General features: G+C 70.1%; 55 protein-coding genes (1 of these 55 running past the window's edge). 25 read left to right on the top strand and 30 right to left on the bottom strand.

What is annotated here, in order from left to right; all coding sequences use genetic code 11:
* Positions 1 to 74 carry the final stretch of a MarR family transcriptional regulator gene (locus ABZX61_RS01080; protein ID WP_355190472.1) on the top strand. It extends 430 nt beyond the left edge of the window, so only the last 74 of its 504 coding nucleotides appear in the window; the start codon falls outside the window, past its left edge; the stop codon is at positions 72 to 74.
* 7 nt (positions 75 to 81) lie between these two features.
* On the opposite strand, the gene ABZX61_RS01075 is transcribed toward ABZX61_RS01080, so the two are convergent.
* Positions 82 to 960, bottom strand: coding sequence for a haloalkane dehalogenase (locus tag ABZX61_RS01075; protein WP_355190471.1), 879 nt, complete (start codon positions 958 to 960; stop codon positions 82 to 84).
* Between the two features lie 81 nt (positions 961 to 1,041).
* On the opposite strand from ABZX61_RS01075, the gene ABZX61_RS01070 reads away from it, so the two are divergent.
* The 3 genes from ABZX61_RS01070 to ABZX61_RS01060 all read left to right on the top strand — a co-directional run bounded on the left by ABZX61_RS01070 (position 1,042) and on the right by ABZX61_RS01060 (position 3,049).
* Positions 1,042 to 1,515, top strand: coding sequence for a MarR family transcriptional regulator (locus tag ABZX61_RS01070; RefSeq protein WP_355190469.1), 474 nt, complete (start codon positions 1,042 to 1,044; stop codon positions 1,513 to 1,515).
* Between the two features lie 71 nt (positions 1,516 to 1,586).
* The gene (locus tag ABZX61_RS01065; protein ID WP_350731276.1) at positions 1,587 to 2,777 is read left to right on the top strand and encodes a helix-turn-helix domain-containing protein; all 1,191 of its coding nucleotides are present in this window, start codon (positions 1,587 to 1,589) and stop codon (positions 2,775 to 2,777) included.
* A gap of 77 nt (positions 2,778 to 2,854) precedes the next feature.
* On the top strand, positions 2,855 to 3,049 hold the full coding sequence (locus tag ABZX61_RS01060) for a hypothetical protein (protein WP_355190467.1): 195 nt from the start codon (positions 2,855 to 2,857) through the stop codon (positions 3,047 to 3,049).
* Between the two features lie 128 nt (positions 3,050 to 3,177).
* Here the strand turns inward: ABZX61_RS01060 and ABZX61_RS01055 are convergent, their stop codons facing one another.
* The 5 genes from ABZX61_RS01055 to ABZX61_RS01035 form a co-directional block, all read right to left on the bottom strand.
* Entirely contained in the window at positions 3,178 to 3,744 is a 567-nt protein-coding gene (locus tag ABZX61_RS01055; protein WP_355190465.1) for a hypothetical protein, read from the bottom strand.
* A gap of 166 nt (positions 3,745 to 3,910) precedes the next feature.
* Positions 3,911 to 4,480, bottom strand: a complete 570-nt coding sequence (locus ABZX61_RS01050) for a hypothetical protein (protein ID WP_350731270.1) — start codon at positions 4,478 to 4,480, stop codon at positions 3,911 to 3,913.
* Positions 4,481 to 4,581: 101 nt separating this feature from the next.
* Positions 4,582 to 5,400 (bottom strand): alpha/beta hydrolase, encoded by an 819-nt coding sequence (locus ABZX61_RS01045; RefSeq protein WP_355190463.1) that lies wholly within the window; start codon positions 5,398 to 5,400, stop codon positions 4,582 to 4,584.
* A gap of 122 nt (positions 5,401 to 5,522) precedes the next feature.
* On the bottom strand, positions 5,523 to 7,109 hold the full coding sequence (locus tag ABZX61_RS01040; RefSeq protein ID WP_355190461.1) for an MDR family MFS transporter: 1,587 nt from the start codon (positions 7,107 to 7,109) through the stop codon (positions 5,523 to 5,525).
* Between the two features lie 116 nt (positions 7,110 to 7,225).
* Positions 7,226 to 7,897, bottom strand: coding sequence for a sulfotransferase family protein (locus ABZX61_RS01035; RefSeq protein WP_355190459.1), 672 nt, complete (start codon positions 7,895 to 7,897; stop codon positions 7,226 to 7,228).
* A gap of 149 nt (positions 7,898 to 8,046) precedes the next feature.
* Here ABZX61_RS01035 and ABZX61_RS01030 point away from each other — a divergent pair, with 149 nt between their 5' ends.
* Positions 8,047 to 8,664, top strand: coding sequence for a helix-turn-helix domain-containing protein (locus ABZX61_RS01030; protein WP_350731263.1), 618 nt, complete (start codon positions 8,047 to 8,049; stop codon positions 8,662 to 8,664).
* Positions 8,665 to 8,915: 251 nt separating this feature from the next.
* On the opposite strand, the gene ABZX61_RS01025 is transcribed toward ABZX61_RS01030, so the two are convergent.
* On the bottom strand, positions 8,916 to 9,116 hold the full coding sequence (locus tag ABZX61_RS01025; protein WP_355190457.1) for a hypothetical protein: 201 nt from the start codon (positions 9,114 to 9,116) through the stop codon (positions 8,916 to 8,918).
* Positions 9,113 to 9,721, bottom strand: coding sequence for a hypothetical protein (locus ABZX61_RS01020; RefSeq protein WP_355190456.1), 609 nt, complete (start codon positions 9,719 to 9,721; stop codon positions 9,113 to 9,115). The genes ABZX61_RS01025 and ABZX61_RS01020 overlap by 4 nt, the downstream gene beginning before the upstream one ends.
* Before the next feature lie 162 nt (positions 9,722 to 9,883).
* On the opposite strand from ABZX61_RS01020, the gene ABZX61_RS01015 reads away from it, so the two are divergent.
* Complete coding sequence (locus ABZX61_RS01015; protein ID WP_355190454.1) at positions 9,884 to 11,428, top strand: alpha/beta hydrolase; 1,545 nt, start codon at positions 9,884 to 9,886, stop codon at positions 11,426 to 11,428.
* Between the two features lie 300 nt (positions 11,429 to 11,728).
* Here the strand turns inward: ABZX61_RS01015 and trpS are convergent, their stop codons facing one another.
* Together trpS and ABZX61_RS01005 are read right to left on the bottom strand one after the other, a co-directional pair.
* On the bottom strand, positions 11,729 to 12,733 hold the full coding sequence (gene trpS, locus ABZX61_RS01010; RefSeq protein ID WP_350731256.1) for a tryptophan--tRNA ligase: 1,005 nt from the start codon (positions 12,731 to 12,733) through the stop codon (positions 11,729 to 11,731).
* 14 nt (positions 12,734 to 12,747) lie between these two features.
* Entirely contained in the window at positions 12,748 to 14,061 is a 1,314-nt protein-coding gene (locus ABZX61_RS01005) for a hemolysin family protein (protein WP_355190452.1), read from the bottom strand.
* Between the two features lie 86 nt (positions 14,062 to 14,147).
* Here ABZX61_RS01005 and galE (ABZX61_RS01000) point away from each other — a divergent pair, with 86 nt between their 5' ends.
* On the top strand, positions 14,148 to 15,098 hold the full coding sequence (gene galE, locus ABZX61_RS01000; RefSeq protein ID WP_355190450.1) for a UDP-glucose 4-epimerase GalE: 951 nt from the start codon (positions 14,148 to 14,150) through the stop codon (positions 15,096 to 15,098).
* A 210-nt stretch (positions 15,099 to 15,308) separates the two neighbouring features.
* On the opposite strand, the gene ABZX61_RS00995 is transcribed toward galE (ABZX61_RS01000), so the two are convergent.
* Both ABZX61_RS00995 and ABZX61_RS00990 read right to left on the bottom strand, forming a co-directional pair.
* Positions 15,309 to 16,295 (bottom strand): malate dehydrogenase, encoded by a 987-nt coding sequence (locus ABZX61_RS00995; protein WP_350731250.1) that lies wholly within the window; start codon positions 16,293 to 16,295, stop codon positions 15,309 to 15,311.
* Positions 16,296 to 16,348: 53 nt separating this feature from the next.
* Positions 16,349 to 18,322, bottom strand: coding sequence for a serine/threonine-protein kinase (locus ABZX61_RS00990; RefSeq protein ID WP_355190448.1), 1,974 nt, complete (start codon positions 18,320 to 18,322; stop codon positions 16,349 to 16,351).
* A 144-nt stretch (positions 18,323 to 18,466) separates the two neighbouring features.
* Between ABZX61_RS00990 and ABZX61_RS00985 the strand changes: the two genes are divergently transcribed.
* Positions 18,467 to 19,594, top strand: a complete 1,128-nt coding sequence (locus ABZX61_RS00985) for a saccharopine dehydrogenase NADP-binding domain-containing protein (protein ID WP_355191443.1) — start codon at positions 18,467 to 18,469, stop codon at positions 19,592 to 19,594.
* Here ABZX61_RS00985 and ABZX61_RS00980 read toward each other — a convergent pair.
* Positions 19,581 to 20,111: a hypothetical protein gene (locus tag ABZX61_RS00980; protein WP_355190446.1), complete on the bottom strand. Its 531-nt coding sequence runs from the start codon at positions 20,109 to 20,111 to the stop codon at positions 19,581 to 19,583. The genes ABZX61_RS00985 and ABZX61_RS00980 overlap by 14 nt on opposite strands.
* A gap of 300 nt (positions 20,112 to 20,411) precedes the next feature.
* On the opposite strand from ABZX61_RS00980, the gene ABZX61_RS00975 reads away from it, so the two are divergent.
* Both ABZX61_RS00975 and ABZX61_RS00970 read left to right on the top strand, forming a co-directional pair.
* A complete protein-coding gene (locus ABZX61_RS00975) occupies positions 20,412 to 21,812 on the top strand; it encodes a hypothetical protein (RefSeq protein WP_355190444.1) in 1,401 nt (466 codons plus the stop codon).
* Positions 21,809 to 22,876, top strand: a complete 1,068-nt coding sequence (locus ABZX61_RS00970; RefSeq protein WP_355190442.1) for a hypothetical protein — start codon at positions 21,809 to 21,811, stop codon at positions 22,874 to 22,876. The genes ABZX61_RS00975 and ABZX61_RS00970 overlap by 4 nt, the downstream gene beginning before the upstream one ends.
* Here the strand turns inward: ABZX61_RS00970 and ABZX61_RS00965 are convergent.
* The 4 genes from ABZX61_RS00965 to ABZX61_RS00950 form a co-directional block, all read right to left on the bottom strand.
* Complete coding sequence (locus tag ABZX61_RS00965; protein ID WP_355190440.1) at positions 22,870 to 23,874, bottom strand: polysaccharide deacetylase family protein; 1,005 nt, start codon at positions 23,872 to 23,874, stop codon at positions 22,870 to 22,872. The genes ABZX61_RS00970 and ABZX61_RS00965 overlap by 7 nt on opposite strands.
* A gap of 170 nt (positions 23,875 to 24,044) precedes the next feature.
* Positions 24,045 to 25,262, bottom strand: a complete 1,218-nt coding sequence (locus tag ABZX61_RS00960) for an NADP-dependent isocitrate dehydrogenase (protein WP_355190438.1) — start codon at positions 25,260 to 25,262, stop codon at positions 24,045 to 24,047.
* A gap of 56 nt (positions 25,263 to 25,318) precedes the next feature.
* The gene (locus tag ABZX61_RS00955; protein ID WP_350731236.1) at positions 25,319 to 25,615 is read right to left on the bottom strand and encodes a DUF3017 domain-containing protein; all 297 of its coding nucleotides are present in this window, start codon (positions 25,613 to 25,615) and stop codon (positions 25,319 to 25,321) included.
* Between the two features lie 70 nt (positions 25,616 to 25,685).
* Positions 25,686 to 26,807: a citrate/2-methylcitrate synthase gene (locus ABZX61_RS00950; protein WP_355190436.1), complete on the bottom strand. Its 1,122-nt coding sequence runs from the start codon at positions 26,805 to 26,807 to the stop codon at positions 25,686 to 25,688.
* Between the two features lie 237 nt (positions 26,808 to 27,044).
* Between ABZX61_RS00950 and ABZX61_RS00945 the strand changes: the two genes are divergently transcribed.
* Positions 27,045 to 27,692, top strand: coding sequence for an FHA domain-containing protein (locus tag ABZX61_RS00945; RefSeq protein ID WP_192790024.1), 648 nt, complete (start codon positions 27,045 to 27,047; stop codon positions 27,690 to 27,692).
* Between the two features lie 152 nt (positions 27,693 to 27,844).
* Here the strand turns inward: ABZX61_RS00945 and ABZX61_RS00940 are convergent, their stop codons facing one another.
* Entirely contained in the window at positions 27,845 to 29,308 is a 1,464-nt protein-coding gene (locus ABZX61_RS00940; RefSeq protein ID WP_355190434.1) for a family 10 glycosylhydrolase, read from the bottom strand.
* A 151-nt stretch (positions 29,309 to 29,459) separates the two neighbouring features.
* On the opposite strand from ABZX61_RS00940, the gene ABZX61_RS00935 reads away from it, so the two are divergent.
* The gene (locus tag ABZX61_RS00935; protein ID WP_355190432.1) at positions 29,460 to 30,896 is read left to right on the top strand and encodes a glycoside hydrolase family 3 protein; all 1,437 of its coding nucleotides are present in this window, start codon (positions 29,460 to 29,462) and stop codon (positions 30,894 to 30,896) included.
* Positions 30,881 to 31,753 carry a MurR/RpiR family transcriptional regulator gene (locus tag ABZX61_RS00930; protein ID WP_350731228.1) on the top strand — a complete coding sequence of 291 codons (873 nt, stop codon included), beginning with the start codon at positions 30,881 to 30,883 and terminating at the stop codon, positions 31,751 to 31,753. Before ABZX61_RS00935 ends, ABZX61_RS00930 begins: the two co-directional genes overlap by 16 nt.
* A gap of 135 nt (positions 31,754 to 31,888) precedes the next feature.
* On the opposite strand, the gene ABZX61_RS00925 is transcribed toward ABZX61_RS00930, so the two are convergent.
* A complete protein-coding gene (locus ABZX61_RS00925; protein ID WP_355190428.1) occupies positions 31,889 to 32,659 on the bottom strand; it encodes an IclR family transcriptional regulator in 771 nt (256 codons plus the stop codon).
* A gap of 101 nt (positions 32,660 to 32,760) precedes the next feature.
* Here ABZX61_RS00925 and ABZX61_RS00920 point away from each other — a divergent pair, with 101 nt between their 5' ends.
* Genes ABZX61_RS00920 through ABZX61_RS00895 form a run of 6 tightly spaced genes read left to right on the top strand, consistent with a single transcriptional unit; the run spans position 32,761 to position 39,086 of the window.
* Positions 32,761 to 33,702, top strand: a complete 942-nt coding sequence (locus tag ABZX61_RS00920) for an ABC transporter substrate-binding protein (protein WP_355190426.1) — start codon at positions 32,761 to 32,763, stop codon at positions 33,700 to 33,702.
* Positions 33,699 to 34,478, top strand: coding sequence for an ABC transporter permease (locus ABZX61_RS00915; RefSeq protein ID WP_355190424.1), 780 nt, complete (start codon positions 33,699 to 33,701; stop codon positions 34,476 to 34,478). Before ABZX61_RS00920 ends, ABZX61_RS00915 begins: the two co-directional genes overlap by 4 nt.
* Positions 34,475 to 35,227, top strand: a complete 753-nt coding sequence (locus ABZX61_RS00910; protein ID WP_355190422.1) for an ABC transporter permease — start codon at positions 34,475 to 34,477, stop codon at positions 35,225 to 35,227. The genes ABZX61_RS00915 and ABZX61_RS00910 overlap by 4 nt, the downstream gene beginning before the upstream one ends.
* Positions 35,220 to 35,990, top strand: coding sequence for an ABC transporter ATP-binding protein (locus tag ABZX61_RS00905; RefSeq protein ID WP_355190421.1), 771 nt, complete (start codon positions 35,220 to 35,222; stop codon positions 35,988 to 35,990). Before ABZX61_RS00910 ends, ABZX61_RS00905 begins: the two co-directional genes overlap by 8 nt.
* Positions 35,987 to 37,615, top strand: a complete 1,629-nt coding sequence (locus ABZX61_RS00900) for a thiamine pyrophosphate-dependent enzyme (protein WP_355190419.1) — start codon at positions 35,987 to 35,989, stop codon at positions 37,613 to 37,615. Before ABZX61_RS00905 ends, ABZX61_RS00900 begins: the two co-directional genes overlap by 4 nt.
* Positions 37,616 to 37,625: 10 nt before the next feature.
* On the top strand, positions 37,626 to 39,086 hold the full coding sequence (locus ABZX61_RS00895; protein WP_355190417.1) for a benzaldehyde dehydrogenase: 1,461 nt from the start codon (positions 37,626 to 37,628) through the stop codon (positions 39,084 to 39,086).
* A 56-nt stretch (positions 39,087 to 39,142) separates the two neighbouring features.
* On the opposite strand, the gene ABZX61_RS00890 is transcribed toward ABZX61_RS00895, so the two are convergent.
* Complete coding sequence (locus ABZX61_RS00890) at positions 39,143 to 39,991, bottom strand: bifunctional methylenetetrahydrofolate dehydrogenase/methenyltetrahydrofolate cyclohydrolase (protein WP_350731213.1); 849 nt, start codon at positions 39,989 to 39,991, stop codon at positions 39,143 to 39,145.
* 289 nt (positions 39,992 to 40,280) lie between these two features.
* Between ABZX61_RS00890 and ABZX61_RS00885 the strand changes: the two genes are divergently transcribed.
* A complete protein-coding gene (locus ABZX61_RS00885; RefSeq protein WP_355190415.1) occupies positions 40,281 to 41,192 on the top strand; it encodes an ROK family protein in 912 nt (303 codons plus the stop codon).
* A 95-nt stretch (positions 41,193 to 41,287) separates the two neighbouring features.
* On the opposite strand, the gene ABZX61_RS00880 is transcribed toward ABZX61_RS00885, so the two are convergent.
* The 3 genes from ABZX61_RS00880 to purN form a co-directional block, all read right to left on the bottom strand.
* Complete coding sequence (locus ABZX61_RS00880; protein WP_350731209.1) at positions 41,288 to 41,464, bottom strand: hypothetical protein; 177 nt, start codon at positions 41,462 to 41,464, stop codon at positions 41,288 to 41,290.
* Positions 41,465 to 41,972: 508 nt separating this feature from the next.
* Positions 41,973 to 43,511 carry a bifunctional phosphoribosylaminoimidazolecarboxamide formyltransferase/IMP cyclohydrolase gene (gene purH, locus ABZX61_RS00875; protein WP_355190413.1) on the bottom strand — a complete coding sequence of 513 codons (1,539 nt, stop codon included), beginning with the start codon at positions 43,509 to 43,511 and terminating at the stop codon, positions 41,973 to 41,975.
* A complete protein-coding gene (gene purN, locus ABZX61_RS00870; RefSeq protein ID WP_350731205.1) occupies positions 43,508 to 44,137 on the bottom strand; it encodes a phosphoribosylglycinamide formyltransferase in 630 nt (209 codons plus the stop codon). The genes purH and purN overlap by 4 nt, the downstream gene beginning before the upstream one ends.
* 74 nt (positions 44,138 to 44,211) lie before the next feature.
* Between purN and ABZX61_RS00865 the strand changes: the two genes are divergently transcribed.
* Positions 44,212 to 44,631 carry a hypothetical protein gene (locus ABZX61_RS00865; RefSeq protein WP_350731203.1) on the top strand — a complete coding sequence of 140 codons (420 nt, stop codon included), beginning with the start codon at positions 44,212 to 44,214 and terminating at the stop codon, positions 44,629 to 44,631.
* A 12-nt stretch (positions 44,632 to 44,643) separates the two neighbouring features.
* On the opposite strand, the gene ABZX61_RS00860 is transcribed toward ABZX61_RS00865, so the two are convergent.
* The 3 genes from ABZX61_RS00860 to sucC all read right to left on the bottom strand — a co-directional run bounded on the left by ABZX61_RS00860 (position 44,644) and on the right by sucC (position 48,625).
* Positions 44,644 to 46,269 (bottom strand): DUF6350 family protein, encoded by a 1,626-nt coding sequence (locus ABZX61_RS00860; RefSeq protein WP_355190411.1) that lies wholly within the window; start codon positions 46,267 to 46,269, stop codon positions 44,644 to 44,646.
* 295 nt (positions 46,270 to 46,564) lie between these two features.
* Positions 46,565 to 47,440 (bottom strand): succinate--CoA ligase subunit alpha, encoded by an 876-nt coding sequence (gene sucD / locus ABZX61_RS00855; protein WP_350731199.1) that lies wholly within the window; start codon positions 47,438 to 47,440, stop codon positions 46,565 to 46,567.
* A gap of 3 nt (positions 47,441 to 47,443) precedes the next feature.
* Positions 47,444 to 48,625: an ADP-forming succinate--CoA ligase subunit beta gene (sucC, locus tag ABZX61_RS00850; protein ID WP_355190409.1), complete on the bottom strand. Its 1,182-nt coding sequence runs from the start codon at positions 48,623 to 48,625 to the stop codon at positions 47,444 to 47,446.
* Between the two features lie 317 nt (positions 48,626 to 48,942).
* Between sucC and ABZX61_RS00845 the strand changes: the two genes are divergently transcribed.
* Positions 48,943 to 49,755, top strand: coding sequence for a hypothetical protein (locus tag ABZX61_RS00845; RefSeq protein ID WP_350731196.1), 813 nt, complete (start codon positions 48,943 to 48,945; stop codon positions 49,753 to 49,755).
* A gap of 188 nt (positions 49,756 to 49,943) precedes the next feature.
* Here the strand turns inward: ABZX61_RS00845 and ABZX61_RS00840 are convergent, their stop codons facing one another.
* Genes ABZX61_RS00840 through galE (ABZX61_RS00825) form a run of 4 tightly spaced genes read right to left on the bottom strand, consistent with a single transcriptional unit; the run spans position 49,944 to position 52,022 of the window.
* The gene (locus ABZX61_RS00840; RefSeq protein ID WP_355190406.1) at positions 49,944 to 50,294 is read right to left on the bottom strand and encodes a hypothetical protein; all 351 of its coding nucleotides are present in this window, start codon (positions 50,292 to 50,294) and stop codon (positions 49,944 to 49,946) included.
* Positions 50,291 to 50,542 carry a zinc ribbon domain-containing protein gene (locus tag ABZX61_RS00835; protein ID WP_355190404.1) on the bottom strand — a complete coding sequence of 84 codons (252 nt, stop codon included), beginning with the start codon at positions 50,540 to 50,542 and terminating at the stop codon, positions 50,291 to 50,293. The genes ABZX61_RS00840 and ABZX61_RS00835 overlap by 4 nt, the downstream gene beginning before the upstream one ends.
* Entirely contained in the window at positions 50,539 to 50,985 is a 447-nt protein-coding gene (locus ABZX61_RS00830) for a MarR family transcriptional regulator (RefSeq protein WP_350731191.1), read from the bottom strand. Before ABZX61_RS00830 ends, ABZX61_RS00835 begins: the two co-directional genes overlap by 4 nt.
* Before the next feature lie 59 nt (positions 50,986 to 51,044).
* Positions 51,045 to 52,022, bottom strand: a complete 978-nt coding sequence (galE, locus tag ABZX61_RS00825) for a UDP-glucose 4-epimerase GalE (protein WP_350731189.1) — start codon at positions 52,020 to 52,022, stop codon at positions 51,045 to 51,047.
* A 723-nt stretch (positions 52,023 to 52,745) separates the two neighbouring features.
* Between galE (ABZX61_RS00825) and ABZX61_RS00820 the strand changes: the two genes are divergently transcribed.
* From ABZX61_RS00820 to ABZX61_RS00810, 3 genes are all read left to right on the top strand, one after another.
* Positions 52,746 to 54,155 carry a glutamate--cysteine ligase gene (locus tag ABZX61_RS00820; protein WP_355190402.1) on the top strand — a complete coding sequence of 470 codons (1,410 nt, stop codon included), beginning with the start codon at positions 52,746 to 52,748 and terminating at the stop codon, positions 54,153 to 54,155.
* A complete protein-coding gene (locus tag ABZX61_RS00815) occupies positions 54,152 to 54,796 on the top strand; it encodes a neutral zinc metallopeptidase (protein WP_355190400.1) in 645 nt (214 codons plus the stop codon). Before ABZX61_RS00820 ends, ABZX61_RS00815 begins: the two co-directional genes overlap by 4 nt.
* 101 nt (positions 54,797 to 54,897) lie before the next feature.
* Complete coding sequence (locus ABZX61_RS00810) at positions 54,898 to 55,155, top strand: WhiB family transcriptional regulator (RefSeq protein WP_355190398.1); 258 nt, start codon at positions 54,898 to 54,900, stop codon at positions 55,153 to 55,155.
* Positions 55,156 to 55,265 lie beyond the last annotated feature (110 nt).

The raw sequence follows: 55,265 nt of genomic DNA, 5'->3' as shown, positions 1-55,265 counted from the left end.
ACGAGGTCGTGCGCGAGGCGGCCGACGCGCTGCGCGAGGTCCTTTCCCGCCTCGGCCGCCGCCGCTTCCGCTGACCCCCGCTCAGGACGTGCCCGCGCGCCACCCGTGGCGGGCCGCCCAGCCGGCGATCGCGGCGGCGATGGCCTCCGGCTGGTCCTCGGAGGCGTGGTGGCCGGCCGGGCCGCAGTGCTCGACCTCCAAGGCGGCCATGTTCGCGGCGCACCAGGCGGCCGCCTCGGGCCCGATCAGCAGCGTCGGGGAGGAGTCGAAGGTCAGCAGCAGCTTGGGCACGTCAGAGCTGGCCCCGAGCCACTTCCCGTAACCCTCGACCCGCTCGGCCACGTCGGCGGGCTCGCCGTCCAGCGGCAGGGACCGCGCCCACTCCAGCAGCGGCCGCCTGCTCTCCCTGGTGGGGTACGGCGCCCGGTACGGCTCCTTCTCCTCCTCGCTCAGGCTCGTCAGCACGCCGCCCGAGAACGCCGTCTCCACGAGGAAGTTCTGGTCGAGCGCCAGCGCCTCCCCCTGGGCGCTCCGCAGCATCTCGGCGCGGGCACGCGGGGCCTCGCCCAGGTCGCTCCAGCTCATCGTGCGGACGATGCTCTCCATGAACGCCACCCCCCGGACCCGCTCCGGGTGACGGGCGGCCCAGTCGAACGCGAGCGCGCCACCCCAGTCATGCCCGACGAGCACCACTTCCTCCAGCCCGAGCGCGTCGAACCACGTGTCGAGGTAACGGGCGTGGTCGCCGAACCGGTAGGGAATGTCCGGCTTCCCCGAGCGCCCCATGCCGATGAGGTCGGGGGCGAGCAGGCGACCGTCCAGCCCCCGCAGCACCTTCCGCCACGCATGGGACGAGGCCGGATTCCCGTGCAGGAACACGAAGGGCAGGCCGGAGCCGCCGGAGTCCTCGAAGTACATGGTCGAGTCGAGCACGTCGATCGTCGGCATGACGGTTCTCATTTCGTAAGTGCGACTAACGTTTATGACACTAACGAACGTACATCGTTAGTGCCACTAACGCAAGGGACTATCATCGGGAGCATGACGGACGACCTCAGGGCCACCCCCGCAGCGCTGCGGCTCCTGCCGAGCCGGACGCTGTCGCTGGTCGCGATGCACGCCGACCGGCTGGTCAACGAGGGCCTGGCCGCTGTCGACGCCCGAAAGTGGCACTACGCGGCGCTCGTCGCGCTCCGCGAGGCGGGCCCGGTGAGCCAGGCCGAGCTGAGCAGGCGCACCGGCATCTACCGCAGCGACATGGTCGCCGTCATCAACGAGCTCGCGGAGCGCGGCTTCGTCGAGCGCGCCCCCGACCCCGCCGACCGCCGCCGCAACGTCATCACCATCACCCCCGAGGGGATCCAGCAGGTACGACGGCTGCACACGCTCATCGCGAGCCTTCAGGACGAGCTGTTCGCCCCTTTGAGCCAACCGGAACGCGAGCAGTTGTCAGGTCTGCTGGCCCGCCTCCTGGAGCATCACGCGCGCTCCGGCAGCTCCTCTGAGCAGGGCTGAATCCAGGACAGGCGATCTCCTGGAGCCCTAGCCTGTGGGATGTCGGGACCCACCCAGGAGGCCGCACGTCCATGTCCGAAATAGCCACCGGGCAGATGATCAGGCTCCAGCGCGAACGAAGGGGCATGAGCACCACCGCGCTGGCGACCCAGTCCGGCTGCACCCCCAGGCACATCGAGCTGATCGAGCACGGCAAACGAACCCCCTCGCTCCCCCTGCTGCGGGAGATCGCCAAAGTGCTGGGCGTACGCACCGCCGTGCTCTTGGGGGAGACCCCGCGTGACTCGCATGAGCCCAGCCGGCCGCAGATCAGCGACATCGAGCGGGCGTTGTTCACGTGGCGCTCGCTGGAGCCCGACATCGAGCCGCCCGACGCCGAACAGCTCTCCGAACGGGTGGCGGCGGCCCGCAGCGCCTGGTTCACCTCGGCGCACCGCTACTCGATCCTGATGGCGTCCCTGCCGTCCCTGATCTCCGACGCCGAGAACCTCGCGCTCGCGGACACGCCGCAGGCCCACCGCGTCGCGTCCGACGCGTACATGCTGGCCAGGGGGGTGCTCAAGCACCTGCGGCGGGTCGATCTCGCGCATCTGGCCGCGGACCGGGCCATGAGGTTCGCGGAGGAGTCGGGGGATCCGCTGATCCGGGCGTGGGCGTACTGGAGCCTGGGGCAGTCGATGTTGTCGGACGACATGCACCAGATCGCGTACGACATCGGCCGGCGCGGCATCGAGTTGCTGGAACCCCACGTCGCCGACGGCGACGACCGCCACGTCAAGGCGCTCGGCGCGCTGCACCTGCTGACCGCGATCGGCGCGGCGCGCGGGGGCGACGACGACGAGGCCAGGGAGATCGTCCGCGGGCCCGCGGCGCGGCTCGCGCAGCGCGTCGAGGACGGGGCCGACGTCTACGACCTGGCCTTCTTCGGGCCGACCAACGTCGCCATCCACATGGCCAGCATCGAGAACGACCTGGGGCGGCCGGAGGCGGTGCTGCAGATCGCCGACGACATCGACCTGCGGCACACGCCGTCCATCGAGCGGCGCGCCACCCATCTCAGCCAGGTCGCCCGCGCCTGCGAGGACGTGGGCGACGACGCCGCCAGCCTGCTCCACCTCCTGCGGATCGAGCGCGAATGCCCGGAGGAGCTGGACCACAAGCTGCTGCTGAGGGAGATGGTGCGGTCCCTGGCGCGGCGCGCGCGGCCGTCGTGGGCGCCGGAGGTCCGCTACCTGGCCGAGCGCCACGGCATCGCGAACTGAGAGTTCGGGCCGGATGAACGGGGAGTTCTGCGGCCGGAGTTCGTCACGGAGCGGGGTGTGGGTGACACGCTGTGTTCATGACCACAGCGCCGAGTGCCGAGTTCGTCATGGAACGACTGCTTCAGGAGGCAACACGGGAGTTCCCCGGGTGGTCGTTCCAGCGGGATCGTTCAGGCTGGACCGCCACCCACGGGGACACCCACCTCACCCGCCCCAGCCTGGCGGCCCTGCGCGCCCTGCTCCGGCTCCACCGCGGGACACGGAGAAACTGAACGACGACCGGTGGGCGCGCGCCTGACCGCTCCGGGACCTCATCCCTCAGCCTGCCGGCCGGAGCGTGTGACGAGGGCCTGCGCCGTGGCCGGCCGGCACCGCGATCGAGCCGGACCCGCGCGGGAGATCAGCCTGCGAACGTCACGGTGGAGTACCGGTACCAGGTCTTGCCGTTCTCGTCCCCGTAGTGAACACGACCGGTCATGACCTTGCCGTACCGCGCCTGCCAGCTGTGGCTGCTCTCCGTGTACTCACCGGTGATGTCCCCGTCACGCAACCGCACCTGCTGTCCCTGCCAGTACAGCGCGGCGCTGCGGTACCTCGTGTCGCCGTTCTCGTCGTCCTGGTGCCATCTGCCGACGACCACCTGGTTGTCGGGAGCACTGTAGTCGGACCTGCTCTCCCTCTGCGGGGAGGTCCAGTCTCCGGCGTGCACCTGGACCTGCTCGCCGTTGATCAGAATGCGGCTGCAGTGGTAGGTGGTCCGGGCGTTCTCGTCGCCGTAGTGCGAGCGTCCGGTGAGCACCTGGTTCGGCGGGCAGCTGAACTGGACGCCCGTCCATTCCCACACGGTTTCGCTGTAGATGCGTTCCATTTCGATCGTCACCGCCGCCGATGCGGGAGTGGCCATGGTGGCGGCCGACAGGGCGGCGGCCACGACGACGACGGACAGGGCCTTGCCGTACGTTCTCATTGTCTCGGGTTCCTTTCGAAGTGTGATCACGCGCAGGGCGGCCAAGATTCCCGGGTTGCCGAAGGACGAGAACCACTTCGGGACCGGCCGAGCCTGATCGGTTGCGCCGCCCGGCGCGACGGTCAGCGGATCGCCGCCGCTTCGAGGTCGGCGGCGGTCGGCGGGGTCAGCCCGCGACGGTCACGGTGGCGAACCGGTAGTAGGTCTTGCCGTTCTCGTCGCCGTTGTGCAGACGACCTGTCATGACCTTGTTCTCGTCCGCGTGCCAGGTGTGGGCGCTCTCCCTGTACTCACCGCTGATGTCCCCGTTGGCCAACAGCACCCGCTGGCCCCGCCAGTAGATGGTGGCGGCGCGGTACCTCGTGTAGCCGTTCTCGTCGCCTTCGTGCCACCTGCCGGCGACCGCCTGGTGGTCGGGGGCGCTGTAGTCGGACCTGCTCTCCTTCTGGCGGGCGGTCCAGTCGCCGAGGTACACCTGGGCCTGCTCGCCGTTGATGAGGATGAAGCTGCAGTAGTAGGTGGTGCGGGCGTTCTCGTCGCCGTTGTGCGAGCGGCCGGTGAGCACCTGGTTCGTGGGACAGGTGTACGGGTCGATCCACTCCCGTACCGTCTCGCCACCGGCGCGCTCGACCCTGATCGTCACGGCCGCGGCGGACGCGGGTACGGGAGCCGCCACGGTCACGGCCGCCAGCGCGGTCAGGGCGGCTGCCGCGATGGACGACGCCTTCTTCCTCATATCTGTGTCTCCTGCGACGCGGTTTCGGTTACCTCGCGGAGCCTCACAGAGCCCACTGGTGATCCACTTGTGTCTCAGTTGCGACGGCGACCGGGCGCACCTCAACAACCGGATCGGCCGAGCACCTCACCGGCGAAGGCGTCGATGACGGCGGCGACCTGATCGGGGGCCTTGGCGTGGGCGGCGTGCCCCTGCCCGCGCAGCACCACCCGCTCCACCCGCGGCATCACCCGCTCCAGCGCGTCGAGCCGCTCCCCGAGATGCGCCGGACTGCGATCACCGCCGAGCAGCACGGTGGGCACCTCGATCCCCGAGTAGGCGTCGAGCCGCACGCCGAGCGAGTCCATGCCCACGTTGTCCTCGATCTGCGACGGAACGAGCGCCCGCATCCTCGGCACCACCGTCACGAACACCCCGGCCAGTAACGCCACCCACGCGGGAACCCGCACGGAGCGCCGCAGGAAGACCCTCAACGCCTTCCCCGGCCGACCGGCCGCGATCGCCGCCCGAGCCCGCGCGTGCACCTCACCGTGCGGCCCGCCGAGTGGCGCCCCGATCACCGTGGGCGGCTCGTACAGGACCGTCCCCGCGAACGCCGACGGGTCGGCCACCAGGGCCTCCAGCGCGATCACGGCGCCCGAGGAATGCCCGACGAGCACCATCGGCCCGCCACCCAGCGCCGCCGCCACGGCCAGGACGTGCTCGACCTCCTGAGCGACCGTGCAGGAGGCGCCGTCGAGATCGAGCCGGTACCGCCGCCGGTGCAGCCGCACGACCCGATGGCGCGCGGCGAGCCGCGCGGCCACCTCCCGCCAGGACGAGCCGTCGTCGAGGCCGGGATGGAGAACGAGAACGATCGGCCCCTGCCCCTCGTCGATGGCCCGCGCCTCGGTCCCGTCGGCCGTCATCACGCTGATCATCAGCCACCCCCTTAGCGTCGCTAAGGCAAATTTAGCACCGCTAAGGCCGCACGACTACTGGGTGCCGTATCGCCTCGCTGTCGTGGGCGTTGCCTGGTACCGGCCGGTGGCGGCGGATGGCCTCACCTACCGGCCGCGACCGGCTCGGAGTCGGGGCTGGCAGCCGGTGCGGCGGCGCTGCGCAGTGGGACCTGGCGGATGAACAGGGCCAGGATGACGCCGACGGCGGTCACCGCCGCGCCCCAGGTGAACAGGGTGGTGATGCCGTCGGTGACGGCTTGCTGGAACAGGTGCCGGGCTGCTTCGGGCAGGGCACGCAGCGTTTGCGGGGTCATGGAGACGGCGGAGGCGGCCACGCCCTGCCCGGCCGGCCCGGCGGCTGCCAGGGAGTCGGCCAGCTGGCTGGTGTAGACGGCGCCGAGCAGGGAGACGCCGAGCGAGCTGCCCATGTTGCGCAGGAAGGTCGACACCCCTGTGCCTGCGCCCATGTCGCGCAGGTCGAGGCTGTTCTGGGCGATGAGGGTGCTGGTCTGCATCAGCGCGCCCATGCCGGCGCCGAGGACCACCATGTAGAGGGCCGTCATCGTGGTGGTGGTGCCGAGGCCCACGGTGGCGAACAGTGCCAGGCCGACGGTGACGAGGATGGAGCCGATGATGGGCAGCGATTTGTAGTGCCCGGTCTTGCTGATCAGTGAGCCACCGGCCAGGCTGACGATCATCGCGGCGATCATCATGGGCATGAGCAGCAGGCCGCTGTTGGTGGCCGAGGAGCCCTGGACGAACTGCTGGAACTGCGGCAGGAAGCCCGTGGCGCCGAACATGGCGAAACCCGAGATGAAGGCGACGGCGCCGGCGAGGGAGAAGTTGCGGCTCTTGAAGACTCGCAGCGGCATGATCGGCTCGGCTGCCCGCCGCTGGACGATCACGAAGGCGACGAACCCGGCCACTGCCAGCGCCGCCAGGCCGAGGATCTGCGGCGAGCTCCAGTCATACTGGGTGCCGCCCCAGCTGGTGATGAGCACCAGTGCGGTGATCCACACTGTCAGCAGCGCGGTGCCCCACCAGTCGATCACGGCCTTGCCGGTGCCCTTGGGCAGCTTGGCCAGGGTGATCCAGCACAGGACCAGGGTGATGGCGCCGAGCGGCAGGTTGACGTAGAAGGCCCAGCGCCAGCTCAGGTTGTCGGTGATGAAGCCGCCGATGAGCGGACCACCGATCATCGCCACCGGCATGGCGGCCATCATCACGCCCTGGTACTTGCTGCGGTCCCGCGGCGGGATCATCTCACCGATGATCGACAGCACGCCGACCATCAGGCCGCCCGCTCCCAGGCCCTGCAGCGCGCGGAAGCCGATCAGCTGCGCCATGTCCTGTGACATCCCGCACAAAACCGAGCCGAGCAGGAAGAGCGCCACGGCGGCGACGAAGACGATGCGCCGGCCATACAGGTCGCCGAGCTTGCCCCAGATCGGCGTGGCCACGGTGGAGGCCAGGACGTAGCCGGTGGTCACCCACGCCAGGTGGTTCAGGCCGCCCAGATCACCGACGATGGTCGGCAGCGCAGGGGCGACGATCATGTTGTCCAGCATCGCCAGCATCATGGCGATGACCAGGCCGCTCATGGTCACGAGGATCTGGCGATGGCTGAACCCCAGTCCGGCCTGCTGCCCCGCCACCGGGGGACTCGTCGCGCTGTCTCCTGCCATCATTGCGCTCCCATCGATGCAATAGAACTTACCGGTCGGTCGGCAAGCTTACTTGCTAACCGGCCGGTAAGCAATTGCCCGGCCGTCCCTCCTCGCCGGCATCTGACGCGTCGCTGAGGTCATTGCCCGCCGAGGTCGCTCATCCGGGCCCGTATGTCGGCTGTGGTGTTCTCGTGCGGGAACGGCTCGTCGGGAACCGGGAGGTCGAGTGCGGCGCACAAGGGCTGCCAGCCGTCGGCCGGCTGCCATTCCAGCAGCCGGTGCGCCGGCACGGTGGCGCGGACCTCAGCGAGGTGCCGCTCGTAGGCCGCGACGACCTTGTCACGGTCGTGGGGGTCGCCGAACGCGCCGCCGAACAGGGCCCGGATCATCTCCTCCATGGCGCGGGCCTGCTCTGGGGTGCCACCGGCGTCCATCGGCGGCCGCGCGCCGGCGAAGTCGCCGCGCGCCAGGCGGCGCGCCCCTTCCAGCACCGTCCGGTCCATGCTCTGGTACCAGCGCTCGGCACTTTCCCGCCGGGACAGCAGCACCAGCGCGTCCGGGAACTCGGCGGACAACTCCCGCCAGAACCACGACATCGGCCAGTCCACCCCGGCGGCGTATCCTGCGAGGAATCGCCGCCAGTCAGGCATGACACCCGCGCAGGCGTCGCGCCAGACCGCGGCGTCGTCCGGCCGCCCGAACAGCTCCCGCATGTGGTAGCAGGGCGCCCCGAGCAGCCGTTCCAACGCCGCCTTCAGCGACGTCGTCCCCGTACGCGGAAATCCCGCTCCCACAACTCGCAAACTCATGCCAGCCCTTCCTTCCTCGATCACGACGACCCCAGTCGCCTCCGGCGGAGTGGTTGCCTACCGGCCGGTTAGCAAGCTACTTGCTGACCGGCCGGTAAGCAAGTGGGTGTAGACTCTCCGGAGAGCTGAGCCTGGGAGCAAGAAGAGCGATGTCAAAGACGGAACAGGCGACGGCCTCGCGACGCAAGGGCAGCCAGACGCGGGCCGAGATCCAGCAGGCCGCGCTGTCGCTGTTCACCGAGCGCGGCTACGACGCCACCTCGATGCGCGAGATCGCCGAACAGATCGGCATCACCAAGGCGGCGCTCTACTACCATTTCGACAGCAAAGAGGCGATCATCCTCAGCCTCTTCCAAGACAACATGCGCGCCCTCGACGACCTCCTGGACTGGGCCGCAGGCCAGGCGCTCACCCCGGAGCTGTCCTCCGAGTTCCTGGGCCGCTGGATCGCTCTGAGCGGCGGACGGGGACTGCGGGTCATGCGGTTCGCCGCCGCCAACCATGCCACCCTGCGCAAGGTGATGCCGCTGCGGGACGGCGGCCCGCTGGAACGGATAGGCAGGGCCACACAGCTCCTCCTCGGCCCCGACGCGCCGCTGACCGACCGGCTGCGCGTCCGGATGGCCCTGCTCAGTGTGCACAACGCCGTGCTGGCCGCCCAGGGCACCGAAGCCACGGACGACGACATCCTCGCCATCGCCACGCAAGCGGCGACGCTGCTGGTCGGCGATCTGTTCCCGGCGCCGCGGCTCCCCGTCCCCGAGTAGGCACGCAGAAGGTGGCGACCCGTTGTTCGATCTCTGGCGCCACTCCGGCCTGCCTCGCCCAACTGAACGCCGTCCAGGGTGGCGGCGAGGTGCTCGATGCGCTTGGCCAGTCACGCAAGGCATCGGCCACCTTCACCAGCAGCCTGAGCGGCTCGCCTCGCTCTTCGGGCGTGAAGTCGTCGAACATCACCCGTGTGGGAAGCGCCCGTGCTGCGTGAAGCACTGCCAGGAGATGTTGGTGAACGGCACCCCTACTGCTCGTCCGGTGGTGAATCCTCGGCGGTTCGCAGGTGCGCCGCGTCCTGGTACGCCCGGATGACGGCGGCGATCATGGCGAGCAGCGCGACGGCGGGCGCGACGAGCCAGCCGATCTCCCCGGAGACGTACCAGGCGGGAATCAGCTGCGCGGCAGCCAGGTAGACCCAGAAGCCGGGCGTTCCGGGGGCTCTCAAAACCGGCTCTCCCATACGTACCAGGGGCCCCGGATATGCGTGTATCCGGTGTGGGACTCGTCCGGCGGCTCACCGCCGGGGCTCCACGCGAAGCCGTACCCATCGAGGAACCCTGTGCCGCTCACCAGGAAACGAGCCCCGCCCTCGATCCGCTCGATCGACGTCAACGGGTAGAGCCCCGCCCATTGGTCGTCGTGCCCGCCGGCCTCGTCCTCCGAGGCGACCGTCCGGGCGAGCTGCTCCAGGCTCGCCTCCGAGAACGCGAACCGGGCAGCGAACGGCAGGCCGGTATACACCAGGCCGACCACGGCCACCCCGATGACCGGCGCGCACGCCCAGCGCAGCCAGTGCCGTCGCAGCCCGGCGCGGCCGTCCGAACGCAGCAGGCCCACCAGGAACCGGGCGGTCCAGACGACGACCGTGGCGAGCCCCAGCAGCAAGCCCATCAACACCAGCGGGAAGGGACCGCCGCCCGGCAGGCTCCAGTGGTTCAGGATGATCAGCGCGAGCAGGACGACCAGGGGAAGCAGCACCTTGCCAGGCGGACCGATCAGGATCCGGGTGAGCTCCGGTAACGGAGGTTGCGCGGTGGCATCGTCGGACACGCCGCGAGCGTATCGCGGCGTGTCCGCTACATCGAAACCTCCGGAATTCATGGAAACCGGTGCATAGGACCAAAGACCCAGGGCCGTCGTCCTCGCGAAGGAGCCGCCGGTCCATACTTGCGCCCGATTCACACCCGTCCGGAGGCCGTCGAAGATCAGAGCATGCGAAGACTCACCGCATTGTTGTTAGGACTCATCTCACCGCTCGCCTTACTCACGCCGGTCTCGGCCGCCACCACGCAGGCCACGCAGCCACGGGACACGATCTCGTGGGCGCCGTGCCCGGAAGAGCCGGGCGTCGAATGCGGAACGCTCACCGTGCCCATCGACTGGAGCCGGCCGTCGAGCGGCACGTTCGAGGTGGGTGTGGCCCGCCGCAAGGCCACCGATCCCGCCGCCAGGATCGGCGCGCTCGTGCTGGGCGCGGGCGGCCCCGGAGGATCGGGGGTGAGGCTGGTCTTCGGCAGCCCGCACACGTTCAGTCCCGAGATCCTGCGCCGCTTCGACATCGTGGGCCTCGACCCGCGAGGCACCAACCGCAGCCACCCCGTGGTCTGCTCCACGGACCTGATGATGCAGGCCCCGGACCCGCTCCTGAAGAGCCAGGCCGACTTCGACAGGATGCTGGCCTACAACGACCGCCTGCGGGCCGACTGCCGGGCCCGTACCGGCCCGCTCTTCGACCACGTCGACTCGCTCAGCACCGCGGCCGACCTCGACGCCTTCCGCGCCGCGCTCGGCGAGGACAAGCTGACCTTCTGGGGCGGCTCCTACGGCACCCTCCTCGGCCAGCTGTACGCCGAGCGCTACCCGTCACGGGTCCGCGCCTTCGTGCTCGACAGCACGATGGACCACAGCCTGGACACGCAGGGTTTCATGGACACGGAGACCTGGGGCGCGCAGGACGCCTTCAACGAGTTCGTGGCCTGGTGCGACCGCGACGACCGCTGCCTCCAGCACGGCAAGGACGTCAGATCGATCTGGAAGGGGCTGCTGGAGCGCGCCGACCGCGGCGAACTGCCCGTCCCGGGAGAGCCGGACACCAAGATAACCGCGTTCATGCTGATCCGCGAGGCCCTGGGCGCCTTCTACGATCCGGCCAACTGGCAGCCCCTCTCCCAACTGCTCGCCGATCTGGAGGCCGGTGAGACCCCGCGCCCGGGCGCGTTCCCCTTGGCGATCAACCGGACGCAGGAGGTCAGCCCCAACCCGTTCCAGGTCTTCTGCCTGGACTTCCGGCTGCCCGTACGCGACTACCGCGAGTTCGGCAAGCACCTGCGCCGCCTGGCGAAGATCGCCCCCGACATGCGTTACAGCCCTCTGGCGATCGGCCCGGTCATCTCATGCCTCGGCCAACCGGACCCGATCCCCAACCCGCAGCACCGCCTGAAGGTGCGGACGAACACGCCGCTGCTGGTCCTCAACTCCCTGCACGACCCGGCCACCGTCTATCCGTGGGCCCTCAGCACGACCCAGCAACTGGGCCGGTCGGGCCGGCTGCTCACGTACGAGGGCTGGGGCCACATCGCCTACGGACGCGGAGCCTGCACCACGGGGGCCGTCGACACCTACCTGATCTCGCGGACCCTCCCGGCACCGGGGACCCGTTGCCCGGCCGTCCCACCTGCCGAGGTCCAGACGTTCAGGGAGCCCGTCTCCCCGCTGCCCGGAACGCCCGGCTGGATGTCCTCCGGCCTTTTCAACTGATCTTCGGGTGATCTCGTGATGAGGGGTGGCTCGTGCGCGTACGAGCCACCCCGCTGTCGACTGTCACGCAGAGCAGGGGAACGCCGATGTGGAACCGCCGGCGGCTGAGCGCTGTTGGTCAGCGACCTGGTGGTACGAAGCAGGTGCCCGTGCCCCCATGGTCGACGAACCGCGCTCGGGCGATAGCGCGGCCGAAGGCCGCCCGAGGAAGGGCAGCCCGAGCGACAGCGAGGACCGCTCGGGGCGGGCTCCAGCAGGCCCACCCGGTGACCGGGCAACGGGTGGGTGGAGCCGCGCGACCTACAGCGTGGGCAGGAAGCCGACCTTGTCACGAACTTCGGCCATGGTCTGCTTGGCCACCGCCGCGGCGCGCTCGGCGCCGATGGCGAGCAGGCGGTCGAGCTCGGCCTCGTCCGACAGCAGCTTCTCCGTGCGCTCCCTGATGGGCGTGAACGTGTCCGCCACCGCCTCCGCCACGTCCTTCTTGAACGTGCCGTAGCCCTGCCCCTCGTAGCGGGCCACGAGGTCGGGGATGGGGGTGCCGGTCAGGGCCGACTGGATGCGGAGCAGGTTGGAGATGCCCGGCTTGTTCTCCTCGTCGAACAGCACCTCCGAGCCCGTGTCCGTGACCGCCCGCATGACCTTCTTGCGCAGCGGGCCGGGCTGCTCCAGGACGTCGAGGATGCCGGCGGGGCTCGAGGAGGACTTCGACATCTTCGCCGTGGGGTCCTGGAGGTCGGTGATCTTCTCGACCTCCTTGAGGATGTACGGCTCGGGCAGCGTGAACGTGTCGCCGAAGCGGTGGTTGAAGCGCTGGCCCAGGTCGCGGGTGAGCTCCAGGTGCTGCTTCTGGTCGGCGCCCACCGGGACCCGGTTGGCCTGGTAGAGCAGGATGTCGGCGGCCTGCAGGATCGGGTAGGTGAAGAGGCCGACGCTGGCCGCGCTCTCCCCGAACTTGGCCGACTTGTCCTTGAACTGGGTCATCCGGCCCGCCTCGCCCATGCCGGTGAGGCAGATCAGGATCCAGGCGAGCTCGGTGTGCTCACGTACGTGCGACTGCACGAAGACCGTGGACTGCTCCGGGTCGAGGCCCGCGGCGAAGAGCTGGGCGGCGGCGACGCGAGTGCGGCGGCGCAGCGCGGCGGGCTCGGTCGGCACGGTGATCGCGTGGAGATCGACCACGCAGTAGAAGGCGTCGTGGGTCTCCTGCAGAGCAACCCACTGACGGACGGCACCCAGGTAGTTGCCCAGGTGGAAGGAGTCCGCTGTGGGCTGGATGCCGGAGAGTACACGAGGTCTGGCCATAGCACGTAATTGTGTCAGGAATCTTGCTCGGGCGGCGACTCGACCGCCGGGCCGCGTTTCACTCTCACCCTGGCGATACGGCGCCCGTCCAGCTCTGTGACAGTCATCTCAAAACCCGATATTTCCACCTTTTCCCCCACGACCGGCACATGCCCCAGCATCGCCATGACAAATCCGGCAAGCGTCTCATAAGGGCCGTCCGGCAATCTGATGCCGGTCTCGGTGGCGAAGTCGTTGAGGTTCGTGAGGCCGTCGATCTCGATCTCACCGGCGGGCAGGACCACGACGTCCTCCTCCTCGTCGTACTCGTCCCTGATGTCCCCGATCAGCTCCTCGACCAGGTCCTCCAGGGTCACGATGCCCGCCGTGCCGCCGTACTCGTCCACCACGATCGCCAGGTGCTGGCCCTCGTCGCGCATCTCGTTCAACGTGCTGAGTAGCCGCTTCGAGGCAGGCACGAACTTGGCCACGCGGATCGGCACCACCGCGCCGATCGGCTCGGTCCGCCCGGTGAGCTCGGGGTCCAGCAGGTCCCGTACGTGTACGAACCCGATGACCTCGTCGTACGTCTCCCGATAGACGGGGAAGCGCGAGTGCGGCAGCCCCGCCGCGAGGCGGGCCGCCTCGTCCAGCGGCGTCTCGGCGTCCATGAACTCGACCTCGGTACGCGGCAGCATCACCTCCCTGAGCTGCCGTTTCCCGGCCGCGAACACCTCGGCGATCAGCTTGCGCTCGTCGGCGGTGAGGTCGGTGTGCCCGACCACCATGTCACGCAGTTCCTCGGTGGTGACCTCTTCGCGGTCGGCATCCGGATTGCCCCCGAGCAGCCGGACCACGAGGTCGGTGGACTTCGACAACATCCAGATGATCGGCCGCGACAGGGACGCGATCCGGTCGAGGAACGGCGCCACGTACAACGACAGCCCCTCGGCCCGCTGCAGCGCCAGGCGCTTGGGCGCCAGCTCGCCGAGCACGAGCGACACGTACGAGATCGCCAGCGTCACCAGCACGAGGCCGAGCACGGGGGCCACGGCCTTGGGCACCTGCCACTGCTCCAGCACGGGCACGAGCTGCGCGGCCAGCCGGTCGGCGCCGAACGCGGCCGACAACATGGTGGCGACGGTGACGCCGATCTGGACGGCGGACAGGAAGCGGTTGGGGTCATGGGCGAGTTTGGCCACCCGCTCGCCGCGGCGGCCCCGCTGGGAGAGCTTGCGGACCTGGCTTTCCCGGAGGGAGACCATGGCGATTTCGGCGGCGGCGAAGAACCCCCCGATCAGGATGAACACCAGAACCAGGGCGATGTTGGCCGCGAGGGTGTCAAACATGGTGGTTGGCAGCGTACTCGGCGGCCTTCGCGCGTATGCTGGGCGGCGAGCCGTACAAAATCCAACATATTTGAACAGGAGTACACATGAGGCTATTGGTCACCGGGGGTGCCGGATACGTCGGCAGTGTCGTGGCGGCGCAGCTCATCGAGGCAGGGCACGAGGTGACCGTACTCGACGACCTGTCAACCGGGCATCAGGACGCGGTGCCGGAAGGTGCCCGATTTGTCCAAAAAAGCATCACCGAGGCACATGACGTGCTCGACGGCATGGACGCGGTGCTGCACTTCGCGGCCAAGTCACTGGTGGGCGAGTCGGTGGAGAAGCCGGGCCTCTACTGGGCGCACAACCTCGGCGGCACGCTGGCCCTGCTCGACGCCATGCGGGACAAGGGGGTGAGCAGGATCGTGTTCTCCTCGACCGCGGCCACGTACGGGGAGCCCGAGCGCTCCCCCATCGAGGAGGACGACCCCACGCGCCCGACCAACCCCTACGGCGCCTCCAAGCTGGCCGTCGACACCGCGCTGAGCGCGTTCGCGGCGATCCGCGGGCTGGGAGCGGTGAGCCTGCGGTACTTCAACGTGGCCGGCGCCTACGGCCGCTACCGCGAGCGGCACACGATCGAGACCCACCTCATCCCGAACGTCCTGAAGGTCGCGACCGGCGAACGCGAGTCCGTGAGCGTCTTCGGCACCGACTACCCGACGCCCGACGGCACCTGCGTGCGCGACTACGTTCACGTGTCGGACCTGTCGCGGGCGCATCTGCTGGCGCTGGACGCCATCACGCCGGGCAAGCACAAGATCTACAACCTGGGCAGCGGCACCGGCTTCAGCGTGCAGGAGGTGATCTCGGTCTGCCGCGAGGTCACCGGGCACGAGATCCCGGCCGTGGTCGCGGACCGGCGCCCCGGCGATCCCGCCGTGCTGGTCGCCTCGTCCGCCAGGATCCAGCGGGAGCTCGGCTGGAAGGCCGAACGACCCGCGCTGCGTGACATCGTTTCTGACGCGTGGGACGCGCTTTCCGCAAATGCGTGATGCCGCACCGCAAAATGTGCTGTGATACCGAAATGTGAGGAACTTTTCACCAAGGGTCACGAAGCTGCTCTTCGGTGTCCTCATCGTGACGGGTAGTCTCCTGGCCGCCGCGGGCGTGATCTTCGCCACCCCGCCGGCCGTCCCCGCCGTGCAGCCCGTGTCCTGTCCGCCCTGAAGCCCCCCGCCTCGCGCGGGGGGCCGGGCCGGTCGTCAGATGAGGCCGAGCTCCTTGACCGCGTCGCGCTCCTCCACCAGCTCGCGCACGCTGGCGTCGATCCGGTCGCGGGAGAACGCGTCGATCTCGAGCCCCTGGATGATCTCGAACTTGCCGTTCGCCGCACGCACGGGGAACGACGAGATGAGCCCCTCGGGCACGCCGTAGGAGCCGTCGGAGACGACGGCCGCGGAGGTCCACTCGGTGCCGTTGACCCAGTCGTAGACGTGGTCGATCGCCGCGTTGGCGGCCGAGGCGGCCGAGGAGGCGCCGCGGGCCTCGATGATGGCGGCGCCGCGCTTGGCCACCGTCGGGATGAACGTCTCGCGCAGCCACTCGCCGTCGACCTGCTCGGCCGCGATCTTGCCGCCCACCTCGGCGTGGAACAGGTCGGGGTACTGCGTCGCGGAGTGGTTGCCCCAGATCGTCATCTTCTTGATCTCGGTGACCGGCACCTGGAGCTTGGCGGCCAGCTGGGACAGCGCGCGGTTGTGGTCGAGCCGGGTCATCGCGGTGAAGCGGTCGGCGGGCACGTCGGGCGCGTTCTGCTGGGCGATGAGCGCGTTGGTGTTGGCCGGGTTGCCCACGACCAGGACCTTGATGTCGTCGGCGGCGTGGTCGTTGATCGCCTTGCCCTGGGGGCCGAAGATGCCGCCGTTGGCGCCGAGCAGGTCGCCGCGCTCCATGCCGGCCTTGCGCGGCATGGCGCCGACCAGCAGCGCGACGTTGGCCCCGGCGAAGGCGACGTTGGGGTCATCGGTGATCTCGATGCCGGACAGCAGCGGGAACGCGCAGTCGTCGAGCTCCATGGCGGTGCCCTCGGCGGCCTTCACCGCCTGCGGGATCTCCAGCAGGCTGAGCTTGACCGGGACGTCGGCGCCGAGCAGCTGCCCCGACGCGATGCGGAACAGCAGTGCGTAACCGATCTGACCGGCGGCTCCGGTGACGGTTACCTTGACGGGCCCGTTGGCTGACGACGCCATGGCCTTCCCCTCACTCGCAGGATATTCGTTGACTTTGGGATGCTACCTGCTCGTCATCCGCAGGTTTCCATCGCGGGCACCTTCAGCTCCGGATCGAATTCGACCTTGGCGAAGTACTTGCTCAGAAGCTGCTTCATGAAGCCCGTGTGATAGAGGTCGGCGATGACCGCCTTCACCGCCTTGCAGGTCTTCACGTCGCCGTTCTTGATGCCGACGGCGTACCGCTCGTTGTTGAGCTTGGCGCCGACGATCTTGTAGCGCATGTTCTCGCGGGCGGCGAACCCGGCCAGGATCAGGTCGTCGCCGGGGATCGCGTCCACCTTGCCGTCGCGGAGGAACTGCATGCAGACGGCGTAGTCGCCGGCCGAGACCGGTTCGACCTTCACCTTCTGCTGCACCTCGCCGACGGACGGGCTGTCGGGCGCGCAGAGCTTCTTGCCCTCCAGGTCGTCCACGGAGTCGATGCCGCTGCCCGCGCGGACGAGGACGTCGTGGTGCGCCACGTAGTACGGCCCCGCGAACTGGGTCTCGGACCGGTCGACGGAGTAGGTGGCCACGACCAGGTCGACGCTGCCTTCGGCCAGCGCGTCGGCCCGGTCGCCCCTGCTGACCTTGACGAGCGCGGTGTCCTTCGCTCCTAATTCGGCGGCGATGCGCTTGGCGACCTCGACGTCGAAGCCCTGGAAGTCGTCGCCGTCCTGCAGCGCGACGCCGGGCAGGTCGCCCTTGACGCCGATCACGATCTTCCCGGTCTGCGCCACTTTGTCGACCACGGTGGCGAACGCGGTCGAGGGAGGCTTCTGCTCGACCGTCTCCGTGGGCTCGGGCCCCTCGCGGAACGCGAGCGGCCAGCCGCCGTTCATCGCGAGCGCGATGGCGGCGGCGGCGAGCAGGACGACGGCGGTGCCCACCGCGATCCACACCCTCGCGCGGCGCGACCGCCCTGGGAGGGAGGGCTCGGTCACCGGGTACGGCAGCCCGCCCCCCTCCGGCGGCACCGTCGCGGCTGACGCAGCCGTGGGCGGCGCCGTGGCGGGAGGCACCGTCGTGGCGGGAGGCGGTGCCGTCGCGGACGGGGCAGTCGCGGACGGGGCAGTCGCGGGTTGCGGCCGGGGCAGGTCCGTGATCGACCCCGCCGACACCCTGTTGAACGGCGTCGTGTCGTCGCTGGCCACCTGCACGCCCCGGGTGAGCACCGCCGTGGACGCCCCCACCGTGGACGGCTGCCCGAGCAGCCGCAGCAGGATCTGGTCGGCGGACGGCCGGTCGGCCGGGGACTTGGACAGCGCGGAGCTCACCACGCCGCGCAGCGGCTCCGGCATTATGCCGACGTCGACCTCGTGGTTGAGGATCCGGTTGAGCACCACGGCGATGGACTTGCCCTCGAACGCGGGCGTCCCCGTGGCCGCGAACGCGATGGTGGCGCCCCAGGAGAACACGTCCGTGTAGGGCCCGACGTCGTCGCCCGCGATCTGCTCGGGCGCCATGTAGGCGGGGGTGCCGATGGCCCTGCTGGTGATCGTGCCGGTGGAGTCGATGATCCGGGCGATGCCGAAGTCCACCACGCGCGGTCCGTCGGCGGCGATCAGCACGTTGTCGGGCTTGAAGTCCCGGTGGACGATCGAGGCGTGGTGGATCGCGGTGAGCGCGGTCGCCGTGCCGATGGCCAGCCGGTCGAGCACCGTGCCGGTGAGCGGCCCGTCGGTCTCGATGATGTCCCTGAGCGCCCGGCCGTCGATGTACTCGCTGGCGATGTACGGCGTGTTGCCGTCGAGATCGGCCTCCATCACCCTGGCCGTGCAGAACGACGCCACCCGCTTGGCCGCCTTCAGCTCCCTGGCGAAGCGCGACCTGGCGATCGTGTCGCCGGTGAACTTGACGTGCAGCAGCTTGATGGCCGCCTGCTCCCCGTTGTCGTTGACGCCCAGGTAAACGATGCCCTGACCGCCTTCCCCGATCCGTCCGGACAGCCGGAAGGACCCCAGCTGTGTGGGATCGCCGGCGACCAGCGGCGAGATTTGCGGCATTCGTCATCCCCACGTGTGCTAACCCCAACGACGCAAACTTTACGACGTTCAGCAACTCCTCAGGGATCCGTTAAGCGTTCGTGACGTCACGGTTTTACCGGCGTGGAGTTGCGCGCGCGGGCCGTCGAGGGGAGGCTCTGGATCATGGAGCGCCCCTACGACATCGTACTTTTCGGAGCGAGCGGCTTCACCGGCGCGCTCACGGCCGCCTACCTCGCGCAGGCCGCCGGACCCGGCACGCGGTGGGCGCTGGCCGGGCGCGACCACGCCAAGCTGGAGCGGCTGGGGCTCGGCGTACCGATCCTGCTCGCCGACGCCACGGACCCCGCCTCGGTGGCCGCGCTCGCCCGTCAGACGCGCGTCCTGGCCACGACGGTCGGCCCTTATGTGGCGTACGGAGAGCCGCTGGTGGCCGCGTGCGCCGACGCCGGCACCCATTACCTGGACCTGACGGGCGAGCCCGAGTTCGTGGACCTGGTCTACGTGCGCTACCACGACCGGGCGGCCAGGAGCGGCGCCAAGCTCGTGCACGCCTGCGGCTTCGACTCCATCCCGTACGACCTGGGCGTGCTCCACACCGTCACCCACCTCCCCGAGGGCGTCCCGCTCAGGGTGAGCGGCTTCCTGCGGGCGAGGATGGCCCCGTCGGGCGGCACCCTGGCCACGATGATGTCCATCCTCGGCCGCGCCCGCCAGACGGTCCAGCAGGGCACGCAGCGCCGCTCCGCCGAGCCCCGGCCCAGCGGCCGCAGGGTGAGCTCGCTGCCCGGCGGCGTCCGCTACGTGGGCGGCTGGGCGCTCCCGATGCCGAGCCTCGACCCGTTCGTGGTCGGCTACTCGGCCCGCCTCCTCGACCGCTACGGCCCCGACTTCACCTACCGCCAGCACTATGCCGTCCGCACCCTCCCCCAGGCCCTGGCCACCGTGACGGCCGCCGGCGCCTTCGCCGCACTCGCCCAGATCCCGCCCGTACGCGGCTGGATCCAGGACCGGCTGAAGCCCGGCGAGGGCCCGTCGGCCGAGCGCCGCGCCCGGAACTGGTTCAAGGTCACGTTCCTGGGCGAGGGCGGGGGCGAGCGCGTGGTCACGGAGGTCGCGGGCGGGGACCCGGGCTACGGCGCGACGGCCAGGATGTTCGCGGAGTCGGCCCTCTGCCTCGCCTTCGACGACCTCCCGGACCGCGTCGGCCAGCTCACGACGGCCTCGGCCATGGGCCGGCCGCTCATCGACCGCCTGCGCGCGGCGGAGATCTCCTTCGTCAGGAAGCGTTGAGGCGGCAGGCGGACTCGACCGAGAGGGTGTGCCAGGGTTCCTCGGACTGCGCCTCGGCGGTGGTGCGGCCCCACCACTGCTCCACCTCCACCACGAGGGGGACGTCCTCCGACAGGGCGGCCCGGCAGTCGGTGACACCGAGGACGAGGGCCAGCGTCATCCGCGTGCGGGGCGGGATCGAGCGGGGAAACGCGCCGCTACCGTCGAGGGTCACCGATCGGAGCGCGAGACCGGCCGAGCGCACGCCCACCGCCGTGACCGTCGTGGGCAGCCAGGCCTCATTGACGACCTCCAGGCCGATCTCCACCTCGATGCGCCGCCGACCGGCCTCATCCTGGGACACGCTGGCGGAGCCACCACCCAGACCGTGCGACAGGCGGGGGACGATCGCTCCGCTCATCCAGGTGACCCCGGCGACGAGCACCGCGATCGCGGCCAGGACCCAGCGTCCGTAGGCGAACCGGCGCACCATGCCCGTCCTCGGGTCCAGGCGCACCCAGACTTCATCGGAAATCACTCGAGCCCCCTTTTTGGCGATTCCGTATTCTGCTACTTTTCCGGGCGTGGCGAAAGACGACTCTTGTTGCTGACCGGCTTTCTGGTCTTCCTGTTATTGGTGATACCGATGGTCGCCGCGGCCGCCAACTCACCCCTGCACCGCTTGGAGGCGGACCGATTCGGACACCGCCAAATGGTGGACATCACCGCGTTCAATGGTCCTCACGTTCTGCGATATCTACAGGTGACGCGGCGATTCCGGTGGATGGGCACCAGCGCGGGACTGGCCACAGGGGTTTTCAGCGCAACATCCGGCTCAATGTTTCTGGCTCCTTACTTCGTGCTGATCGGCTGGCTCCTGGGAGTCATGACCGGTGAAATCGCATTCGGCCGTCCACGGGGCCCAATTCGGCGCGCGCCAGGAATACGACTCGTCGCGCCGCAGCTCACCGCGACCTGGTTGATCTGCGCCGCCTTCTCCTGCGGGGTCGCCTTCAGCACGGTCGAACGGTCCCTCTCCGCGGAGACCACCGTCGGCCGTCGACTCGGCGCCGCGGCCGCGCTCGCCGTGGTGGCCGGCGTCCAGTTCATGGTCAGCGGCCTGCACCGGCGGGCGCTGCTCCCGGGGCCGGCTGACCTCGTGGGCGGGGAACTGGCCACGAGGTCCCATGCCGCCCGCTGGCTGCTCGGGGTGGGCGCGTCCGTGGCCCTCTGGACGTCGGTGATCGCCCTGCCCATACAGCAGTTCAACGACATAGGCGTGCTGGCCCTCGTCGGCCTGCCGATCCTGGCGTTGGTCCTGGCCTCGAACGCCTGGCGGGCCGGCGCCTCGGGCAGGAGGACGACCTGGCTCTGGGTCACCGCGGGTGTGGCGCTGGCCGGCGTGGGACTGGCCATGGGCCGGTCCGCGTGGCAGCAGGCGCCGGACGCCGCCGCTCCCGAGATCCTCGCCGGACCCTTCCAGTACGCGCTGATGGATCCGGGGTCCGGCACGTGGACGCTGCGGCGCGAAGGGCAGCAGCAGGAGGTGGGCCAGGCGAGCACGCGGCTGTCCGGCGAGCCCTTCGTGCTCAGCGGCGACGGCCTGCACCTCGTCTACGTGGACGACGCCACTCGCCGCCTCGTGCAGCAGGACCTGTCGGGGTCGGGCGCGCGGCACGACCTGACCGGGCCGCTGACCGGCCGGCCCCTCCCCGAGGTGGTGCTGTCCCAGGACGGCCGGTACGTGAGCGTCGGCCCGGAAGTGATCGACAACCGCACCGGAGCCCGCACCCGCCTGCCGGGCATCGGCCGCGTGCTCGGCTTCGGCCCCGACGGCGTCATGGCGACCACCGGCCGCCGCGCGCCGGCGGGCTCCCCCGACACCGAACTCCTCACGATCGGGTACGACGGCACGGTGCGGACCCGGGCACCCTTCGATCCGACGCTCGAGGTGATCGCCTCCCCCGACGCCCGCGCGCTGGTCGTCCTCACCGAGGAGGAGGTGCTGACCATGGATCCCCGCACGGCCGAGATCCGCGGGCACGCCAAGCTGAGGGTGCCCGAGCAAGCCGGCACGCCGAAGGCACTCGCCTGGGCGCGGGACGGGCGGCTCCTCATCAAGATCGATGCGGATGCCGAGAAGGAGTTCCAGCTGGTCGATCCGGGCACCGGCGAGGCGAGCCCGGTGCGGGACCTGCCCGCGAACCTCGACGGCGCGGTGTTCGGGAGGATCCAGTGAGCCGGTGGTGGTACGCCTTCGCCGCGGCAGCGCTGGCCGTGGCCACCGCGTGGGTGATCGGCCCGACCGGCGAGCAACCGCCGGTCCAGTTCGCCCGCCCCGAGCCGGCCCGCGCGGTCACCGCCGCCCCGGAAGAACGCAGCAGGTACGCCTCCCCCATCCGGTATGCGTACAGCCCGGCCTGCGAGAACGGCTCGGCCCCGTGCAGCCACTGGGTCCTTGTCGCGTGGGGCGGCGAGCGAGGCTGGCTGCCCGGCACCGACGCCGCGGACTCGCTCTCCCTCAGCCCGGACGGCACACATGCGGCCTACCTGCGGACGAGCGACGACACGTACGTCGTGGCCGACCTGCGCACCGGAGCGGTCAAGGCGCTCCCCGTGCGACAGAAGGGCGGCACGGTCAGCGAGATGTTCGGCGCACAGATTCCGCTGTTCTCCCTCGACGGCCGCCACCTGCTCATCCAGCGCGACCACCTGGACAAGGACGACGAGACCGTGCTGGAGAACCCGATGATCGTGGACCTCGGCACCGGCGCCGTCCGTCACCTGCCCGCCGTCGGGCAGGTCGTCGGCTGGACGTCCGCGGGGCTCATGACCAAGACGACCCGTCGCACGAACAGCCTGCCCGGGCACACCACGTCGGCCTCGTTCACCGTCTGGTCGCCCAAGGGCAAGGTGGTCGGACGCTTCACGCTGCCCGGCAACCTGGCGGCGGGCGCCATGCCGTCGCCGTCCGGGCGCGCGACGGCCACACTCGCCCGCGAGATCACGCCGGACGGCCTCGTCGGGCACGGCATCGTGCTCACCCACACGTCAACCGGCAGGCCGGCGCGGACCGTCGCGCCGGGGCTGCCGGCGGGCTGGCAGGCCACGAGCGTCCTGCGCTGGGACGGCGAGGACGCCGTCGTCGTGCAGACCTCCGGACCTCGTGCCGAGATGGGCTACCACGTCGTGGACCTCGCCACCGGGGCGGCGCGGCGACTCGACGTACGCATGAGTGACGTGGCCGACCTTTTCCTGCAGCCCGCCGAACTGGGAGTGGCCCTCGGGAAGGTCCGTCAGTAGGGCAGCCCCCACTTGGAGAAGGTCTTGCGCAGGTACGGGTTCTTGAACTTCGGATACGCCACGGTCCGCACGTCCCCGTCCGAGGTGTAGCGCATGTCCGGGTTGTTCTTGAGCCAGTCCAGCCACGCCTCCGAGCAGAACTGCTTGCAGTCGCCCTTCTTCTCCATGACCTTGATCCGCGGGATCCCCGGCGGTTCGAACGCCTTGCTGAACGGCGCCGGCGCGGGCGTGTAACCGGCCAGGAACGCGCCCAGGTGGTTGTAGGCCTTGCCGTGCATGGCCCACTCCTTGTTGCTCGGCTGGTTGCCGTACGGCAGGGCGATCGTGGTGGGGTGGACGCCGGAGAGGGAGGCGATCTGCTGGGCGATCGTGCTGATCTGCTCGTCGACCTCCTGGTGCGAGCGTCCGCGCAGGTTGATGTGGTCGCGGGTGTGGTTGCCGATCTCGAAGCCGTTGTCCTTGAGCCAGCCCAGCATCTGGGCCTGCTCCTCGCGTACGGTCTTGCCGAACATGTCGCGGGTCACGTAGAAGGTGGCCTTCGCCGGGAAGCCCGGGTTCTTGGCCGCCACGTCCTTGAGGATGGCGACGGCGGTGTTCGGGGCGGGGACGCCTACCTCGTTGAGCGTCAGCTGTGACGGCGACGAGTCGTCGAAGGTCAGCACCACCGGGTGCTTGCCCGCCGGAATGTCGATCTTCCCGGCCACCATCTCGGCGGCGGTGATCGGCACGTACCCCTCCCTGGCCAGCCGCTCCAGATCCGCGCGGAACTGCTGCGGCGTCCTGTCGTCCGTCGAGCCCGGTTTGTCGATCACCCGGTGGAACATCAGCACCGGGATCTGCCCCAGCTCGTTCGCCTTGACCTCGGCGGCGCGCTTGGCCTTGGCAGCCTGGGTCGCCTTGAGCTTGGCGGCGGCGTCGACCTTGGTGTCGGCCATCTTGACGGTGGTGGGCTGCGAGTCGCAGCCGCTCAGGAGGGCGGCGGCGGCCAACAGCCCCACTCCACTGAAAATACGCAGTCGCATCCGAACCCCCCGAGACGCGCACGACTGTTACGAGGTGGCTCTTACCCAGCTGATCAACTGCGCCACGCCGCGTCACTGTCAAGAGATGGTCTGGGAAGCGGACAAGCGAAAGGGCCGCCCGCGGGCGGCCCCTTAAGCTGAAACGATCAAATTGCCATCTTCTTCTTGAGGTTCTCGTCCAGTGCGCCCAGGAAGTCCTGGGTGGTGAGCCACTTGGCGTCGCCGCCGACCAGGAGCGCCAGGTCCTTGGTCATCTGGCCGCCCTCGACGGTCTCGACGCAGACCTCTTCCAGCTTGTTGGCGAAGTCGGTCACGGCGGGGGTGTTGTCGAGCTTGCCCCGGTGGGCCAGGCCGCGCGTCCACGCGAAGATCGAGGCGATGGGGTTGGTGGAGGTGGGGTTGCCCTTCTGGTGCTCGCGGTAGTGGCGAGTCACGGTGCCGTGCGCGGCCTCGGCCTCGACGGTCCTGCCGTCGGGGGTCATCAGGACCGAGGTCATCAGGCCGAGGGAGCCGAAGCCCTGCGCCACGGTGTCGGACTGCACGTCGCCGTCGTAGTTCTTCGCGGCCCAGACGTAGCCGCCCTCCCACTTCATCGCCGCGGCGACCATGTCGTCGATGAGGCGGTGCTCGTACGTGAGACCGGCCTTCTCGAAGTCGGCCTTGAACTCGCTCTCGTAGACCTCGGCGAAGATGTCCTTGAAGCGGCCGTCGTACGCCTTGAGGATCGTGTTCTTCGTCGACAGGTAGACCGGGTAGTTGCGGGCCAGGCCGTAGCGCATCGAGGCGCGGGCGAAGTCGCGGATCGACTCGTCCAGGTTGTACATCGCCAGCGCGACGCCGCTGCCGGGGAAGTCGTACACGTCGAGCTCGATCGGCTCGGAGCCGTCCTTCGGCGTGTACGTCAGGGTCAGCGTGCCCTCGCCGGGGATCTTCAGGTCGGTGGCGCGGTACTGGTCACCGAACGCGTGACGGCCGACGACGATCGGCTTGGTCCAGCCGGGGACGAGGCGCGGCACGTTCGACATGATGATCGGCTCGCGGAAGATCACGCCGCCGAGGATGTTGCGGATGGTCCCGTTGGGGGACTTCCACATCTTCTTGAGACCGAACTCCTCGACCCGCGCCTCGTCCGGGGTGATGGTGGCGCATTTCACACCGACGCCGTACTTCTTGATGGCGTTCGCGGCGTCGATGGTGACCTGGTCGTCCGTCTCGTCCCGGTACTGGATGCCGAGGTCGTAGTACTTCAGGTCGACGTCGAGGTAGGGAAGGATCAGCTGGTCCTTGATGAACTGCCAGATGATCCGGGTCATCTCGTCGCCGTCAAGCTCGACGACAGGACCCTCCACCTTGATCTTGGGCATGCGAATGGTTCCCCTTCAATGTTTTGATGCGTTGAGGCTATCGGACCGTCCGGTCATCAGGCGAAAAGGGACAGTATCAACGCTTTGAGCTCGTTGTTGTAGAGCAGGAGCGAGGTCAGGACCAGCACGAACCCGAACCCGGCCAGCGTGATGACGTCAACCTTCTTGCTGCGGATGGACAGCTGCCCACCGTAACCGGCGAAGCGGAGGGCGGCGGCGATCATGATGACGGCGCCCAGCGCGAACCCGCCCCAGCGCGGGTTCACGAAAAAGATCACGAGTACGCCGACGACCGCACCCGCCAGGATCAGCGGGTACGGCCCCCAGCTCTCACGCTTGGTCCCGTGGCTCAACGTTCCTGCTCATGGTCGCATTCGCTGCGGGCCTCCGTTGGCATCGTGCCTCGCTCTCTCCGGCCCAGGCTCATCGCTCGTCGAGTGGCTTCCACTTCTGATCGGTCTCACCGATGTACTCACTGTCAGGCCGGATCAGCCTATTGTCTGCGTGCTGCTCTATGACATGGGCAGTCCAGCCAGACATTCGGCTGATCGAGAAGACCGGCGTGAAGAGGTCCGTCGGGATCCCGAGATAGTGGTAGACCGAAGCCGCGTAGAAGTCGACGTTGGGGTAGAGGCCCTTCGTCTCGAAGACGACCTCCTCCATCTCCTTGGACATCCGGTAGTAGGTGTCGTCGCCGCCGGCCTCGGCCAGCTCGGCGGACATCTTGCGCAGATGGGTCGCGCGCGGGTCCTCGGTCTTGTAGACGCGGTGCCCGAAGCCCATGATCTTCTCGTGGGCCGCCAGCTTGTCACGTACGACCTGGGCCACCTGGCCCGGAGGGATCGACTCCAGCAGCTTCATGACCTGCTCGTTCGCCCCACCGTGCAGCGGGCCCTTGAGGGTGCCGATGGCGGCGACGATCGCGGAGTGCATGTCCGAGAGGGTCGCGGCGCAGACGCGGGCGGCGAACGTGGAGGCGTTCATGGTGTGGTCGGCGTGCAGCACCAGGCACTCGTCGAAGATCTCGACCGCCCGGGGGTCGGGGACGCGGCCGGTGACCTCGTGCAGGAAGTTCGCGGCGATGCTGAGCGACGGGTCGGGCTCGGGAACGCTCCCGCCGGTGCGGGCGGCGTGGTAGCGGGCGACCAGCAGCGGTTGCTGCGCGGTCAGCCGGGCCGCCTTGCGCAGGTTGGCGTCGGGGGAGATGGAGTCCTTGTCCGCGTCGTCGGCGCCGGCCAGCGAGACCAGGCTGCGCAGCGCCTCCATCGGTTTCTGCTTCTCGGCGATCTCGGCGATGTTCGCGGAAGCCAGGGCGCCCAGCTCCCGGCCCTGCGCCAGCTCGTCGACGTACGCGTCGAGCTCGGACCGGTTGGGCAGCTTGCCACGCTGAAGCAGGTGTGCGGTCTCCTCGAACGTCGCGCGACCGGCCAGGTCGTGGATGTCGTATCCACGGTAGAAGAGCCGGCCGGCCTTTCCGTCAATGTCGCTCAGCGCTGTGGACGCGGCAACGACATCGGCCAGGCCTTTCGTGGGCTTGTCCGCCATGAGTGTTTCCTCCGCTTATCTTCGTCCGAAGTCTACCCGTGAGCAGGCAAAACCGGCCTCAAAGGTCCAGACCAATTTCACGCCGGATTCTCCTTTCGGCAAAGGCGATTCCGCATCCCCTCGTTTGGGTAAGCCGGAGCTGTAGTAATAGTTACGGCGGGCTACCTGGGGAGGAACTGCCGTGCCCAGGTGGAGGCGTGCCGTTCATACGCTGCCTCACAAGGGGAGGAACCGCCAGTGGAGGGGCCGTTCATACGCATCGAGGACACTGGCGAGGTGGTCCCGTTGCGCCCCGAGATCACGACGGTCGGGAGAGGCCGGGGGGTCGACATCCGGCTCACCGATCCCAGTGTGTCTCGACTCCATGCCGAGTTCGTCAGACGAGGACCCTACCTGTACGTCGTCGACCTGGGGCTGTCCAGGAACGGCACGCGGGTGAACGGCAGGCCGATCGCCCGGAGGGTCCTTGACGACGGCGACGTGGTCTCCTTCGGCGCGGCGCGGGGTCGCATCGGTGGAGTCCCCCGAGAGGACTTCACTCCGGAGGTCGAGCTGCGCAGGGCGGCGGCGCCCGAGCTGACCAGGCGCGAGGTCGACGTGCTGACCTCGCTCTGCAGGCCGGCGCTGTCGGACGAGGCGTTCGTCGCCCCGGCGACCGCGCGCGAGATCGCCGACGACCTGGTCGTGACCGAGGCCGCGGTCAAGCAGCATCTGCTGCGGCTCTACCAGAAGTTCAGGATCCCCGAGGGCACCAACCGGCGCACGCGCCTGGCCAATGAGGTCGTCGCGCTCGGTCTGGTCCGTCCGACCCCCGTGGTGCCACCACAGCGGTCGACGGGCACCCCCGCCGAGCAGCCGTCGGCGGCTGGGCGAAGGGCTTCTTGACGACGGTTCTTGGGGCCTGATCGCGACCGGGGCTTCGGCGAGGGGTTCCGGCAGCGTCGGAACCTGAGCGTCAGCGTGCCCGCGACCCACGGGAAACGGGCACGTCGCCGGCCAGGAAACCGGCCGGCGACGTTCATCGGCGAAGCATGCGCTCAGATCACCCTGAAGCCGTTGCTCGGCTTGCTGGTCCGGTTGGCCCGGTCCACCGCGACCACGTAGTAGTGGTCGCCGCGCTTCCCGTCGGCGTCCGTCCAGCGGACCTGCCGGTCGCCGGGCACGACCGCGACCAGGTTGCGGGCGTCGGCGAAGTCGCGCGAGGACGCATGCCGGCCGAAGCGGAAGATCGCGAACTGGAACGGCTCGTCCCTGCCGGTGGCCACCGCGCGCACCTCGACCCCGCCGGACTTGCGCAGCGCGTACGCCAGGACCGGCCTGTGCGGCGGCTCGCCGTTGGCCAGCCGGGGCAGCACGGGAGCCAGCGCGGGCCGCTGATAGTGGTCGTTGACGGCGGTCGTGATGGAGCCGATCCGGTCGACCTTGACGTCGTTGGCGTTGTACCAGATGTCGCCGCTGATCTCGGGGTGGTCCCGGTTGAGCGTCAGGTGGGCGGACAGCTCGCCGGGGGCCTGCCACTGGGCCGCCTGGGCCGGGTCGCCCGCCTTGTAGGCGGCCTGGCCGATCCACAGCAGCGTGTTGGTGCCGCTCGCCACGTCGGACCACCAGGGCACGAGCTTGGAGTAGTCGGCCGGCGGCTGCCCCATGTACCAGTAGAGCTGCGGCGCGATGTAGTCGAGCCAGCCCTTCTTGACCCAGCCGCGGGTGTCGGCGTGCAGGCTGTCGTACGACTGGCCGCCGTTGGTGTCCGAGCCGAGCGGGTCGGAGGCCTTGTTGCGCCAGATGCCGGACGGGCTGATCCCCCACGCGATCTCCGGCTTGGCCGCCAGGACGCGCTGCTGCATCTCCTGGACCATCAGGTCGACGTTGTTGCGCCGCCAGGTGGCCAGGTCGGGGAAGCCGGCGCCGTACTTGGCGAACGTGGCGCTGTCGTCGAAAGCCGTGGTGTTCGTGGGGTAGAAGTAGTCGTCGAAGTGCAGGCCGTCGATGTCGTAGCGGGTGATCGCGTCCATCATCGCGTCCTGGCAGAACTTCCGTACCTCCGGCAGGCCCGGGTTGTAGTACAGCTTGCCGCCGAACGGCAGGATCCAGTCGGGGTGCTTGCGCCCGGGGTGGTCGGGGTGCAGCTTGGCGGGGTCGGGCTGCATCGAGACGCGGTACGGATTGAACCAGGCGTGGAAAGCCAGGCCGCGCTTGTGCGTCTCCTCCACGGCGAAGCCGAGCGGATCATAGCCGGGGTCCTGACCTTGGGTTCCGGTCAGATACTGTGACCAGGGCTCGAACGGTGACGGCCAGAACGCGTCCGCGGTCGGCCTGATCTGCACGAACACCGAGTTGAGCTTGCGCTGCACGGCCACGTCCAGCCAGGCGACGAACTCGGCCTTCTGCTCGTCGGCGGTCAGCCCTGGCTTCGACGGCCAGTTGATGTTGACCACCGAGGCGATCCACATACCGCGCATCTGACGCAACGGCGGCACGTAGTCCTGCGCCAGGGCAGGCATCGGAACGGCGGTGGCGGCGGCAGCGAGGGCGAGGCCCTTCAAGAGAGTCCGTCTGCTCGGCATGGGGGGTGGCCTCTCGGAAAGTGGTTGTATCGAAGGCGACGATGACAGAAAATTACCTTCAGATCAACAACCGTGAAGGAAAGTGCCGATGAGCGGTGACCTGTCCAGACTGGCGATGACAGTGTTGCACCCAGGGTACGAGGGGACCTCGGTTCCCGACTGGCTGCGCCGCGCGCTGGGCGAGGGTCTGGGCGGTGTTGTCCTATTCGCCCGCAACGTCATAGATGCGCAGCTCGTACGGCATTTGCGAGCCGAGAACCCGGACACCGTCGTCGCGATCGACGAGGAGGGCGGCGCGGTCACCCGGCTGGAGGTCCAGGCCGGCAGCTCCTTCCCCGGCAACCGGGCCCTGGGCGTGGTGGACGACGTGACGCTCACCGAGCGCGTGGGCCGCCAGATCGGCCGGATGCTCGGCGAGCTGGACATCACGCTCGACTACGCGCCCGACGCCGACGTGAACTCCAACCCGGCCAACCCCGTCATCGGCATCCGCTCCTTCGGCCCCACTCCCGACCTGGTCTCCCGGCACACGGTCGCGTACGTGAACGGCGTCCAGGGTGCGGGCGTGGCCACGTGCGCCAAGCACTTCCCCGGCCACGGTGACACCGTCACCGACTCCCACCTGGCGCTGCCCACCGTGCACGCCTCACGCGAGGTGCTCTTCGCGCGCGACCTGCCGCCGTTCCGCGCCGCGATCGCCGCCGGGGTGCGCTCGATCATGTCGGGCCACCTGCTCGTCCCCGCTCTCGATCCGTCGATGCCGGCGACGCTGAGCCGTACCGCCATGACCGAGCTCCTGAGGGGCGAGCTCGGCTTCGACGGGATGCTCGTCACCGACGCGATCGAGATGCAGGCGGTGGCGGCCATGTTCACGCCGGGCGAGATCGCGGTGCGGGCCCTGGGCGCGGGCGTGGACGCCATCTGCGTGGGGCTGGCCACCGAGGAGAGCCTGCACGCGATGCGCGACACGATCGTGGCCGCCGTACGCGCCGGCGAACTGCCCGAGGAGCGGCTCGCGGAGGCGGCCGCGCGGGTGCTCGCGCTCTCCCAGTGGTACGGGGCGCAGGCGGCGCTGCGCGACAAGGCCCGGGGCGACGTGGACGAGGGTGTGGGCCTGGAGGCGGCCAGGGCGGCGCTGACCACCTCCGGCACCGCCCGGCTCGACCGCGCCCCGCTGGTGGTCGAGGTCAACACCCGCTTCAGCAAGGCCGTGGACCCCTCGACGCCGACCGGCATCACGGCGGCCCTCACCTCCCTCCTGCCGAACACGGCCCGGCTGCAGCTCGAACCCATGGGCGACCTGCCTGACCTGGCGGCCGACGGGCGGCCGATCGTGCTGGTGGTGCACGACGCCGCCCGGTATGACTGGGTGCGTTCGACGGTGGCCAAGGCGCTGGCGGTGCGGCCCGACGTGATCGTGGTGGACACCGGCGTGCCGGCGCCGCCCGGCGGGGCCGTCCACCTGGCCACCCACGGCATCTCCCGCGTGTCCGCACAGGCGGCGGCAGAATGGCTGACCCAGTGACCGCCGAACCCGCGAACCCGGTCGCCACCGTACGCGCCGTGCTGCCCTCGCTCACCCCGGCGGCGCAGTCCATCGCCCGCATCATCCTGGACGACCCCGGGCTGGTGGTGCGCAGCACCATCACCGAGTTCAGCGCGGTCTCCGGAACGAGCGAGGCCACCATCGTGCGCACGGCCCGGGCCCTCGGGTTCGCGGGATACTCGCAGATGCGCTTCGCCCTGGCGGCAGCCGTGGCCAAGGAGCCGGAGCGGCTGGTGCCCGGCGACCTCGGGCCCGACGACCCGCTGACCGACGTGATCGCCAAGGTCGCCCGCGCCGAGTCGGAGGCGCTGGCCGACACCGCCGCGCAGCTCGACCCCGACCAGCTGGGCGACGTGGTGAAGGCCATCTCGGTGGCGCGGCGGGTGGACGTGTACGGGGTGGGGGCCTCGGGGCTGGTGGCGGCGGACATGTCGCAGAAGCTGCTGCGGATCGGGCTGTCCAGCCATCCGTTCAGCGATGCGCACCTGGCTCTGACCAGCGCGGCGCTGCTCAAGGAGGGCGACGTGGTGGTGGCGATCAGCTGCAGCGGGGAGACGCCCGACGTGCTGGTGCCTGCCCGCACCGCGGCCGACACCGGGGCGCTGGTCGTGGGCATCACCAACAACCCCCGGTCGTCGCTGGCGGAGCTGGCCGATCACACGCTGGTGTCGGCGGGGCGGGAGACGGCGTTCCGGCCTGGGGCGCTGGCCAGTCGGATCAGCCAGTTGTTGATCGTGGACTGCATCTTCGTGGGGCTGGCGCAGCGGACGTACGACACGGCCGACGCGGCCATCCGGGCCACCCGGGACGCCACGGACCGCTACCGCAACCGCTGACCCACCGGCCCCGACGCGACCCCGACGTCGGTTGCCGTCCTTTGGGGAAAGGGGGCTCCGACGTCGGTTGCCGTCCCTTGGGAGGGATCCCGTCGAGGGGGTGGCCGAAGCGACCGCCGACGTCGCGGGCGGGGGTCAGGCGCGGGCGACCGACAGGGCGGCCAGGTCGGCCTCGATCTTGGCGGCCGTGGCCAGCAGCGGCGGCAAAAGGTCGCGGCGGGCCGCCTGCAGGGTCGTACGGCTGGCGTGGGTCGAGACGTTCACGGCGGCCACCGTCCGCCCCGAACGGTCGCGGATCGGCGCGGCGATCGAGCGCAGCCCCTCCTCCAGCTCCTGGTCCACCATCGCCCATCCCCGCCCGCGCACCTTGCCCAACTCGGCCCGCAACGCGGCCGGCAGCACGATCGTGTGCGAGGTGAGGCGGCGCAACGAGGCCCCCTCCAGGTACGCGTCCAGCTCGTCCGGCGGGAGGGCGGCCAGCAGGACCCGCCCCATCGACGTGCAGTACGCGGGAAACCGGGTCCCGATGCTGATCGTCACCCGCATGATCCGCGCCGTCGCCACCCGCGCCACGTAGACGACGTCCTCCCCGTCCAGCACCGCCACCGAGGCCGACTCGTGCACCTCGGCCGCCAGGCGTTCCAGGTGCGGGTCGGCGACCTCGGGCAGCGACAGGCTCGACAGGTACGCGTACCCCAGCTCCAGCACCCGGGGCGTGAGCGAGAACAGCCGCCCGTCGCTGCGCACGTACCCCAGGTCCTCGAGCGTGAGCAGGAATCGCCTGGCCGCGGCCCTGCTGAGGCCGGTCGCGCGGGCCACCTGGCTGAGCGTCAGCTCAGGGTCGGTGGCGCTGAACGCCCGGATCACCGCGAGCCCCCGGGCCAGCGACTGCACATGATCAACCATCGTGATCCCCTTGACATGAGCTGGCAAGAGCGTAGGTTCCGCGATACGGGATTGTTCGGTCAGAGAATACATGTGCGCATCGCGAACAAATAGGAGCAGCCGTGCGTCGCGCTCTCATCCTCCTCGCCGCCTTGTTCACGGCCGCCTGCGGCGGCACCCAGCCCTCGACCTCCCCCGGTCAGGCCAAACAGGCAGACAAGGTCAACGCCGGAGTGATCGCGATCGTCGACACCGCTCCGATCCACCTCGGCAAGGCCAAGGGCTTCTTCACCGAGCAGAACATCGATCTCACCATCACCCCGGTCCAGGGCGGCGCGGCCGCGGTCTCGGGGGCGGTGAGCGGGCAGTTCCAGTTCGCGTTCGCGAACACGACCTCGCTGCTGACCGCCAAGCAGCAGGGCCTAGACGTCAAGGTGGTCGCCAACGGCGTCTCCTCCACCGGTCAGCAGGGCAAGGACTTCAGCGCGGTGCTGGTCAAGCAGGACAGCCCGATCAGGACGGCCAAGGACCTGGCGGGCAAGAAGATCTCCGTCAACCAGCTCAAGAACATCGGCGACACGACCGTACGCGCCTCCGTGCGCAACGCGGGAGGCGACCCCACCGGCATCGAGTTCGTGGAGCTGCCCTTCCCGGACGCGCCCGCCGCGCTGCAGAGCGGCCGGGTGGACGCGATCTGGGTGGTCGAGCCGTTCGTCAGCCAGGCCGTCAGCCAGGGAGCGCGCCCCGTGGCCTGGAACTTCGCCGACGCCGCCCCCAACCTCACCGTCGCCATGTACTTCACCATGGGCAGGACCGACGCCGACCTGACCAGGCGGTTCACGGCGGCGATGCGCAAGTCGCTGGAGTACGCGGACGCGCATCCGGACGAGGTCAGAGAGGTGCTGAAGACGTACACCAAGATCGCGCCCGAGGTGATCGCGAAGATCAACCTGCCGAAGTGGCCCGTCGAGGTCAACAAGGCCTCCGTGCAGACCGTGGCCGACCTGGCGCTGGCCGACGGGGTGCTCAAGCAGAAGGTCGACGTCTCGGCGCTGGTGCCGTGACCGGCTCGCTCAGCAGGCTCGGACATGGGCTCGCCGGCCTCGGCGGGCTGCTGGTGCTCGCGGAGGCCGTACCGCGGCTGGGCCTGGTCGACGAGCGGTTCCTGCCGCCCGCCTCGCGCATCCTGGGCACGCTCGCCGCCGAGCTGGCCACGCCCGGGCTGTGGATCGCGCTCGGCGAGACCATGCTCGGCTGGGTGCTGGGGCTGGCGCTGGCGTTCTGCGCGGCGGTGGCGGCCGGGGTGGTCATCGGGATCGTGCCGGGCCTGCGCGCGATGACGAACTCCACCGTCGAGTTCCTGCGCCCGATCCCGTCGGTCGCGCTGGTGCCGCTGGCGACGCTGCTGTTCGGGCCGTCGCTGGGCTCGACGCTCCTGCTCGTGGTGTACGCGTCGTTCTGGCAGGTGCTCATCCAGGTCCTGTACGGCGTCGCGGCCGTGGACTCCGTGGCCTTCGACACCGCCCGGTCGTACGGGCTGTCGGCCTGGTCCAGGGTCAGGCACCTGGTGTGGCCGACGGCGCTGCCGTACGTCATGACCGGGCTCAGGCTGGCGGCGGCGGTGGCCTTCATCCTGGCGGTGACGGCCGAGCTCGTGATCGGCAGCCCCGGGCTGGGCGCCGAGATCCAGGTGGCGCAGAGCAGCGGGGCCGTGCCGACCGTGTACGCGCTGATCGTGCTGGCCGGGCTGGTCGGCATCGGGGTGAACGCTGCCGTGCGGCTCCTGGAGCGCCGGGTGCTGGCGTGGCATCCGAGCGTCCGGTCGGAGGTGGCCGCATGATGCGGGTCGTCAGGCTGCTCTCCCTGCCGGTGGCGCTGGTGCTGGTCTGGTGGGCGGTCAGCGGGAGCTCGTTCTACCTGCCGAGCCCCGGCCTGGTCGGGCAGGCGTTCGCGGAGACCTGGTTCTCCGAGCGGGTGGTCGAGGACGTGCTGCCGAGCGTGGGGCGGCTGCTGGCGGGCTACGCGGTGGCGGGGCTGCTGGGCGTGGGCCTCGGCGTGCCGATCGGGCTGTCGCCGCGGCTGCGTGCCACGCTCGAACCGGTGCTGGAGTTCTTCAGGGCCATCCCGCCGCCGGTGCTGGTGCCGCTGATCATGTTGCTGGCCGGGATCGACACCCCCATGAAGGTGCTGGTCATCGTCTCGGGCTGCCTGTGGCCCATTCTCCTGAACACCGTGGAGGGCGTACGGGCGCTGGACGAGGTGCTCGCCGACACCTGCCGTATGTACGGCGTACGCGGAACCGCCAGATTGCGGCGGTTCGTGCTGCGCGGCGCCAGCCCGCAGATCATGACCGGGCTCCGGCAGGCGCTGTCCATCGGGATCATCCTCATGGTCATCAGCGAGATGTTCGCCAGCTCCAGCGGGCTGGGGTTCACGATCCTGGTGTTCCAGCGGCAGTTCCAGATCGCCGAGATGTGGAGCGGGATCCTGCTGCTCGGGCTGATCGGCCTGACCCTGTCCGTCCTCTTCCGCCGCGTGGAGCGGCGGGTCCTGGCCTGGTACTACGGCAGTGGAGCCGCCCGTGCTTGAGATCTCCTCGTTGCGCAAGGTCTACGAGAGCCCCGGCCGCACCGTCGAGGCGATCCGCTCGATCACGTTCGGCGTCGGCGCCGGCGAGCTGGTGTGCGTGGTGGGGCCGTCGGGGTGCGGCAAGACCACGCTGCTGAGGTGCGTCGCCGGGCTGCTGCCGGTCAGCGGGGGCGAAGTGCGGGTGGACGACGTGCCCGTGACCGGGCCGCCGCCGCGGATGGCCGTGGTGTTCCAGGAGTACGGGCGCAGCCTCTTCCCCTGGATGACCGTGCGCGAGAACGTCGAGCTGCCGCTGAAGGAGAAGAAGGTGCCCGCCGGGCAGCGGCACGAGCTGGTCCACGGCTCCTTGAACGCGGTCGGTCTCGGCGACGCCGCCGACGCCCATCCGTGGCAGCTCTCCGGCGGCATGCAGCAGCGGGTGGCCATCGCCAGGGCGGTGGCGTACCAGCCGCAGGTGCTGCTGATGGACGAGCCGTTCGCCGCCGTGGACGCCCAGACCCGGGCGGACCTGGAGGACCTGATCCTGCGGCTGTGGCGGGAGCTGGAGGTGACCACGCTGTTCGTCACCCACGACATCGACGAGGCCGTCTACCTGGGGCAACGCGTCATCGTGCTGTCCTCGTCGCCGACCGTGATCCTGGAGGACCTGAAGGTGGATCTGCCGCCCGAACGCGACCAGCTGACGACCCGCTCGCTGCCCCGGTTCGGCGAGTTGCGCGGGCACGTCTACCGGCAGATCCAGCGGGCCAGGGACCGGCGATGACGACCGTCCGGGACGCCACGTTCGACGTGCTCAGGCGGTACGGCCTGACCACGATCTTCGGCAACCCCGGCTCCACCGAGGTGACCCTGCTGACCGGGCTCCCGGACGACCTGCGTTTCGTGCTCGCGCTCCACGAGGGGTCCGTGGTGGGGATGGCCACGGGGTGGGCGATCGGGCACGAGGCGCCCGCGCTGGCCGTGCTGCACACCACGGCCGGGCTGGGGAACGCGGTGGGGGCCATCGCCACCGCCCGGGTGAACCGGGTGCCGCTGGTGATCCTGGTCGGGCAGCAGGACCGGCGGCATCTGGCGCTGGAGCCGTTCCTGACCGGGCACCTGAGCGGGCTGGCCGGGGACTATCCGGTGCGGGTGGACCAGCCGGTGCGCGCGCAGGACGTGCCCGGGGCGGTGGCCCGGGCCTTTCACGAGGCGACGACCTTCCGCGGGCCCGCGCTGGTCGTGGTGCCGATGGACGACTGGGAGGCGCCCTTCTCGGGCGAGACGGTGGCGGCGCCCGCGCGGATGGTGCGGCCCGCCGGCATCCGGGACGATGACCTCGCGCCGCTGGTGGAGCTGCTGTCGGGGGCCCGGTCGCCGGCGATGGTCGCGGGCGCGGGGGCCGGGTGGGACGCGCTGGTCGCGCTGGCCGAGCGGCTCGGGTGTCCCGTGTTCCAGGAGTCGTTCGGGGGGCGGGCCGGGTTCCCGCAGGACCATCCGCAGTACGCGGGGGTGCTGCCCGCCGACCGGGTTCGGCTGCGGGAGGCGCTGGCGGGGCACGACGTGGTGCTCGCGGTGGGGGCTCCCGTCTTCCGGCAGTACCCGTACGTGCCCGGTCCCCTGGTGGCGGCGGGGACGTCGGTCGCGGTGATCACGGACGACCCGGCCGAGGCACATCGCAGCCCGGCCGACCTGGCCTACCTCGCCTCGCCGTCGGCCGTCTGCGCCCGGCTGGCCGCTCTCCTCCCCTCATCGTCACCGGCCGCGGGACGGGCTCCCGCGCCGGACATCCCCGAACCGCCGTCAGCGGGACGGGCTCCCATGGCGGACGTTCCCGAACTGCCCGCCGCAGGGCGGCCGTTGCGGGCGGCGCACGTGCTGCGCGAGCTGGCGCTGCGGCTGCCCGCCGACACCGTGCTCGTCGAGGAGACCCCCTCGTCCCGCCCCGACCTGCACCGGCTCGTGCCCGCCAGGACCCCGCTCGGCTTCCTGTCGGCGGCCATGGGCGGGCTGGGGTTCGCCGTGCCCGCCGCGGTGGGCCTGCGAATGGCGCTCCCCGACCGGCCCGTGGTCGCCGTCGTGGGCGACGGGTCGGCCCTCTACGGCGTGCACGCGCTCTGGAGCGCCACGCACTACCGGGCGGGCGCGCTGTTCGTCGTGCTCTCCAACGGCCGGTACGCGGTCATGGACCGGCTGGCCGACAAGCAGGGCGGCAAGGCGCCGTGGCCGCCGTTCACCGAGGTGGACATGGGCGGCCTGGCCAGGTCTTTGGGCTGCCCCGCCAGGCGGGTGGACTCGTACGACGAGCTGACGGCGGCCCTCGACGAGGTGCTGCCGTCGCTCGCGGCCCGCGAGGAGCCCCTGCTGCTCGACGTGACCGTGACCGTGGATCCGGACTTCCAGCCTTAGGAGGCTCACCATGACGTTCCTCGACCCCAAGATCTGGACGGGATCGATCTTCGACGGCGGATGGACGGCCTCGCGCGCCGGTGACGCGCCCGTCACCGAGCCCGCCACCGGCGACGAACTCGGCCGCGCGGGCACCGCCGGCGCCGACGACGTGGCGGCCGCCGCCGTACGGGCCCGGTCGGAGCAGCGGGCGTGGGCCGCCACGCCGTACGAGGAGCGGGCGGCGCTGCTGCGGCGGGCCGGACGGCTGTTCGAGGAGCACGCGCAGGAGATCCAGGACTGGATCGTCCGGGAGTCCGGCGGCGTGCCGGGCAAGGCCGGGTTCGAGACGCACGTGGCGGCGCAGGAGTGCTACGAGGCGGCGGCGCTGGCCTCGCAGCCCCTGGGCGAGGTGCTGCCGACGGCCCGCAAACGGCTCAGCTTCGCGCGGCGGGTGCCGGTCGGGGTCGTGGGGGTGATCGCGCCGTTCAACTTCCCGCTGATCCTGGGCATCCGGTCGGTCGCCCCGGCGCTGGCGCTGGGGAACGCGGTGGTGTTCAAGCCGGACCAGCGTACGGCCGTGTGCGGCGGGTTCGCGATCGCGCGGGTCTTCGAGGAGGCCGGGCTGCCGAGCGGGCTCCTGCACGTGCTGCCCGGCGGTCCCGAGGCCGGTCAGGCGCTGGTCGCCGACCCGAACATCCCCGTGATCTCCTTCACCGGCTCCACCGCCGCCGGGCGCAAGGTCGGGGAGGCGGCGGCGCGCCTGCTCAAGCGGGTCCACCTGGAGCTGGGCGGGAACTCGGCGCTGGTCGTCTTCGACGACGCCGACCTCGGGGCCGCCGCGTCGGCGGGCGCGTGGGCGTCGTTCTTCCACCAGGGGCAGATCTGCATGACCTCGGGACGGCACCTCGTGCACGAGGCCGTGGCCGAGGAGTACGTCGAGCGCCTGGCCGCCAAGGCCACGGGGCTGCCGGTGGGCGACCCCGCCACCGGGCAGGTCGCGCTCGGGCCCCTGATCGACGCCGGGCAGCGCGACCGGGTGCACCAGCTGGTCACCGCGAGCGTCTCCGCCGGGGCCCGGCTCGCCGCCGGGGGGACGTACGAGGGGCTGTTCTACCGGCCGACCGTGCTGGCCGAGGTGCCGGTGAGCGCGCCGGCGTACGCGGAGGAGGTGTTCGGGCCGGTGGCGCCGGTGACGACGTTCTCCACGCTGGAGGAGGCTGCGGCGCTGGCCGCGGACTCGGAGTACGGTCTGTCGCTGGGCATCCTCACGCGGGACGTGATGAAGGGGATGGCGCTGGCCGACCTGGTGCCGACGGGGATCGTGCACATCAACGACCAGACCGTGGACGACGAGGCCGTGGCGCCGTTCGGCGGGGTGGGGGCCTCGGGGACGGGGGCGCGGTTCGGCGGCACCGGGGCGAACGTCGACGCCTTCACCGAGACGCAGTGGGTCACCATGCAGGGGGACATCGCCACGTACCCGTTCTAGGGGTGTGCGGCCGGCGCGGGGCGCCGGCCGCACGTACGTCGAGAGCGTTCAGCAGCTCATAGGGAGCGCTCGGCGGCCTCCACCACGTTGGACAGCAGCAGAGCGCGGGTCATGGGCCCGACGCCGCCCGGGTTGGGCGTCAGGAACCCCGCGACCTCCGCCACGTCGAGCGCCACGTCACCGGCGATCTTGCCGTTGACGCGGGAGACCCCCACGTCGAGGACGGCCGCGCCGGGCTTGACCATGTCACGGGTGATCAGACCGGGTACGCCCGCCGCCGCCACCACGATGTCCGCCCGGCGAACGTGTCCGGCCAGGTCCTGGGTGCCGGTGTGACAGAGGGTCACGGTGGCGTTCTCGCTGCGGCGGGTGAGCAGCAGGCCGAGCGAACGGCCCACCGTGATGCCGCGCCCGACCACGGCCACCTCGGCGCCCTTGATCGGCACGCCGTACTCCTGCAGGAGCAGCACGATGCCGTACGGGGTGCACGGGAGCGGGGCGTCGACCATGTGGACGAGGCGGCCCAGGTTGATCGGGTGGAGGCCGTCGGCGTCCTTGGCCGGGTCCATGCGCTCGAGCAGGGCCATCGCGTCGAGGTGCTTGGGGAGGGGGAGCTGGACGATGTAGCCGGTGCACTCGGGTGAGGCGTTGAGCTCGTCGATGGCTGCCTCGACCTGGGCCTGGGTGGCGGTCGCCGGGAGGTCGACGCGGATGGAGGCGATGCCCACCTCGGCGCAGTCGCGGTGCTTGCCCGCGACGTAGATCTGGCTGCCGGGGTCGTCACCCACGAGAACGGTGCCCAGGCCGGGCGTGATGCCGCGTTCCTTGAGCGCGGCCACTCGGGTCGTGAGGTCTGCCTTTATCTTGGCGGCGGTCGCCTTGCCGTCGAGTTTCACTGCGCTCATGCGGCAATCCTTCCACGTCCCTTCACGCCCTCAACACGCCACTCCCAACAGCGGCCACCCGCCCTTGCCCCCGAAAGCCCATCCTGGGACGGGGTATCCACAAGTTATCCACAGAAACCAGGTAGCCAGCCCCAGTTATCCACAGGCAATCGTTGACATCGTTGTCATTGATCTTGGAAGGGCTTAGTGTTGCGGGCGCCAGCAACATGCGCGCCAAGAAGGTCGAACTCGTGCCCGGACTCGAACACCCTGGCGGCCCCCGCCAGCCCGACAACCACCACAAACATTGATGAACTGCGTACTTGCCATCGACATCGGAGGGACCAAGCTCGCCGCCGCGCTGGTGGACGAGGAAGGTTCCGTGTTGCGTTCCGGTACACGGCCCACGCCGCGTACGGACGTCATGTCCGCCCTGGCGGCTCTCATCACGGAAGTGACCGAGGGCGGCCCGCCGCCGGAAGCCGTCGGGATCGGATGCGCCGGACCGCTGGACCTGACCGCCGGGACGGTGAGCCCGGTGAACATGCCCAGCTGGCGCGGATTCCCCTTGCGCGAGGAGGTGCGGAAGCTGACAGGGCTGCCCACCGTGCTCGCCGGTGACGCACAGTGCTTCGCGCTCGGCGAGCACTGGCTGGGAGCGGGACGCGACAGTACGTCCCTGCTCGGCATCGTCGTGTCCACCGGGATCGGCGGCGGATTGGTGATCGACGGCATGCCGCTCCTGGGACCGACCGGTAATGCCGGACATGTCGGCCACATGTCCATCGACCCCAACGGCGAGCGGTGCGAGTGCGGCGGCCGGGGCTGTGTCGAGCGCTACGCCAGCGGACCCAACCTCGCCCGCTGGGCCTTGGACAACGGCTGGTCCCCCGCCCTCGATGGACCTGAGGAGAAGGCGGACGCCCGAGCGCTCGCCAGAGACGCGGCAGCGGGCGATCCGGTCGCGGTGGCGGCGTTCGAACGCGGCGCGCGGGCGCTGGCCGGAATGATCGCCTCCACGGCGGCCGCGATCGAGATCACCACGGTGGTCATCGGGGGTGGCGTGTCGGCGGCTGGGAAGGTGCTGTTCGATCCGCTGGAGCGCATCCTCGATGACGTGGCCGGGCTGGCGTTCGTCCGGGCGGTGCAGGTCCATCAGAGCACCCTTGGCGTGGACGCAGCCCTGGCGGGAGCAGCCCGTTTGGCGTCTATGGCCCGTTAGACGGCCTTTGAACGCCTCCTGCCGGTACGCGATCGATCGATGGCGTACCGGCGGAGGCGCCGATCACGTTCAGCCCATGGGGGTGGAGCGGTGGGTTACTCGCGTTCGGCGGCCTGAGCCTCGCGGCGTTCGATGATCCGGCGGGTGATCGGGATGATCTCCACCACGCGGCTGCCGAGGTAGGCCCCGATCAGGGCGAGCACCAGGAGGACGAAGGGGCTGGTGGCAATGCCGTTCATGGTGACGAAGACCTGCAGGATCAACTCGAGCAAGAGGGGCTCCGGGGGATTGGGCGAGCTAGGGGTGGCACTCAGGGTAACCGCAGCCGGCGCGTGCTTGCCCATAAAACGGCCAAACGACAACATGATCGTCAATGCCGCTCTTTAGCGGACGATTAAGACTCCATCGGACGATCATCACGCAATGAGCACCCGGGACCGCCGACTCGTGGGCGTCGACAAATCCGGGGCCCCTCGCACGGCGATCGTCCCGCCCTGGGTAACACCGCGATCCCCACCGTGAGCGACACAGCGGCCCCCACCGTACTCAGGCGAATGCCCCGAGGGAGGCGGCGAGCCCTCCGTGCACGACGGCCCCTTCCGAGCGAGGTGATGGTGTCCGCCGTACCCGACGAACGCCCCAGGCGGCACGGAGGTCCCCCGCCTCGCCCTACGAACCCCTGAGCGGCAAGGAAGTCCTCGCACGGCCACCGGGGTGAGGTGAGGGCCAGAGGCGGGTTCTGGCCCTGAGGTGGTGAAGGTGCGGGTTGCCGTGGGTGGGTCAGTGGAAGAAGTGGCGGGTGCCGGTGAAGTAGAGGGTGATGCCGGCCTTTTCGGCGGCCTCGATGACTAGTTCGTCCCGGATCGAGCCGCCGGGCTCCACGATGAACCGGACGCCCGCGTCAATCAGCACCTGGGCCCCGTCCGGGAACGGGAAGTACGCGTCCGAGGCCGCGACCGCCCCCTCCGCGCGCTCGCCCGCCCTGGAGACCGCCAGGCGGCACGAGTCGACCCGGTTGACCTGGCCCATGCCCACGCCCACCGTCGCCCCGTCGCTGGCCAGCAGGATGGCGTTGGACTTCACCGAGCGGCAGGCGCGCCAGGCGAACTCCAGGTCCGCCAGCTGCTCGGGCGAGGCCGGGGTGCCGGTCTTGAGCTCCCACTGCGCGGCCGAGTCGCCGGACGCGTCCACCTTGTCCACGGACTGCGCCAGGACGCCGCCGTCGATCTCGCGGAGCTCCACCTGCCGCGACGGCCCCTCCGGGCACTCCAGCAGGCGCAGGTTCTTCTTGGCCCGCAGGACCTCCAGCGCCTCCGCCGCGTAGGACGGCGCGATGACGACCTCGGTGAAGATGTCGGCGATCTGCCGGGCCAGCTCGGCCGTGACCTCGCGGTTGACGGCGATCACGCCGCCGTACGCCGAGACGGGGTCGCACGCGTGCGCCTTGCGGTGCGCCTCGGCCACGTCGGCGCCGATGGCGATGCCGCACGGGTTCTGGTGCTTGATGATGGCCACGCACGGCTCACTGAAGTCCCAGGCGGCCCGCCAGGCGGCGTCGGAGTCGAGGTAGTTGTTGTACGACATCTCCTTGCCGTGCAGCTGCTCGGCGTTGGCCAGCCCGCTCGTGCCGGCCGTGTAGAGGGCGGCGCTCTGGTGCGGGTTCTCGCCGTAGCGCAGCGTGGCCTTGCGCTCGTACGTCGCCCCCGTGAAGGCCGGGAACCGGTCCTCCCCGTACGTCCGCGCGAACCAGTTGGCCACCGCCACGTCGTACGAGGCCGTGTGCGCGTACGCGATGCCCGCCAGCCCCCTGCGCTCGGCCAGCGTGAAGCCGCCCTCGGCGAGCGCGTTGAGCACGTCGCCGTAGAACCCGGGGTCGACCACGACGGCGCAGGTGTTGTGGTTCTTGGCGGCGCCGCGGATCATGGCGGGCCCGCCGATGTCGATCTGCTCGACGCACTCCTCGTCGGACGCGCCGGAGGCCACCGTCTCCTGGAACGGGTAGAGGTTGACCACGACCAGCTGGAACGGGTCGATCTCCAGCTCCTCCAGCTGGGACACGTGGTGCGGCTTGGTGACGTCGGCCAGCAGGCCGGCGTGCACGCGCGGGTGCAGCGTCTTGACCCGCCCGTCCAGGCACTCCGGGAACCCGGTGAGCTGCTCGACCTTGGTCACCGGGATCCCGAACGACGAGATCGCGGCGGCCGTGCCACCGGTCGAGACGATCTCCACCCCGGCGCCGTCGAGGGCTCTGGCCAGCTCCTCGAGCCCGGACTTGTCGTAAACAGCGATCAGCGCGCGCCGGATGGCGATGCGTGTCACGTGGATTCCCCTCCTGTTAGGTTGCCGATGCGGACCTGGCGTCCGCTGACCGTCCAGCCCTCGCGAGCCATCCGGCCGACGATCTCGACGAGCAGGCGCCGCTCGACGGTCTTGATGCGCTCGTGCAGGACCGCCTCGTCGTCGTCCGGGAGCACGGACACCGCCTCCTGGGCGACGATCGGCCCGGTGTCGACGCCGGAGTCGGCCAGCATCACCGTGCAGCCGGTCACCTTGACCCCGTGGGCGAGCGCGTCCCGCACGCCGTGCGCGCCGGGGAACGACGGCAGCAGCGCGGGGTGCGTGTTCAGCACGGGAAAGGCGTCGAGGGTCGGCGGCCCCAGAATTTTCATGAAACCCGCCGACACCACCAGGTCAGGCTCGTACGCTGCGATTCTGGCCGCGATGGCGGAATCCCATTCCGCCCGCGTCGCATAATCGCCCAATTTTTCAACAAAAGTTGGGACTTGTGCCCTCGTTGCTCTGGCCAGCCCTTCGATCCCATCCCTGTCCGCACCGACCGCGACCACACGAACCCCGTACGACGGGTCGGCGGAAGCGTCCAGCAGGGCCTGTAGGTTGGTTCCAGAGCCGGAGACGAGGACGACGAGCCGCCCAGCCTTAGACACGCACACTCCAATAAGGAAACAGGGTGGGGGTGTCAGAATATCGGTTCCTCGCCCGGCGACGCAGAGGAGGTCAGGTGTCGACACCGGTGCAGGCACCGGCAGGCCAGCAGCCCGCCGATTCGGCGGGTCGCCGCGCGATCTGGTTGTCCATCGCAGCGCTGGCCATGACGTTCATGTTGCCGCTCGCAGGCCTGGTCATGGCGCTGTTCGCGCTCGTGGCGGGGATCCGGGCGCTGCCGCTGCTGAAGTCCGCGGGCCGGTCCACAGGCGTCGCCGTGGGCGGCATCACGATCTCCTCGATCGCGCTGGCGCTGTCGGCCATGGCCACGGGGATGCAGCTGTACCTGATGGACGAATACTCGGCCTACCAGGAGTGCATGAAGGGCGCGGGGACCGTTTCTGCGCAGGGCGAGTGCTTCACGCAGTTCAGGGACGCGGCCCAGCGCAAGCTGCCCGCCGACGTGCTGCAGCTGCTCGGCACCGTGCAGCCCTGAGCCGGACGCGGGTCAGTCGCGGTCCCAGGCGTACGGGTCGAGGTAGATGACGTGGCCGCCGCGGTCGTCCGACTCGTCCACGATGTCCTTGCGGGGCGGGCGGTCGGGCTGCGGCAGGCGCGGGCGGGCCTGGGCCAGCGTCTCTGCCTCGGCTGAGGCGTGCTCGTCCTGCCAGTCGTCCCGGATGACCGGGATCTCCTGAGTGTCGGCCTCGGTGGCGTCCATCCAGTGACCGGGCAGCGGGCGCGGGTCCGACTCGGCCAGGCCGACCTTGCTCGCCGCCTTGGCGATGGCGGCCCCGGCCTTGCGTACGGGGGCGGCCGCCTTGTCGAGCGGCGTGCGGGCGCGCTTGTTGAGCAGCAGCAGGTTGGCCACGCCGGCGGAGATGCCCGCGGCCACGCCGACCTCCACCGCGACGGAGAGCGCCACCTCCCAGGGCGAGGGCCCGATCGTGGCCAGCCGCCCGCCGCCGATGGGCCCGCCGGAGAGTGCCGCCAGCAGTCCCGCCACGAGCCCGGTGACGACCCCGCTGAGGAACCCCCACAGCGGCGCCGCCTCGTAGGAGGGCGACGGCGAGATCCGGGCCACCATGACGCCCGCGACGGCCCCGGCCGCGAACGGCACCGCGACCACCGCCATCATCCACCCCGGCACGGGCCCGCTCTCCGGCAACGCCCCCAGCAGCGGCAGGCTCGGCACCGTGCCGAGTTGCACCCCCGTGGGCGCGACCAGGGTCTCGGCGCCGATCGCGAACCCGGGCCCGGCGATGTAGGACGAGGCCCAGACGACGGCGTTCAGCAGGTAGAGGAGCTGCAGCAGCAACAGCAGCACGCCGCCGACGAGCCCCGGCGAGAGCACGTCTGACAGCTCCTTGACCTGCCCGAAGTTCAGCACGATGGCGACCAGCACCAGCGCGAGCCCGGCCACGAGCAGCAACGCCGTGGCGACCGCCGTGCCGACGGTGAGCGCGCGTATGCGCTCGGGCAGCAGCCGCAGCATCACCCGCCAGGGCCCGATCATCCGCGCCGTGGCCAGCGACCCCGCCAGGAACGCCAGCACGAAGTGGCTGAGCAACGCCTCGCCGATGAACGGCTGCGTGATCTCGTTGCTCGCCGCGAGCGCGATCAACCCCGCGAGCAGCGCGTACGGCGCCGCCAGCGACACCCCCGCCTGGACGACCACGGCGAGCTGGGCGCGGCGACGGGCCCCGGCCTGCTCCTTGGGGCTGTTCTTCGGCAACCGGGCGGGCAGCCGCAGCCGCAGGTCGGCGTCGCGGGCCATCCACCGCCCGGCGCGGTAGAGGAGTACGGCGGGCAGCACGATCAGCCCCAGCGGCAGCAGCCCGACCCGCCCGCCCTGGATCGCGAACCCGGCGTGGTGCGCGGCCAGCCAGAGCTGCGCCGCAGTACGGAACACTCCCGGCAGCCCCGTGCCCAGCGTGCCGCGCGGCGCGGCGATCCAGCCGACGAGGGTGAGCGTGGTGAGCGCGGCCAGCCCGACGCCCAGCGTGGCGGCGGCGGCCAGCATCCCGGACACGGGTAGCGGCCGCCTCGTCTCGTCGTCGTCGCCCGAGCTCCCGGGGAGCTTGCCTAGCATCGACCGGGGGGCAGCACGCAACTGGTCGAGAATCGCCGTCACAGTAGGCGATTTTCTCAAGGTTTCCCGACCGGCGCTTGGTTGACGCGCCGCCGTGCACCCACTTTGTGACGCCGAACTACACCCGATTTGTCCTCCGGGCCCCGGACCGGCCACGGAGACGGCCCACGGGGCGGCGTAACGGCGGCCGGCCCCGCGCACCTCGTGACCGTCTCCCTGGACAGGGGCCGGCCACGTGCGGCGGGTGGGTTGCCCGCCGCAAGCGTAAAAGGTGGGGAGGGGAAAGCCCCGTGCGGTGCGAACCGCACGGGGCTTTCGGAAAACGGAAACCCGGTGATCAGCGCGCCTGCATGATCTCGCGCATGAGGCGGGCGGTCTCGGAGGGGGTCTTGCCGACGCGGACGCCGACCTTCTCCAGGGCCTCCTTCTTGGCCTGGGCGGTGCCCGCGGAGCCCGACACGATGGCGCCGGCGTGGCCCATGGTCTTGCCCTCGGGGGCGGTGAAGCCCGCGACGTAGGCCACGACCGGCTTGGTGACGTGCTGCTCGATGTAGGCGGCGGCCCGCTCCTCGGCGTCACCGCCGATCTCGCCGATCATGACGATCGCGTCGGTGCCCGGGTCCTCCTGGAACGCCTGGAGCGCGTCGATGTGGGTCGTGCCGATGACGGGGTCGCCACCGATGCCCACAGCGGTCGAGAAGCCGAAGTCACGCAGCTCGTACATCAGCTGGTACGTCAGCGTGCCCGACTTCGAGACCAGGCCGATGCGGCCCGCGGTGGTGATGTCGGCCGGGATGATGCCCGCGTTGGAGGCACCGGGGGAGGCGATGCCGGGGCAGTTGGGGCCGATGATGCGGGTCTTGTTGCCCTTGGAGACGGCGTACGCCCAGAACGCGGTGCTGTCGTGGACCGGGACGCCCTCGGTGATCACCACGCACAGCGGGATCTCGGCGTCGATGGCCTCGATGACCGCGTCCTTGGTGAACGCCGGCGGCACGAACACGACCGACACGTCGGCGCCGGTCTTCTCCATGGCGTCCTTGACCGTCCCGAACACCGGCAGGCCCTCGTGCGTGATGCCGGCCTTGCGGGCGTTCACGCCGCCGACGACGCGGGCGCCGGAGGCGAGCATGCGGCGGGTGTGCTTGGTGCCCTCGCCGCCGGTCATGCCCTGAACGATGATCTTGCTGTTCTCAGTCAACCAGATGGCCATGGGTCACGCACCTACCGCAGCGAGCTCGGCGGCACGCTTGGCCGCGTCGTCCATCGTGTCTACCAGCTCGACCCGCGGGAGCGCGGCGTCGGCCAGGATCTGCCGCCCGAGCAGGGCGTTGTTGCCGTCGAGGCGGACCACGAGCGGGTGGGTCACAGCCTCGCCGCGGCTCTCCAGCAGCTTGAACGCCGAGACGATGCCGTTGGCGACGGCGTCGCAGGCGGTGATGCCGCCGAAGACGTTCACGAAGATCGACTTGACGCTCGGGTCGGAGAGGATGATCTCCAGGCCCGCGGCCATGACCTCGGCCGAGGCGCCACCGCCGATGTCGAGGAAGTTCGCGGGGGACGGCTTGCCGGGGAACTGCTCGCCCGCGTAGGCCACCACGTCGAGCGTGGACATGACCAGGCCCGCGCCGTTGCCGATGATGCCGACGTCACCGTCGAGCTTGACGTAGTTGAGGTCCTTCTCCTTGGCCTTGGCCTCGAGGGGGTCCTCGGCCGCCTTGTCGGCGAGCGCCTCGTGGTCGGCCTGGCGGAAGCCGGCGTTGTCGTCGAGCGTGACCTTGCCGTCGAGGGCCTTTACCTGGCCGTCGGCCGACAGGATCATGGGGTTGACCTCGACGAGGGTGGCGTCCTCGTCGACGAAGCAGCACCAGAGCTTCTCGATGAGGTCGGCGGCGCCGTCGAGCGCCTTCTCCGGCAGGCCGCCGGCCACCGCGATCTCGCGGGCCTTCGCGCGGTCGATGCCGGTCAGCGCCGAGACCGGCACCTTGGCGACCTTCTCGGGCGCGGTGTGGGCGACCTCTTCGATGTCCATACCGCCCGCGGCGGAGCAGATGGCGAGGAAGGTACGGTTCGCGCGGTCGAGCAGGAAGGAGAAGTAGTACTCCTCCGCGATCGCGCTGGCCTCCTCGACGAGGACCTTGTGGACCGTGTGGCCCTTGATGTCCATGCCGAGGATGGCTTCGGCCTTCGTCACGGCGTCGGCCGCGTCGTCGGCCACCTTGACGCCTCCGGCTTTGCCTCGGCCACCGGTCTTGACCTGGGCCTTGACGACAACGCGGCCGGTCAGCTCCTCGGCGGCCGACCGCGCCTCCTCCACGTTGTGTGCGACGATGCCGCGTGGCACCGGGATGCCGTAGTCGGCGAAGAGCTCCTTCGCCTGATGTTCGAACAGGTCCACGAGGGTCCGTCCTCTTCCGTTTGGTCGCTCACCCTCTGTCGGGTTCGCGCCCTGCTTTTCCGACTGATGTTCGACGCTCCGGGCAACCCGTGCGTGCCGGGCGTTTCCGCCGGTAAAGCCTAGCCCGAAGCTTGACCTGCACAGGTCATGGGGGCATGGTTCTTCCGCTCTGTGACGGTCATCTCACTTCTCCAGGCCGACCCTGCACGAAAAATGCACCGTTTTGGCATCGCGTGCCCCGGCTGTCGATATATGGTCGTGATCTTCTATTGGCAGGCTTCTGCTCCCTCTCCTTTTGAATCGAACGGGGAAATCGTATGAAGCGAATTCTCGCGGGCTTGGCGTTAACCACGGCCGCAGCGCTCGTTACCGCCACACCTGCCGCGCAGGCCGCGCCGGTGGACCCGGTGAAGGCGCTCAAGAAGCAGTTCGTCGCGGGGCACGGTGTACGGATCTCCGAGAAGACCCGGATGTCCATGGACGGCAAGGGCGTCGGGGTCAGCACGACGCTCGGCTCTTTCGAGTTCGGCAAGTCCGGAATCGTCGCGAGCGATCTCCGGACCCGCAGGCCCAGCAAGGACAAGAGCCTTGCGGCCGCGCTCGCCCCGCCGCGCATCATCACGGTCGGCGGCTACAGCTACGTTCAGGGCGGGCTGTTCACCGAGGACCTGCCTGAGGGCAAGAAGTGGGTTCGCTACGGCGGTGGCGAGGCGACCGGCGGCACCTACAACCAGATCCTCGACATCTTCGAGCCGAAGGTGCTGAAGACGCTGGTTTCGCGTGCCAAGAGCTTCAAGGGCGGCACGTACAAGGGCGCCCTCACGTACAGCGAACTGGCCAAGGCCTACGGCCAGAAGCTGTCGGGCACGATCGGCAAAATCAAGATTGACTACGCGCTGAAGGTCAACTCCAAGGGCCTGGTCACCACGCTCACCTCGGGCTGGAGCCTGGACTTCGGCGTCCTGGGCAAGACCCGCTCCGAGACCGAGACCCGGTACCTCGGGTGGGGATCCAAGGTCAAGATCAAGGCTCCGGCCAAGGACCTGTGGGTCGACGTGGACGACCTCGGTGAGGACAGCGACGTTCCGCTGGAGATCCCGAACAACTCCCTGAACTCGCTCACCAACTGAGCAGCCCTCTCCGCCTCCTTCCGCCCGCCGGGCGGGAGGAGGCTTTCTCCTCTTCAAGGATGCGCATAAGCGAGTTCTGGTGGCGGCGGTGGTCACCGCCGCACCCGACCCCTGATCCAGTGAAGGCGCTGAAGAGCCAGTCCGTGCCTGGGCGGGGCCACAAGCGCTCGCCTCCCGACAGGCGGTCCTCAGCCCGCGCGGGCCAAGTGAGGCTGTTTGGTGTAGTCGGTCAGGCCGATGATGTTCCCCCAGGGGTCGGCGACCTCGACCGTCCACCCCGTGAACACCTCGAACGGCTCGATCCCCAGCTCATCGGCCGCCGCACGGGCGTCGGGCACCTCCAGCCATACGCGCATGGAGCCCGGCCCGCCCTCCTGGACCCGTACCAGCAGCCCCGGGGTCTCCTCCCCGATCGCGAACAGCGCCAGCTCCCCCGTCGCGAATCTCTCCTCCAGCCCCAGCACACCCCCGTAGAACTCCCGGGCCCGCGCCAGGTCCGCGACCCCGACCAGGATGTTGTCGACGCCGAGGATCCTCATGACGCGAGCCTCGGGTGGTCGCGCCAGGCGGGCATCGAGCGCATGTAGGCCCTGGTGGCCTCCTCGGCCTCGGCCCTGGCCTGGCCGGTGCGCTGGGTCTGCCACTGCACCATGCGCTCGAACCGCTCGTCGAAGTCCTGCAGCGTCCCGTCCGGCTTGGCGCACATCCGGCACCACGTGCTGTCCGGGTGACCGGGGGCGTGGTCGTCGGCGGTCCGCATGGGCATCCCGCAGCTCTGGCAGTTCACGGCTCGTCCTCTCCTGGGTCTTCGCCCCTGAGGAGCGCCCGGAGCCCCGTGACGAGCCCTTCGCGCTCCTGGGACGTCATCTGACGTACGGCCCGCGCCAGCAGGTCGTCCTCGAGCACCCGCGGCGCGGCCGCCGCGAAGGCCGCCCGCCCTTCGTCCGTGACCCACACGAACACCCGCCGCCGGTCGCGCTCGTCCCTGATCCTGCCCACCAGGCCGCGTTCCTCGACCCGGTTGACCAGCTCGGTCGTCGCGGCCTTGGACAGTTGCAGGTGCTCGGCCAGCTCGCTCAGAGTGAGCGGCCCGGCGGCCTGCAGGTGGCCGAGCACGGCGTGCATCCTGGCGGTCAGCCCGGCCGCGATCGGTCGCTTGGACGCCTTGAACCGCCGGTAGATCGCAGGGTAGAGCCGCGCGACCTCGCGGGCCGCCTCCGCTTCTTCCATCACTTCTTTCGTGTACGAACTATTCGTGTACGAACTTTACTCCGCCGCAAGCCCGGGGTCTACCCGAGCCGGGACTCCCGCAGGCCCGCCCATTCGAGCGAATGCCTGATGCCCTCCTCGACGGAGTAGCGGGCCTGCCAGTCCAGCAGGCTGCGGGCGCGGTCGCTGCGGGTGTAGGCGCCGGCCACGTCGCCGGGCCGCGGGTCGGTCTCGACGACCTCGATCGGGCGGTCGACGACGCGGTTGAACGCCTCGGCCAGCTCGCGGACGGTGGTGCCGGCGCCGGTGCCCAGGTTGATCACGTCGACGTCCAGCTCGTCGAACCGCCGCAGCGCCGCCACGTGCGCCGTCGCCAGGTCCCAGACGTGGACGTAGTCGCGGATGCCCGTGCCGTCCCTGGTCGGGTAGCCGGTGCCGGTGATCCGGAAGGGGATGCCGTCCTCGTACGCCTCGATCATCTTGCCGAGGGCGTGGCTGGGCCGCCGCAGTTGCAGACCGGTGCGCATCTCGGGGTCGGCGCCGATCGGGTTGAAGTAGCGCAGGGAGAGGATCCTGATCGGGCGGCCTGCGGCGATGTCGGCGAACATGGCCTCGCAGACCGCCTTGGTCCGCGCGTACGGGCTCTGGGGGTCGAGGGGGGAGTCCTCGTTCACCGTGTGGTCGTCGCCCGTGCGGTAGATGGACGCGGAGGAGCTGAAGATCATCCGGGTGCAGCCGTTGCGGATCAGGTGATCGACGAACTCGAGGCTCTTGGTGACGTTCGCGCGGTAGTAGCCGATGGGGTCGGCGACGGAGTCGGGGACCACAATGAGCGCGGCACAGTGGACTACAGCCTCAATATCCGGATATTCGGCGAATATCTTGTCAATCAGCGGGCCGTCGCTGATATCCCCTTCATAGAACGCCCGCCCCTTCGCGAACTCGCGCCTGCCCGTGATGAGGTTGTCGAGAATGACGGGCTCGATCCCGGCATCGAGGCACGCCGACGCGACCGTGCTCCCGATATATCCCGCCCCGCCAGTAATCAATACACGCATCCCAGCACCCTAAACCCATAATCATCTTGTACGGCTGGCTCCCGCCCACTCACCCCGCCGCCCCGAACTCCGCCCACCGCACCCCGTCCCGGACCTCGCTCGACGCGCCCATCCCGACCTCACTCGGCACGCCTCGCCCGGTGCGCCTCGCCCGGTGCGCCCATCCCCGCCTCGCTTGGTACGCCTACCCCGGGCCTCACCCGATGCGCCGCCGCTCGAGACTCGCCCACCACACCTCGCGGTACTCACCCGCCGTGCCGCATCCGAGCCTCCCTCGGCGCGGCCCTGGAGCACATCTCGACCCCATGGCCGCACCACCACCCGGCCTCGCCCGCGCCTCCCAGGAGCCCCACCGCCCCCGGGGAGGGCCAGCGCCGCCGTCGCGAGCACGCCCCAGCCCATAGCCGCATCCACCACCGCGACCCGCCCCGCATCCGCCCTCGTCGCCCCCTCCAGGAGCCCCACCCCGGGGAGCCCCACCCCCGGGAAAGCCCAGCGCCACCGTCGCGGGCATGCACCGAGCGGCGCGGCGGCGTTCGCCTGCGGGCTGGCCGAAATCGCTGGAGCAAGGGGGCCGGGGCTGCCCGGCTGACGCGGGATCGGAAACGGGTGGTGATCTGGGCTTGTTGGGTCTGGTGTTGGCGTGCGACATTTCCTGATATGGGCAGAGACGTGCCAAGCGTCGTCTTCAGCCGGGACGACCGACGGAAATATCGGGAAAAGGTGTATCGATGCCTCGACGTCTTCGCCCAGATGTTGCGCGAGTCCCGCTTTGAGATCGAGCGCCCCCTCGCCGGCCTGGAGATCGAGCTCAACATCGTGGACGCGTACGGCGAGGCGGCCATGCGCAACGCCCAGGTGCTGGCCGCGATCGAGCAGCCGGACTGGGCCACGGAGCTGGGACAGTTCAACATCGAGATCAACATCGAGCCGCAGGAGCTGGGCGGCGACGGCGCGCTCCTCCTGGAGGACGACGTCAGGACACGGCTCAACCACGCCGAGGAACGCGCCCGCTCCCAGGACGGTCACCTCGTACTGATCGGCATCCTGCCCACGCTGCGCGAGCAGGACATCGGTGAGGGCACGCTCTCCGCGAACCCCCGCTACCGCCTGCTCAACGAGCAGATCTTCGCGGCCCGAGGCGAGGACCTGCACCTGGCCATCGAGGGCGTCGAGCGCCTGGACACCCACGCGGACAGCGTCGCCCCCGAGGCCGCGTGCACGAGCGTGCAACTGCATCTGCAGGTCAGCCCCGACGCGTTCGCCTCGCACTGGAACGCGGCCCAGGCCATCGCCGGGCCTCAGGTGGCGGTGGCGGCCAACTCCCCGTACCTGTTCGGCAAGGAGTTGCACCGCGAGACCAGGATCACCCTGTTCGAGCAGGCCACGGACACGCGGCCGGCCGAGCTGAAGACGCAGGGTGTGCGGCCGAGGGTGTGGTTCGGGGAGCGGTGGATCACGAGCGTCTTCGACCTGTTCGAGGAGAACGTCAGCTATTACCCGGCCCTGCTGCCCCTGTGCGAGGACGAGGACCCCCGTACCGAACTCGAACAGGGCCGCATCCCCCACCTGCACGAGCTGACCCTGCACAACGGCACGATCTACCGGTGGAACCGGCCGGTGTACGCGGTGGTGGACGGAGTGCCGCACCTGCGCGTGGAGAACCGCGTGCTGCCCGCCGGGCCCACCGTGGCCGACATCGCGGCGAACGCGGCGTTCTACTACGGGTTGATGCGCGTGCTGCCGTACGCCGAGCGGCCGATCTGGAGCCAGATGTCGTTCCAGGCGGCGGAGGACAACCTCGGCGCGGCGGCGCGGCACGGGCTGGACGCGCGGCTGTACTGGCCGGGCATGGGTGAGGTGCCGGCGGCCGAGCTGATCCTGCGGCGCCTGCTGCCCATGGCGCGTGAGGGGCTGGCCAGGTGGGGCGTGGACGGTCCCGTGGCCGACCGGCTGCTCGGCATCATCGAGGGGCGCTGCCTGACCGGCCGTACGGGGGCGAGCTGGCAGGTGGAACGCGTGCGCGCGCACGAAGAAGTCTCCGGGGACCGGCACGAGGCGTTGCGGTCCATGACGGTCGAGTACATCGAGCGGATGCACACCAACGAACCCGTGCACACTTGGGACGTGTGAAGCCCGTGAAGCGCATCCTGGTCCTCGCCCTGGTCCTCCTGGTCGGCGCCTGCGGCCTGGGCAGGCGACCGTCCATGGACACCCAGGGGGCCGACTCGTTCGAGGACGATGTGCGCACAGCCCGTACGCTGACGGAGGCGTTCTGGACGCAGCAGTTCCAGCAGAGTGGGCGGACTTATCGGCCTATCTCCGACTTCGTCCCCTACTCCGGGACCTCCGGACCCAGTTGCGGCAACGAGCCCGCCGTCCCGAACAACGCCTTCTACTGCCCCATCGGCCACTTCATCGCCTTTGACCAGACCTGGATGGAGTCGCTCTGGAACGAGATGGGCGACGGGTCGGTCTATGTGATCATTCCCCACGAGTTCGGGCACGCGATCCAGGCGCAGCTCCAGACGAACTTCCAGCTCAACGTACAAATGGAGCTCCAGGCCGACTGTTATGCGGGCGGGACCCTCTCGGCGCTCGTGCGCTCGGGCGTGCTCGACACGCAACCGGGCGACGAGGACGAGCTGCTCACGAGCCTGGAGGCGGCGGGCGACCCGACGGACGACTGGCTGAACCCGTCGGCTCACGGGACGGCCGAGCAGCGCCAGACGTCGTTCGCGACCGGCTACCGGGACGGTGTGAACGCGTGCTGACCGGGGCGTACACGCGGGGCGCGGATCGGACCCCAGGATGTATACGCGGGTCAACCCAGAGGATGATGTATCTGATCATGCCCACGCTCTACCGTTGACCCATGCCATTGGAGGAGATCGGCTGGCTGCGAAGGGGTGCGTGCAGATCCAGCGACCCTGACCTCTTCTTCCCCCTCGCCCCCACCCCCTTGCAGGAGGCCCGCGCCAAGGCGATCTGCGCGCGCTGCCAGGTCATCGAAGAGTGCCGCGCGTACGCGTTACGTTCGGGCGAGTCGGAGGGCATCTGGGGCGGCCTCACCCCGGAGGAGCGCCGCCGCAGCCGCTTCCCCACAGGCTGGCGCCGCCCAGCCGCCTCCTGACACCAATCGGCCGGCGGCGTGGGCGAAGCGCGTGAGCGTGGGCGAAGCGCGTGAGCGTGGGCGAAGCGCGTGAGCGTGGGCGAAGCGCGTGAGCGTGGGCGAAGCGCGTG

It is taken from the genome of Nonomuraea sp. NPDC003709, assembly GCF_040610775.1.
Lineage (GTDB): Bacteria > Actinomycetota > Actinomycetes > Streptosporangiales > Streptosporangiaceae > Nonomuraea > Nonomuraea angiospora_A.
Note: the sequence above shows the minus strand (reverse complement) of the source record. Positions and strands in the feature narration are given on the sequence as shown.

Excerpts from the sequence above, each read along its gene's own strand:
- ABZX61_RS00845 (WP_350731196.1), top strand. The coding sequence starts at position 48,943 with ATGAAGCGAATTCTCGCGGGCTTGGCGTTAACCACGGCCGCAGCGCTC.
- ABZX61_RS00925 (WP_355190428.1), bottom strand. The coding sequence starts at position 32,659 with ATGGTTGATCATGTGCAGTCGCTGGCCCGGGGGCTCGCGGTGATCCGG.
- ABZX61_RS01060 (WP_355190467.1), top strand. The coding sequence starts at position 2,855 with ATGACCACAGCGCCGAGTGCCGAGTTCGTCATGGAACGACTGCTTCAG.
- ABZX61_RS00930 (WP_350731228.1), top strand. The coding sequence starts at position 30,881 with ATGGCTGACCCAGTGACCGCCGAACCCGCGAACCCGGTCGCCACCGTA.
- ABZX61_RS00885 (WP_355190415.1), top strand. The coding sequence starts at position 40,281 with ATGAACTGCGTACTTGCCATCGACATCGGAGGGACCAAGCTCGCCGCC.
- ABZX61_RS00975 (WP_355190444.1), top strand. The coding sequence starts at position 20,412 with ATGTTTCTGGCTCCTTACTTCGTGCTGATCGGCTGGCTCCTGGGAGTC.
- ABZX61_RS00985 (WP_355191443.1), top strand. The coding sequence starts at position 18,467 with ATGGAGCGCCCCTACGACATCGTACTTTTCGGAGCGAGCGGCTTCACC.
- galE (WP_355190450.1), top strand. The coding sequence starts at position 14,148 with ATGAGGCTATTGGTCACCGGGGGTGCCGGATACGTCGGCAGTGTCGTG.
- ABZX61_RS01045 (WP_355190463.1), bottom strand. The coding sequence starts at position 5,400 with ATGATCAGCGTGATGACGGCCGACGGGACCGAGGCGCGGGCCATCGAC.
- ABZX61_RS00810 (WP_355190398.1), top strand. The coding sequence starts at position 54,898 with ATGCCATTGGAGGAGATCGGCTGGCTGCGAAGGGGTGCGTGCAGATCC.
- ABZX61_RS01030 (WP_350731263.1), top strand. The coding sequence starts at position 8,047 with ATGTCAAAGACGGAACAGGCGACGGCCTCGCGACGCAAGGGCAGCCAG.
- ABZX61_RS01040 (WP_355190461.1), bottom strand. The coding sequence starts at position 7,109 with ATGATGGCAGGAGACAGCGCGACGAGTCCCCCGGTGGCGGGGCAGCAG.
- ABZX61_RS01075 (WP_355190471.1), bottom strand. The coding sequence starts at position 960 with ATGAGAACCGTCATGCCGACGATCGACGTGCTCGACTCGACCATGTAC.
- sucD (WP_350731199.1), bottom strand. The coding sequence starts at position 47,440 with ATGGCCATCTGGTTGACTGAGAACAGCAAGATCATCGTTCAGGGCATG.
- ABZX61_RS00830 (WP_350731191.1), bottom strand. The coding sequence starts at position 50,985 with ATGGAAGAAGCGGAGGCGGCCCGCGAGGTCGCGCGGCTCTACCCTGCG.
- galE (WP_350731189.1), bottom strand. The coding sequence starts at position 52,022 with ATGCGTGTATTGATTACTGGCGGGGCGGGATATATCGGGAGCACGGTC.
- ABZX61_RS01035 (WP_355190459.1), bottom strand. The coding sequence starts at position 7,897 with ATGAGTTTGCGAGTTGTGGGAGCGGGATTTCCGCGTACGGGGACGACG.
- ABZX61_RS00960 (WP_355190438.1), bottom strand. The coding sequence starts at position 25,262 with ATGCCCAAGATCAAGGTGGAGGGTCCTGTCGTCGAGCTTGACGGCGAC.
- ABZX61_RS00950 (WP_355190436.1), bottom strand. The coding sequence starts at position 26,807 with ATGGCGGACAAGCCCACGAAAGGCCTGGCCGATGTCGTTGCCGCGTCC.
- trpS (WP_350731256.1), bottom strand. The coding sequence starts at position 12,733 with ATGGCCAGACCTCGTGTACTCTCCGGCATCCAGCCCACAGCGGACTCC.
- ABZX61_RS01070 (WP_355190469.1), top strand. The coding sequence starts at position 1,042 with ATGACGGACGACCTCAGGGCCACCCCCGCAGCGCTGCGGCTCCTGCCG.
- ABZX61_RS00890 (WP_350731213.1), bottom strand. The coding sequence starts at position 39,991 with ATGAGCGCAGTGAAACTCGACGGCAAGGCGACCGCCGCCAAGATAAAG.
- ABZX61_RS00840 (WP_355190406.1), bottom strand. The coding sequence starts at position 50,294 with ATGAGGATCCTCGGCGTCGACAACATCCTGGTCGGGGTCGCGGACCTG.
- ABZX61_RS00995 (WP_350731250.1), bottom strand. The coding sequence starts at position 16,295 with ATGGCGTCGTCAGCCAACGGGCCCGTCAAGGTAACCGTCACCGGAGCC.
- ABZX61_RS00895 (WP_355190417.1), top strand. The coding sequence starts at position 37,626 with ATGACGTTCCTCGACCCCAAGATCTGGACGGGATCGATCTTCGACGGC.
- ABZX61_RS00900 (WP_355190419.1), top strand. The coding sequence starts at position 35,987 with ATGACGACCGTCCGGGACGCCACGTTCGACGTGCTCAGGCGGTACGGC.
- ABZX61_RS01005 (WP_355190452.1), bottom strand. The coding sequence starts at position 14,061 with ATGTTTGACACCCTCGCGGCCAACATCGCCCTGGTTCTGGTGTTCATC.
- ABZX61_RS01015 (WP_355190454.1), top strand. The coding sequence starts at position 9,884 with ATGCGAAGACTCACCGCATTGTTGTTAGGACTCATCTCACCGCTCGCC.
- ABZX61_RS00990 (WP_355190448.1), bottom strand. The coding sequence starts at position 18,322 with ATGCCGCAAATCTCGCCGCTGGTCGCCGGCGATCCCACACAGCTGGGG.
- ABZX61_RS01050 (WP_350731270.1), bottom strand. The coding sequence starts at position 4,480 with ATGAGGAAGAAGGCGTCGTCCATCGCGGCAGCCGCCCTGACCGCGCTG.
- ABZX61_RS00940 (WP_355190434.1), bottom strand. The coding sequence starts at position 29,308 with ATGCCTGCCCTGGCGCAGGACTACGTGCCGCCGTTGCGTCAGATGCGC.
- ABZX61_RS00935 (WP_355190432.1), top strand. The coding sequence starts at position 29,460 with ATGAGCGGTGACCTGTCCAGACTGGCGATGACAGTGTTGCACCCAGGG.
- ABZX61_RS01055 (WP_355190465.1), bottom strand. The coding sequence starts at position 3,744 with ATGAGAACGTACGGCAAGGCCCTGTCCGTCGTCGTCGTGGCCGCCGCC.
- ABZX61_RS00910 (WP_355190422.1), top strand. The coding sequence starts at position 34,475 with ATGATGCGGGTCGTCAGGCTGCTCTCCCTGCCGGTGGCGCTGGTGCTG.
- ABZX61_RS01065 (WP_350731276.1), top strand. The coding sequence starts at position 1,587 with ATGTCCGAAATAGCCACCGGGCAGATGATCAGGCTCCAGCGCGAACGA.